Here is a 57671-nt window from a genome sequence, read left to right on the forward strand (position 1 = left end):
GAAAAGCAGTTGAAGAACTGGAGAAGAGAATGGAAGTTGAACCTCATTAGAGAGTCGAATCCAGAACTTAGAGACCTTTGGCAAGAAGTCAGCAAGGGCCAATGATACAATTCGAGCACTTTTCTAATAGAAGAATAGCTAGCCGGAGATGCTGAAACGAGTTTAGCATGACCGATTTAGGCGTTTTCGAAATGACGAACGCTATCATTCCTGTCATGACTTTTTGGAAGTCCCTCTCATTGTCATCCCGAACTTGTTTCGGGATCGTTTGATCTTTCAGCGGCCAGAGGGCGCGAAAAATGAGACCATAGGACCCGGTCAGCCCCTTTTTCTGCTCTCCTCTTCTCGTGAGCAATGCGAACTCTCGGATACGCTCTTTCTCGGTTTTTACAGCCTTCAGCGTTCAGCGGGTCTTGGATTTTACGCGTGCAGCGGTTCTTAGGAGCAAGATGCTGAAACAAGTTCAGCATGACCGATTTAGGCGTTTTCGAAATGACGTTTGCTATTATTCCCGTCATGACTTTTTGGAAGTCCCTCTCATTGTCATCCCGAACTTGTTTCGGGATCTTAGCGTTGATCTTATCCAAGGACGGGTCCATGATCTTGGACGGGTAACGAAGGACGGTTCTTTCCAGCGTTCAGCGGGTCTTGGATTTTAAGCGTGCAGCGGTTCCTAGGAGCAAGATGCTGAAACGAGTTCATGACGGGATGCGACGTTTTCGAAATAACCAGCTGTTTTCATACCGCGTGGCGTTAAAAAAAACAAGACCCGGAACTGCCGGGTCTTTACATTAAAAATACTAAGTATTGCTTCCTCGCTTCACAGCTTCAGTGCAGGTAGCTCTGAGTGAATGGTGGAGGCGGCGAGAGTCGAACTCGCGTCCGAAACCAAATTCCCTGCAGGCTCTCCGAGCGCATCCTGTGATCGTCGTCAACAGTCAAGACTTCACAGGCAGAGTCCGACTGTCCAAGCTCCTAAGTGTCCCCGGGAATACGGAGCATATTCACGGGCAAGATCTGATTTTCTGACGCCCTTCATAGCCCACCAGACCAAAAAGCTATTCGGACGGCTACTTATTAATTATTAAGCAGCAAGTGCAAATTCGTTATTGGCATTTCTGCTTTTCCGGTTTTTTAACGCGGCTCCGGGACCTCGGCTCGCTCCTACAAGTTCATTGACCCCGTCGAAACCGTTTCGCCCCCATTGATAATTATATCATCGGTTTTGATGAGTGTCAGTGATACCGTGTTTTTCCAGCTTGTAATATAGACTCCTTATGCTTATACCAAGTTCGTTCGAAGTCTTCGTCTTGTTCCCGTCGTTTCTTCGAAGAGACTCTTTTATTATCTCTTTTTCGTAGTCATCCAGAAGGACTGATAGACTTCCCTCGGGTAGCCTCTCTCTCTTATCCGGTTTCTCAAGGATTCCCTTTATATGCGAAAGCAGTATAGTTCTTTCTTCAAGTTCCATACTTATCATTGCCCTTCCGATAACGTTTTCAAGTTCTCTTACGTTTCCGGGCCAGTCGTGTTTCTCAAACATGCGCAGAACTGCAGGATCGATTTCGGTAACCATCCTTCCGTACTCCTGATTTAGCCTCATCATCACTACCCTCGCTATCTCGGGAATATCCTCTGGCCTCTCTTTGAGTGGAGGAATTACGATTGGCACTACATTCAGACGATAGTACAGGTCGGGAAGGAATTCTCCGGACGCGACGAGTTTCTCCAGACTCACGTTGGTCGCCGCAATTACTCTGACATCGAGTTTGTAGGTCTGATTTCCGCCTACCGGCTTTATCTCCCTATCTTGAAGGAACTTCAGGAATTTTGATTGAACTGAGAGACTCATCTTAGCAACTTCATCGAGAAATACGGTTCCTCCGTTTGCCTCTTGAAGAAGACCTTTCTTTCCCCCTCTCCGGGCTCCTGTGAAAGCGCCTTCAACATATCCGAAGAGCTCCGATTCGAGGAGGTTTTCCGGCAAGGCAGCGCAGTTAACACTTATGAAGCTTTCTTCTCGTCTATCACTGGAATTGTGAATTGCGTGCGCGAAGAGTTCTTTTCCAGTTCCGCTCTGACCGTTCAGCAGTACTGTTGCCCTTGTCTTTGAAACCTTTCTCGCCTGATCAATCGCTACCTGCATCAGCTTAGACGAACCGGCGATATCGTCAAAAGTATACTTTGCCTTCATGTATCGAAGGAGGCGCTTCGTGTCCTCCAGTTCCCTCGCGAGTCTCTCTATCTCGGAGATGTCATGAACGACACCCACGCTTCCCTTAAACTCACCCTTCACGAAAAGGGGAGTGACGTTGACCAGCACTTCCTTTCTGTTCGGACCGACTTTCAGCCTTGCGTTGTATATCGGCTTCCTCGTTCTCACAACTTCCAGATGAAGAGAGGAACCTTCCGCAATGTCAACTGTAGCCATTTTTCCAATGACGAAATCGGGACTCATTCCTGTTATTCTGGTGTAGGCCCTGTTTACGAGAACGATCTTTCCCTTTTCATCGGCCACTGAAATTGCATCGTATGTCGCATCTATGATGGACGTCAATAGACCCTCCATCTCCTTATGGTTAATGACTTCTTCGGCCATCTTTTCGACATTTGTTATGTCGCGGAATACAGCCATTGCAGCATGGACTTCACCTTGTGAGTTGACGATGGGGAATCTTGAAGTTACTATCGTCTTTTCCTTGAGATACTGAATTCTGTTGAGCTCCGGCTCACCACTCTTCAGAACGATGTGCAACCTAGTGTTGGGTATGGTCTCTCTTACGGGAGCACCGGTCGCTTCCTCTCCATTCACTCCTAGAATTTCGAGGGCCTCGTCGTTTATGAAGGCTATCGTCTCGTCTGAATCGACAACTATTATTCCCTCTATCAGCGAATTCAGAATCCTTTCGAAAAGCTCTCTCTCCATTGCTTGACCTCTTTCGGTCACACACCACCTTCAGGATATATGTTCTTGAACAAGCTTACGAAATCATCTACGCTTAGTTCTTCTGCCCTGACGTCGACTCCTATAGCCATTGACCCGAGTAATTCTTCTGGTGAGTCCACGATGCTTTTCAGATTGTTCTTCAGCTTCTTCCGTCTCTGAGAGAAACAATGCCTTACAAATTTCCTGTACTGATCCCTTCTAGCTTCTCCTATCGGAGGGTTCTCAAGCAGTGACAGCTCAATCACCATCGAGTCCACTTCTGGCTGCGGAATGAACTCCTTTCTTGAAACCTGAAAAAGCTCCCTCACTTCGGAAAAAGTATTAACATTCACCGTCAGTATACCGTATTCCTTCGTACGGGGTGTTGCGGTCAATCTATCCGCATACTCCTTCTGAACCATTAGCACAGCCCTGTCAAATGATGGCCCATCGAACATTATTCTCTCGATAATGGGAGAGGTAATGTAATAAGGAATGTTGGCAACATACGTGACGGAGTCGGGCAAAGTAGATAGATCGGCCTTGAGAAAGTCCTCGTAACGAAGCTCGCACCGTTCGCCCTCCAGCCTTCGGTTGCCTTCGGAGAACCTTGTGTCTATTTCAAACCCGATAACTCTGTAGCCTTTCTCTAACAGGATAGAAGTGAGCGAACCGGATCCTACGCCTATTTCGACTATAGTCGTCGACGGATTCAGTTCCACTGATTCGACGATCCTGCGAGAGACTCTGTCTGACTTCAGGAAGTTCTGCCCCAGCGCCTTGTTTAGCCTTATGTTTATCGATTTCTCTCCCATTGCTCCTCCGTTTCAGATAGGATCTCCGTAACTCTCCCATCTAAGCAAAAAAACCCGTCGGAAAGACGGGTGGTTTTCTGGCGGAGAGAGTGGGATTTGAACCCACGGACGAGTTGTGCTCGTCATACGCTCTCCAGGCGTACGCCTTCGACCGCTCGGCCATCTCTCCAACAGTCACAATTATATAGTTCGCAGTTTGAGTTGTCAACGAGATTCTGTGGTAAACTAAATGCTAGGTATAGAAATGTTTATATTTGGGGGTGTCTTAATGAAGAAGCTATTCGGAACCGACGGGATAAGGGGCGTTATCAACGAAGAGCTCACACCCGAACTTGCAATGAAGCTTGGCAATGCCATTGGCAGATACTACACGGGAAAGTATAGCAGATTTATCATAGCAAAAGACACGAGGAGCTCCTGTGATCTTCTGGAAAGCGCAATGGCCGCAGGAGCCGCCTCCGCCGGGATGAACGTCGAGTTCGCAGGCGTAATTCCTACTCCAGCATTAGCGTATATCACGAACAAAGAGGCAACGTTGGGAGCTGTTATTTCTGCTTCCCATAATCCCGCTGTTTACAACGGAATCAAGGTTCTCGCCAAGGGAATGAAGATATCCGACGAAGACGAAGTGGAGATAGAAAACCTCATAATCGACACCCCATTTCACTATACATTTTATTCTGGAGTCGGCAAGATTAGTTATAAAGATCACTATAGAGATGAGTATATCGAGTATGTTCTGGGTCTTTACAGGAATGAGAGACTCCCTTCTGACGGGATCGTTGTCGACGGTGCCAACGGAGCGATTTCGACCGTCATATCTATGGTATACGAAAGCCTAGGTATAGGTGCGGAGCTTCGAGGAATCGAACCGAACGGGATTAACATCAACGATAACTGCGGATCGCTATTTCCGAACTTCCTAGGCGATTCATTAAAGAAAGGACAGATCGGGGTTCTTTTCGATGGAGATGCAGACAGATGTCTATTCGTTCTTCCGGGCTCCAAGTTGATAGACGGCGATATGTTGATGGCGCTCAATTCGAGAAAGCTTGTGAACCAGGGAAGGTTGAAGGGCAATAGGGTCGTTGCAACTGTAATGTCAAACCTCGGCTTCGAGAAGTATCTCACCTCAAAGAACATCTCCCTGGACAGAACAAAGGTTGGCGACAAATACGTTCTCGAAAGAATGCTGCAGACAGGCGGAGTCCTTGGAGGAGAGCAATCTGGTCATATCATCTTCCTCGACAGGAGTACTACCGGCGATGGTCTCATCACTTCACTTGAAACTTTGAACTCACTCGAAGAGCTTGGCGAAAGCCTCGAAGAGTTTGCCGCCTCTTTCCCTGTCTACCCACAGTTGTTGAAGAACGTTCCCGTATCAAACAAGAAGCTGGTCATGGAAGACATGAATCTTAAGAAAAGACTCGAAGAACTGAAGCAGAAAGATGATCTTCGAATCGTTCTCAGGCCGTCAGGCACGGAGCCGTACATTAGAGTCATGGTTGAAGGAGCCGAGCAGCTGTTGGTCGAGGAGATCTGTCAGGAGCTGGTCGAGTTAGTGCAGGAGTGTAGTAATGGATAGGTATATATATGTGAAAGGCGCCAGGGTACACAATCTGAAAAATGTCAATGTCGCAATCCCCAAGAATTCCTTGACTATTATTACCGGCCTGTCCGGATCGGGAAAGTCCTCGCTGGCACTCGACACAATTTACGCAGAAGGTCAGAGGCGATATCTCGAATCTCTTTCCACTTACGCTAGACAGTTTCTGGGGGAGATGAAGAAACCCGATGTAGAAAATATCGAGGGGCTTTCTCCGGCAATTGCCATAGAGCAGAAGACCGTTAGCCATAACCCGAGATCGACGGTAGGAACCGTTACGGAGATACACGACTACCTGAGAGTCTTGTTCGCCAGAGTGGGTATTCCACATTGTCCGTCGTGTGGGCGCGTAGTTCAGAAACAGAGTCTCGATGAAATCGTAGAAGGAGTTCTGAAGGAATACGGTGCGGAAGATCGAATCGCCATCTACGCCCCTGTTGCCAATGGTAAGAAGGGCGAGTTCAAGAAGGAACTTGAAGCTCTCAGAAAGAAGGGCTTTGTAAGGATCGAGATTGATGGAGAAACATACGATCTCGACGAAGACCTCAAACTTGACAAGAACAAAAGACACACGATAAACCTAGTGGTAGATAGACTGAGGGCGGACGCCGATAACGCTTCACGTGTTGCAGACAGCATCGAGATGGCTTTGCATGAAGGGGATGGCTTCGTCGAAGTCGGTCTGGTCGATTCCGAAGAGAGAAAGATCTTCAGTGAGAATTTTGCCTGTCCCGACTGTGGGATAAGCCTTCCCGAAATTTCGCCGAAGATCTTTTCATTCAACAACCCTTTTGGGGCCTGTCCAAAGTGTCATGGCCTTGGTTACACAATGGAATTCTCAAAAGATCTTCTTGTAGACGAAAGTCTGAGCGTTTTGAAGGGCGCCATAAAGACGATGTCAAGCAACAGGGACACATTTACCCTAAAGATGATCGTAAAAGTAATAGAATCGCTAGGCGACGACCCCGCTAAACCCTTCAAAGATCTTCGAGACGATGTGAAGAATGCCATCCTTTTCGGAACGGACAGCGACATTTCTATGAAATACAAGTCCGATCGGCTCACTTACGAGCTTAAGAGACCCTATGAAGGCATAATCAACAATCTAAGGAGGAGATATAACGAGACACAGTCGGAAGACATGCGCTTCTGGATGGAAAGCAATTTCATGGTTCAACAGATCTGTACGCAGTGTAACGGTCAACGTTTGAGACCCGAAGCGCTTGCAGTTACTCTTGGCGGTTTGAATATCGCTCAGATATCCGATCTCACAATCCAGGAAATCTACGACTTCATGACAGGTATTCATTTCACGGATTTTCAGCGGGAAATAGTCGGAGAACTCCTGAGTGAGATAGAGAAGCGGCTCAAGTTTCTGGTGGATGTGGGACTCGACTACATCACCCTGTCCAGATACGCCATGACGCTTTCAGGAGGGGAATCTCAAAGAATAAGACTTGCGACACAGATCGGTTCCGGCCTTACGGGGGTTACCTATGTGCTCGATGAGCCAACCATAGGGCTACATTCAAGAGACAATGACAGGTTGATAAAGACACTGAAGAACCTCAGGGATCTGGGAAACACCGTAATAGTTGTCGAACACGACGAAGAGGTCATAAGAAGCTCCGACTACATCGTGGATGTGGGACCGGGAGCAGGAGTTCACGGAGGAGAGATCGTTTATCAGGGGACAACTCAGGCGCTTCTCGATAACCCGCCGGAGCGCTCTCTTACGGGAAAGTATCTAAATGGCGACCTATTCGTTCCTAGATTCGAATCGGCGAACAACTCAAATGGAAAGTTTCTCACTGTAAAGGGCGCGGAGAAGAACAATCTTAAGCATATTGACGTTTCATTTCCGCTCGGCAAATTCATAACGGTAACCGGTGTCTCTGGAAGTGGCAAGAGCTCTCTAGTTATGGACACGGTGTACCCTTCACTCAAAGTTGCACTGGGTGGATCCAATTCCTCCTCCGAAAAGCTGGCAGAGCTCATAGGCTGGGAGGAGATCGACAACGTAATAGTGATCGACCAGAACCCAATAGGCAGAACGCCGAGATCCAATCCTGCAACATACACGGGGCTCTTCGATCACGTAAGGGATCTCTTCGCCAAGACTCAGGAAGCGAGAGCAAGGGGCTACGACAAAGGGCGTTTTTCCTTCAACGTCAAAGGCGGAAGATGCGAGGCCTGTCAAGGGCATGGGCTTATAAAGATAGAGATGCAGTTCCTTCCCGATGTCTACGTCGAGTGCGATGTCTGCAAAGGCAGGCGATACAATAAAGAGACTCTCGAGATACGCTATCGTGGAAAGACTATTTCCGACATTTTAAACATGACAGTCGAAGAGGCCTTGACATTCTTTGAAAGAATACCTACACTAAACAGAATCCTCGGACTTCTAAATGATGTAGGACTTGGATACATAAGGCTCGGTCAACCCGCTACAACGCTTTCGGGGGGAGAGGCTCAGAGAATAAAACTGGCCTCGGAGCTGAAGAAGACCTCTACGGGTAGAACCTTCTACATTCTCGATGAACCGACAACCGGGCTGCATTTCGACGATGTGGCTAAACTCGTACAGGTCTTGAAACGCCTCGTAGAAAAGGGCAATACGGTCGTTGTCGTCGAACACAACATGGACGTCGTCAAAAACGCCGATTACATAATTGATTTGGGACCCGAAGGCGGTGGAAACGGCGGAGAAGTCGTGATTTCCGGAACCCCCGAAGAAGTGGCCGAATATAGCCACAGTCATACCGGATACTATCTCAAGAAACAACTCTCACAGCTTGAAGCGTTCTAGTTCCACACCGGGAACTATCGGCCTAGGTGTGATACTACTTTAGGAAACAAGCGATTTCGAAGCCACTCTGCTGACGCAGGCCAGTCAGGCCCCGCCCGGCCAGTCTCGCCTTCTCGTGAGCAAAGTGAATTCTCGAATGCTATCTTTCTCGGCTCTTCAAAGCCTTCAGCGCTCAGCGGGTCTTCGTTCTTGGGCGCACAGCGGTTCTTACATCGGGATGCTGAAACAAGTTCAGATGACGCGAAGGGCAGGGTATCGATTACAGGGTATGGGGTCTCGTGAAGAGAACCGGCAATGAATTCAGGGTTTCAATGCAACTGAGGAAGTTATCCCGTCAGCGGCTTTTGGAAGTCCCTCTCCTTGTCATCCCGAACTTGTTTCGGGATCCGGTTTTGATCCTCTCGGAGGACGGTGGACCGTTGACTGGGACGCGGTTTTCATCAGCGTACAGCGGTTCTTACATCGGGATGCTGAAACAAGTTCATGACGCGAAGGGCAGGGTATCGATTAAGGGGTATGGGGTCTCGTGAAGAGAACCGGCAATGAATTCAGGGTTTCAATGCAAATGAGGAAGTTATCCCGACAGCGGCTTTTGGAAGTCCCTCTACTTGTCATCCCGAACTCGTTTCGGGATCCGGTGTTTTGATCGTTCAGCGTACAGCGGGTCTTCGTTCTTAAGCGTTCAGCGGCTCTTAGCAAGCGTACAGCGGTTCTTAGGTATGAGATCGCGTGCAGGAGCATTACGGGATGACAGTATGGGGAGTTAGTGCATGACAGCCCTTCGCCTCATCCTGAGATGCTCTTGTTCAGGATCTGGGCTTGGGTCTTACGAGGCACGGACGCGAAAAATGGGACGTGAGGAGAATCGTCAGTCCCTATTTTCGCTCTCGTCTTCTCGTGAGCGCAGCGAACTCTCGAACATACGCTTTCTCGGCTTTTCCAAGCGTCCAGCGGTTTTTAGAACGGGATGCTGAAACAAGTTCAGCATGACAAATTATCGTGTTTTCAGAATTAGCAAACGCTGTCATTCCCGTCACGACTTCTTTGAAGTCCCTCACACTGTCATCCCGAACTTGTTTCGGGATCTAGGTGTTGATCTTATCCAAGGACGGGTCCATGACTTGGGACGAGAAGTACGGTTTTTCACAGCGTTCAGCGAAAAAAAGATCTCAGATGTGAGATCCCACACAGGAACACTTGATGGTAAAGTAAACGGATTTAGTACAAGCTATACAAGATGAGCAACCCCTCACGTCATCTAGGCATGCCTCCAACCAGGATCTCGATTTGTAACGCGAAAAATCGGACCTTAGGAGCCCGTCAATCCCTGTTTTCGCTATTCTTGGGCTTACAACTTGGAACAGGCATCTTGCAACTGCTCTTTCGAAGGACGGGTCCATGATCTTGGACGGGTAACGAAGGACGGTTCTTTCCAGCGTTCAGCGGGTCTTCGTTCTTGAGCGCACAGCGGTTCTTAGGTATGAGATCCCGTACTGGAGTACGATGACAATAAGATGGACTTCCAGCAAGTCATAACGGAAATGATAGCGTTGTTTATTCTGAGAACGTTTAAACCCGTCTGAACTTGGTTCAGAATCTCGTGTTCTTGGTTTTTCACCTTAACCAAGAACGAAGAATAGATCCATGCTCTGGAAGAACAGGTTTTTTCTTCTGAGAACGGTGAACCATTCAACAGCAAACCAACATCTGCTGCTATGGCACACGGTGAGTAGCCCAGGGTGATTTCAGCCCCAGCTCTCTCAGAACCGGACTTGAAGCTCTCGATTCATTCGGCTCCCATTATCCAGCCGAATAGAATATCCCCATCGTCCAGTGTACAAACAGATGAGGCTCCCTGCGGGCAAGAGCTCCTAGCCATTTGCCCGCTTTTGTGTGACCGCTCCTTTTGTAGTGTAAGATCGATTTGGGAGATCTCTCGTAGGTCAGTTGTTGTTTAACAGCAAATCTCGGCATCGCAGTGGGTTACCAATGATTTTTATGGAGGGTCCAATGGTAAATTTTGTCCTTGACAAGGGAAGGGGAGCTGAGCTCCTTCTATCTTTGTTCAGATTGAATAACCATGAAAAGCTGACTCCAAACGACGGAGAGTCCCTAGAAGCCCTCTCTGACTGGGTTTTCAAGGCAAGGCTTTCTCTCACGGAGGAGACTTTAACATCTCTCGCAAGACTTTTCAGCTGGGAGGCCTTCTTTGGTTTGAAGATTATCCCTTACTTCTTCCTCGAAGGTTCCCCTACTCCGTCAGGTCTACTGAAGATGATAGAAACGATATCTCCCGAAAGGCTCCTTTCGATGTTTCTTAGCAGCGATTTCATGCCGCTTGAAAAGAAGAACGATGTTTTTTTAAAATCTTTAGAGGAAAATGAAAAGGGCGCTCTTGAGTATGTTTCGTCAATTCCCTGGCTCTTATCTTCTGACAGATATGGAGCGTTTCAAATGCTAACGGATCAGGCCAAGACACATGAATCCTTTCTTGAACTGCTCCGTTTTGCCGAGAAGGAGATAGCTTCAATGGTTGAACTGGAGAATCTTGTCAACTATGGAGAAGAGATTCTCCTTAAGAACACCGAGAGATTTGAAGGCTGGTTCTTAGCCTTTCTACTGGATATTGAACCTTCTTCTCTCTCAGACAAGATGATCAGGCTCCACGTTTCGGCGTTTCTTGGAGGCTCAGTGATCACCGTTGAAGTTCCTGAGAAAAACTCAGTCATATCACTCATTGGAGCGGATAGAGTTAGGAAGCGGAGTCTTTCTTATGAGAAAAGGAGCGCTGCAGGTGTTATTAGTGCGCTCTCTGACCAGAATTCGCTTCGTATTCTTAAAATTGTCATGCGGTCAAGGCAATGTATCGATGAAATTGCCTTTTCGAGCGGAGTACATCGCCATGAGGTCATTGAGGTCCTTGCGGCGTTGTGCAGGCAAGGTCTAGTGATTCCAGAAATCCATGAAAAAGAGCTGACTTTCACTTCCGAAGAAAGGCTTATCGACAGTGCTCTAGAAGAAATCAGAAAGGCAATTAAGAAAGGAGCGGGCGATTGATCGCCCGCTACAGCAATGTTCTTTCAAAGAAATCCCTTGAAACTGAAAAGAGTTCCTCAATCCAGTCTATCCTCTGATACTTGTGATTGGCTCCCTCTACAGTATGTATCATCAACCGTCTCGCATTTGCATACTTCTTTACGGGAAGATATGGCACCGATTCATCGTCGGAACCATGGACAATCAGAAGATCTCCTTCATAGTTTCTGAGTTCCTCCGAAGCATCGACACTGCGACCGTCTTCGAAGAAGATCGATCCGAGCTTCAGCCCCAGAACGTCCTTATACTCCTCGCCATCTTTGAAAGAGTAATCCTCGCGGTTGAAGAACTCCTGATTCATTATTACAGGCGACCACAGAACCAGTGAACTAATCTCGGGATGTCTCCCGGCAAAAAGCGAGGCAACCATACCACCCAGGCTGTACCCGACAATGGCGACCTTTCCCGAACACCAGCTTCTCGATCTGACAAAGGAATAGACTTCCTCTGCGTCGCGAAGCTCAGTCAAAGGCGACATCTCGTAGAATTTCCCCTCGCTGTCTCCGGAACCCCTGAAATCAAACCTCACAGTCGCTATTCCCTTCTCGACGAGTCTTCTCGAGAGACGGGGAAATTTGAATGTGGAAACGATGTGCTCTCCCGTGAATCCGTGGAACATCATTACTGTGGGGAAGCTATCTCCGGATCTTGGATACTCGCAGATCCCAAATATCCTCTTTCCATCCTCCCCTAATGTGAAGCTCTCCAGTTTTGACATATCAATCCCTCGCTTTATTTCAAATCCAATTTGAATTCAATAAAGCCCATTGTTTCTTCATCTATTGCAGACTTTCCAGTCGCTTCGTCCCAACTGAGTATTACGACTCCGCCGCCGTTCTCGATTTCAAGGTTTCCTGTGCTCGTCCCAGATACCGACCTTCCGCCGTTCTCAAGTTTGACCGCCCAGCGAAGTTTCTCAAAGAGCAGCTTGTAACTCTCTATAGATGGGTGATTGATCTCTTTTCTTGCAAGAACAACAACGAGTAGACCACCTTTCTCGACATAATTCACGATGAAGCCAATCTGCTCTTCTGAAATCGCCATAAAGTCTTTCATAAAGGTATCTGCGTCTGGAAGCGGAAGTATCAAAACCTGGCCCTCAAAAGTAGTCTTCTCAGTGAGCTCTCCGATCACCGGTTTCACTTCCCCGCCGAGACCGATAAAGATGTCCGTTAGAGGTTTCAGCTCAGACACGAAGTAGTTCTCGTGAGAGGTATCTAGGTGAGCTGTGAAGCTTACAAAATCGACGTTGACTCTGAAAGCAAGCTCATCGTTGATAAAGAAGTCAAGATCCTTATCAACAGTGTCGAAGGTCTCAGTTATTTCCAGACAGGTCATGGCGGAAATATCGTAATCTTTCTTGAAGACAACACTCTCGCCGCTTCGGACTTCGACAGAGATTACCTGGTCTTCCCGCAAGGAATTTATCAGATCGAAGCCCACATCAAAAGGCAGGCCCTTTACCGGCCTGGGATCAATTGTTCTCGCATTTAGGAGATACTTGTTAGTACTGCTTTGAAACCAGATCGGTGACGATACTATCTCGTTACCGTCAATCTGATCGATCTTTACGAAGTACCAGTTATATGACAGAGGATTCTTAACGTCTATTTCGATAGCCCACTCGTCCCCGGAAACATCCAGCTCCATCACTCCGTTGTTGCTGTATATATACGCCCGTTGAGTTCTTTCTCCCGGGTCACTATATTCCACTTTCAACGTTGCTTCTGGAATGTCATAAAGGATGTCTCCCATCTTCGCCCCTTCAGTGGAGAATGAGATAAAAGCATTTCTGTCTTCTGTGGCGTAGATGTTCCTCGTTTTCAGCGCTTCATAGACCTTTTCCGTTGTAAGTTCATCTATTACGAAGGCTGTCCTCGCATCATTTACTGTGGCCCACTCCCTATGATGATTGTCCTGATTGGCAGAGGAGCCTACATGCCAGCCTCTGTTCAGCGCCCGCTGGAAACGCTCGAAGTACTCATCTTTTATGACATTGTTTGAGTTAGCTCCCGCTCCGTTTCCGACCTCAATTGTATTGATGTAAAGATCTACCTCAGGGAAGTACTTGAAGTCAAAGAAATCACCGTACTTCTTACCCGGATGACAGAACTGGGCGGTCGCTTTCCTGTCGACAATCCACTGGTAAATGTAGTAAAGATCAGTAGTACTCCTGTCGATCCATTCAGAGGTATTGTATATCGTTATGTGTCCCCGACTGGTCAGCGTCCACTCGAAGCCGGATATGGCAATGAATTCACCTTCTACAGTGTATTTCTCAGCCATCTTGATAATCCTGTCGAGCTTCCAAGAGCCGTCAGGCAAGGGGTAGTTCAGGTCGTGATCATGATCTGTTATTGCCTGTATGTCAACGACACCCGAATTTCTTGCGTATTCAAAGGCCTCCTCAGGAGTTCCCTGCCCATCCGAATAAGATGTGTGGGCATGAATGTTTCCAAAGAAAACCTGACCGAAAGAGAGAGATGAAACAACTACGAGGACCGCTATCAGAATTTTTTTCATAAAATCACCTCTAAAAAAGGGGGCAGCCAACGACTGCCCCCATGTGTCTTGCTATCGATCAAAAGTAGTAATCATCGAGCACATCTTGAGCTTCTTCATGTAGACTCTTAAGAATTGCATCAACGTCTTTTGTCGGGTTAGACATTGCATCTTCCCAGGCAGAAGTGATCATTGCATGAACTTCTGGATATGGTCCGTACCATGGTCTCCTTACAGCACAGTCTCTCAGCTGCTGATAAGTAAGAGCATATCTCGGGTCATCTGTCATGATCTTCTGGATCTCGGGAGATTCGTATGCAGAAATCCTGCTCGTCATGTAACCGGTTGCGAGGGACCATCTCTTCGTATTCTCTGTGGAAGTGAGGAACTTCAAGAACTCCCATGCTGCATCCTTCTCGGCCTGAGGTCTTGAGGAGAACATGAAGACATTTGCTCCACCTATCGGAACTACTTCCTTTACCTGACCGGGCATCGTTGTAGCACCGAGGTCATACTTTGCGTTCTGCTTCAAATAACCAATACTCCCTGTAGAGCGCACAACCATTGCTATTCTTCCGGAAAGGTCGAGTTCGTTTCCACCGCTGACTCCGAATATAAAGATTCCCTCTCTAACACCCTTCTGGAAGAAGTTCCAGGCGGCCACAGTTTCCGGGGAGTAGATAAGCATCTTTCTGCCGTCATCGGAGATTATCTCTCCTCCAAACTGCCAGATATAAGCTTCCAGGAGCCAGTCATCGATCCCGAATCTGTAACCGAAAATGTCTTCGCCCAGAGTCTTGATCTGCTTCGAGGCAGCATAGACCTCGGTCCAGGTCTTCGGAGGATTGTCGGGATCAAGTCCGGCCTGCCTGAAAAGATCCCTGTTGATGTACATCAACGGGGTGCTGCAGTTGAGAGGAAATCCAAGCAGACCCTGCTCATACGTATTGGCCTGAATGAATCTCGGCCAGAAGTCGTCGAGCGTTGCCTTGAACTCGGGATCCTTGTCAATGAAGTAATTGAGGTCCTGGAAAGCGCCCCCATCGACAAACTGACCGATCCTCGACTGCTCAATCTGAGCCAGAGTAGGTACGTCGCCGGCTACCATGGCGGCAAGGAGCTTCTGCATTGTATCCTGGTAATTCCCGGTGTAGACTGCCTCTACTTCGATTTCTCCCTCATGCAACTTGTTGAACTCCGCAGCAATATCGAGCAGTGTTTGGGAATAAATACCAGTCTGTGCGTACCACATGGTAACCTTTACCGGCGCCGCAAAACCTATTGCAGCGATAGCAACTACCAGTAGCGTGATTACAAATGTTCTTTTCACAAAAAAACCTCCCCTTTCGAGATTTGGGTCACTCTTTCAACCCTGAAATGCTAATTCCTTCTACAAACTGTTTTTGAACAAAGAAGAACAAGATGATTATTGGAATTACCGCCGTCGTAGAAGCGGCCATTCTTAACGTCCATTGAGTCTCCCAGCCGCTTACAAACTGAGATATACCGACCTGAATCATCTGTTTCTTTGCATCATTTATAACGATCAGCGGCCACATATATTCATTCCAGTGGGCGAGGAAAGTGTACAGCGCCATAGTATAAAGCGCAGGTTTCGAAAGTGGCAGAATGATCCTGACGAAGATCTTCATTCTGCTGGCCCCGTCAATAATTGCCGCTTCCTCAAGCTCTTTTGGAATTCCCATAAAGAACTGACGCAGCAGGAATATTCCGAATGCAGAACTCATGAATGGAACTATTAGAGCACTATACTTATCTATGAACCCAAATTGCTTGACGATTACATACAGAGGCACCATAGTGACTTCCGGCGGAACCATAAGGGTCCCGATCAGGATCATGAAGACCACATTAGCTCCTCTGAATCTTATTCTCGCCAGCCCATAAGCTGCAAGAGAATTGAAAATCAACTGTAGCAAAGTCACCGTTAGCGCCACGAAAAGCGTATTCCATATATATCTGGCAAGCGGTATCAACTCGAAGGCTTTGACAAAATTCCTCAAATCAAAGATGGTCGGCAGAAAACTCGGCGGAATAGAGAAGGCAGCGTCCTCTGTCTTAAAGGAAGTAACGAGCATCCAGAAAAAAGGAAGATTGATAATTATCGCCACGAAAAGTATTGCCAGGTAAACGATCAGTCTAATTGGAAGGGCCGGTTTTCTTCTCATTGATAATGCACCCTCCCTTTGCTTACTCTGAATTGTATCAGAGTGAATACTACCATCATCGCAAACATGACGACGGCAACTGCTGACGCGTATCCAAACTTCAGGTACTTGAAGGCATTTTCATAAAGGTAGTATGTGATAACCTGAGTGCTCTTCGCCGGCCCACCGCTCGTCATAACGGATACCGAGACGAAGACCCTGAAGGATGCAATGAATTGCATGATGAACACAAAGAGAGTCGTCGGAGATAGAAGCGGAAGCGTAATATTTACAAACTTCTTCCAGGGTGTCGCCCCGTCGATTTCGGCCGCCTCGTAGTATGTCTTCGGGATAGTCTGTAAACCCGCCAGGAAAAGCACCATGTTGTAGCCGATACGTTTCCAGACACCAACAATGATCAACGCAAGGAGTGCGTAATTCGGATCGCTTAACCACTTTATGTTACTAATACCAAAAATGGAAAGGAAGTAGTTTACCAGTCCAAAATTCGGTTCGTACAACCAACCCCAAATAACGGCCGCGGCGGCCATCGAGGTGACAACCGGAATGTAGAAGAGCGTCCTGAAGAGTCCTCTTCCCTTTATCCACTCAATATTGAGCAGAGCAGCAAGCAACAGTCCGATAATAACCGAAGGGATTACGGTGCCGAGGATATATATCCCGGTAACTCCCATCGAATTCCAGAAATCCGCTGAGGTGAAGAGCCTTTCGTAATTACGGAGTCCAACGTACCTCATCGGTCTTATCATGTTCCAACTAAAGAAAGATACATAGAAAGCCCACGCTAGTGGCAAATAGATAAAGATCACCTGAACAGTCAAAGCCGGTAAGACTGTCACCCAGCCGGTAAGCGCTTCCCTGGTTCCGCGACGCAATCGTATCACCCCACAGTTGTAAATATGAAAGAATCTATAACACAACTATTATGACCAAAATACATTAAAGGAAGATCAAGCAAAATAAAAAAAGTCGCCGCCTTATAACTGGCACGACTTTCTCATCATCTCTGTCACGCTAGGGATAGTCTAGCATAACTGGAAGAGCAAAATCAACTTTTCGATTCTTACTGCTTTCAGGTTCGAAATCACTTCAGAAATCTCCATTCTATTTGTCAAATCGCAGACGTAACTCTGTTCTTTCCACGCCTCTTTGATTCATATAGTGCCTCATCCGCTCTTCGAAGCAAACCGTCAAAATCGCTTTCATTTTCCAGAAGCGTCGTAACACCAATGCTAATGGTCAAAGGTCCATATTCTTTTTTGTCAATAGAACTGAGTCCCGATCTGAGCTTTTCGGCCATCTTAATTGCGCCTTCGAGATCGGTGTTCGTTGCAACAATCAAGAACTCATCGCCTCCCCACCTACCTATATAATCACAGCTCCTGATATTTGACTGAACGAACGAACATGTCACCTTCAGCGCATCGTCACCGGCGAGATGGCCAAAATTATCGTTTACGGTCTTCAGGTTGTCAAGATCGAACATTATCAGCGAGAGTGGAGCGGAATATCTTCTAGACCTTTCCGTTTCCAATTTGAGAAGCTCGGTTAGCGAATACCTGTTCATTACCCCGGTTAGCATATCCGTAGTGGCCAGCTTCTTGTACATCATCTGACTCTCGCGAAGGGCTTCTTCAATTTGCTTCGTAGGAGAAATGTCGATGTGAGTTCCGAGAATCCTGGTCGCCCTTCCATCCTCATCTCTTTCGGCCGCTTCGCCACGATCATGAACCCAGATCCATTCTCCGCCCTTCGAAAGCATCCTGTATTCAATGTCGAAGTAGTCAGTCTGACCTTCGTAGCAATTATCCATTTCCTCAAGGCAGGGAAGAAGGTCCTCAGGGTGTACTAATTCCTTCCATTGTTGAAAGGTAATGACAGACCCGCCTGCCGGGTAGCCCATGATCTGATAGTATCGATCGTTTATCGAAAACTCGCCTTTCTTCATTTTCAAGTCCCAGAGACCTATCTTTCCGCCTTTCACTGCAAGTGCGAGCCTCTCTTCACTTTGGCGCAGCGCATCTTCGACCTCTTTTCTTTCGGTTATATCTGTCAGCAACGCAATATGCCCTCTGATCTTGCCCTTGTTGCTGTAGATTGGACTCTGCTTTATCTCTATGACTCTCTCTCGCGCGTTCAACTCTCTCCTTTCGGAGCCAGAAGTGAAGAAGCTTGCAAGAGACTCGATATCGCTGAAGACCTCCTGGACTGAGTTTCCAATGGCATCTGAGGAATCAATGCCCAGCATCTTGCAAGCCATCGGATTCAAATCAACTATTCTTCCACCATCGTCAAGAATGACTATCCCGTCTGGAAGCCTTTCTATTACGGTCTCTCTGGCTACGGGGCGTATGTCGAACAACCTATATCTGAAAACTCCTGCAGCGGCAAATACTCCGGCAAATGTGAAAGCGAATGGGGTCAAATCCAAATATCCTATATCGACGAAGTCAAACAAGTAGTTTATGTTGACCAATATGGGGAATACCGTTCCCAGTAGAACAGTCCTCAACTGACCCTTATATAGACCCGTCGAACGGAGATACTTCCTGAAGACAGCAACGATTCCTGATAAAAGCAGTAAGTAATTGTACGACATTGCAACCCAGAAGAGCGGACCGTGAACCAGTTTTTGCAGGGGGAAAGCCGAAGTTTGATCGAGCTCACTAACGGAGTAAAATAGCCAGTGCTGTTCATTTGTCCACACCGCAAACAAAACAGCAATGGGTACGATAAATAGCATCACAATCCTCTTCCAGTCAAACCAATCTCTTTTGTCTACAAGTGCCATGGAGAAAAGAAAGTAAAAGACCGAAACGGACACTATTCCTGGATAAGAAATCTTGTTCAAAAGCCTCATACTTTCAAGATCATAAGAAAACAACTCCAGAGCATAGAAAAGCGACCACCACGCTATAGAAAGCATTACTAGGCCAAGAGTCCTGGCTTCCAGACGACTTCTCTGCCTGAAACAAAGGAACACCATAAAAAAACTAACAGCCACTGGAAAGAACATCAAAATCGCGTAAATATTCAAATCTCACACCCCGAAAATCTCCTGATAGTCAGATTATAAACGTTTTGCCAGGACTTCACAAAGAAAAGAAAATCATCAGTGGGTGATAGGACTTGGCTGTAAACGGAGCAACGTTCTATGAGAAGAGAACAACACAAGTCAGGCGCTTCGAATAAGGCATTCTCAGGTCAACCGTCAACGGTTCTCCGTCCTCAGATAAGAGCAAATGGGATGAGATCCCGTAAAAGACCACTAAGCGATGATATTCTTTTCTTGCTTTCCGTCATCTGACAATGCTCCCGGTCAGAATCTGGGCACGACTCGGGACTCACCGTTAACCGTACTCCGTCATCCCCGACAAGAGCGAGACGCAATGCGCCGAGAAATATCATCGGACACAAGGCGGACCAGAAGAGCGTGGTTGGGGTTAGCAGGTAGGGGGTAGGAAAGAGCGAAGTGAAACCGGTTCGCCGATGAACGGTTCTCCGTTCTCCGAATAAAAAACCTGTTCTTCGTTCTTGGCCAAGATCAGGAACCAAAAGCATGATGCTGAAACAAGTTCAGACGGGATGCGGCGTTATCAAAATAACCATACCCTGTCATCCCGAACTTGTTTCGGGATCTGGGTTTCGTTCCTATCGAAGGACGGGTCCATGATCTTGGACGGGCAACGAAGGACGGCTTTTCTCAGCGACGAGCGGGCCCTTGATTTTAAGTGTAAGGCGATTCTTAAGATTGTCGAGATGCTGAAACGAGTTCAGCATGACGAATTATTACGCTTTCAGAATCAACAACGCTTTCATGCCGTCTAGTCTTCTCGAAAGTCCCTCACTTTGTCATCCCGAATTTAGTTCGGGATCTGGGTTTCGTTCCTATCGAACGACGGGTCCATGATCTTGGACGGGCAACGAAGGACGGCTCTTCCCAGCGACAAGCGGGTCTTTGATTTTAAGTGTAAGGCGATTCTTAAGATTGTCGAGATGCTGAGATGACGAATTATTACGCTTTCAGAATCAGCAAACGATGTCATCCCCGTCTCGTCTTCTCAGAAGTCTCCCATGCTGTCATCCCGAACTTGTTTCGGGATCTGGGTTTCGTTCCTATCGAAGGACGGGTCCATGATCTTGGACGGGCAACGAAGGACGGCTCTTCCCAGCGATCAGCGTTTCTTAGATTCGAGATTCCGTTTGGTCTATGATTCTCCTTTTTGTTTCTTCCTAAGAGCCACCAGCAGAGATTAATAAATACTATTAATCAAGCTCTTATAGGCAACTTCCAGTTCTTATGAAGGATTAAAGTTGTTTCATAAAAGCCAGTCACGGGTTACGTGACCGGCGACGGCATGAGAGTTATTCTTTTTCTGGGGCAGAGTCTTTTTCTTTTTTGAGTGCGTCGATAAGTTCATCGACGAGTTTTGGGTTGATTGTGATTCCTTTCTTAGTAGGTTTGTAGTCTCCTTCATCATCCTGATAGTAAATCCTCAAATCAATGAATTCATGGCCTTTGTATTCTCTCTTGGAAACTCTTACGATCTCTGTGTCGTTTCTTTTTATGTCTGTCAAACTCGTCACGTCCTTTTATTTTTGATCTTTCCTTTTATATCACATCAAGGGAAATTTGACTATCTTTCTCCATAAGAATTGAGTGATAGAATCGGTTCAGTGAAGATGAAGGTGGTCGATGCTCTTGATAGATCTAATTATGATAGGCGCCGGAAATAGAGGGTATTTCGCATATGGTGAGGCTGTCCTTTCATTGGACGGTGCTCGCGTGGTTGCTGTGGCTGAGCCCGACGAGTTTAGAAGAGAGAGATTTGCAAAGGATCACTCTATAATTTCTCAAAATGCTGTGGCTGACTGGAAGTCGCTCCTTTCACGACCCAAGTTTGCAGATGGTGTTATCGTCGCCTCACCTGAGACGGTGCATGTCGAGCCCGCAATCGAAGCTCTCAGAAGTGGCTACGCAGTTCTACTCGAGAAACCGGTCTCTGCCGATTTGAACGGCATCAGGCATTTGATAAGCTCCGGCGCAAACACATCGAGGCTTTTTCTTGCCCACGTTTTGAGATACTCCGGCTTCTTCAAAATGATCAAGTCGCTTCTTGAATCTGAAGCTATCGGAAAGCTAATTGCAGTTGAGTACACCGAACAGGTCGGATACTATCACTTCGCCCATTCTTACGTGAGGGGAAACTGGAGAAGATCGGAGCTTGCAGGTCCTTCTATCCTTTCAAAGAGCTGTCACGATATGGACATCCTCACCTGGTTGCTTTCCTCTAGAGCACTTTCAGTCGTTTCCCACGGTGGCCTCAAGTACTTCCGTAGAGAGAACGCACCCGAGAGTTCTACTGAGAGGTGCCTGGACTGTCCTCTAAAAGAAACCTGCCCGTATTCGGCCGTCACACAGTATCTTTCAGATAATACCTACTGGCCAGTGAATACGATTGGAAATGATATGTCATTCGAGAAGAGAAGGGATGTTCTCCGTACGGGTAATTACGGCAAATGCGTGTTCAGAAGCGATAACAACGTTGCCGACTACCAGAACGTTCTAGTCTCGTTTGAAAACGGTGTGGAAGCATCTTTCTCCATGAATGCCTTCACAAGTTCAAAGACAAGAAAGATCTTCATCAGCGGAAGCAACGGAGAGATCAGCGGAGACTTCGATAGCGACAGAGTCGAGGTGAGACTCTTCTCAGGAAAGACCAGGACTTATGAGATATCACATGACGGATCAAGGCACGGCGGCGGAGACATGGAGATTACTAGAGATTTCGTAAGATACCTTAAAGGCGAAACGGGGGGACTGTCAACTTCGTTCAAAGACTCGATTCAGAGTCACCTCATGTGCTGGGCTGCAGAAAAGTCAAGACTTGAAGGTGGTTTGAAGATCGATCCATGGAGTTTTCTAGCTCTGTGATTTCTCTCCGGTAAGCTCGACGAATACATCTTCAAGAGAAGGCTTGATGTGATCAACATCAATCACTTTTAGCTTCATCTGGAGTATCCTGGGAAGTACGCTTTCCATAGATATTCCTGGCCGAAAGTCTATTTTCACAACTCCATCTAGCCGGCTCGCACTCATATAGCCGTCTATCGATTCGATTGGAACCTCTGGCCTGCCCTTCACAGTGATGATTAGGCGGTCTCTATTCAAAGAAGCACGGATGTCCTCCAGTTTTCCGGTCGTTATGAGTTTGCCTTTATTCATTATTCCTACTGATTTCGCGATATTTTCAGCTTCACTCATGATATGGGTGGTCAGCACGACCGTTCTTCCCGATTCATTGAGTTCTCTGACCATGTTTCTTATAGTCCTGGTCGAATGGGGATCCAGTCCGAGTGTCGGTTCATCCATGAAGAGAATCGATGGCTCGTGCAACAAGGCCCTTACAAAGTTGACTCTTTGCTTCATTCCTGTCGAAAAAACCCTTATCGGTTTGTCTTTCCAGTCGATCATGTCTACCTTGTCGAGAAGAGATTCTATTTTTTTCAGTGCAACCCTTCTCTCAATCCTCAACATCGAAGCAAAGAAGAGAAGATTCTCGACCGGAGTAAGACGATCATAGAGAATTACTCGCTCCGACACAAGACCGACTTTCTCTCTAATCTTCTTCAGATCTCGCTTCATATCAAGTCCGGCAACATTCACTTCACCTGACGTCGGTTTCATCAAGCCAGTAAGAATTCTTATAAGGGTTGACTTGCCGGCACCGTTCGGCCCCAGAAGGCAGTATAGATCGCCTTCTTCTATCGAAAGTGAAACGCTCTTCAAAGCCTCAAATGTACCGTATCTTTTCACGAGATTCGATGTAACGATTCCATTCAATTAGAACCACCTCAAGAATATTCTACTACATTTCCTGTATATGGCTCATGATGTTGTGATATGTTGAACCTCACGATCAAGACACAGTCTAATTTTTAGCCTAGATCTTTGACAAGTTACTGGGAGAGAATTATGAAGGTGCTCATCCCCGTTCGTCTTTAACTTGGGCTCTGTACTATTGACGACACCCTCAAAATCTGATATATTTAGATTCGTGAGCGGGGAGTAGCGCAGTTGGAAGCGCGCCTGTCTTGGGCACAGGAGGTCGCAGGTTCAAATCCTGTCTTCCCGACCAAGGGTCATTAGTGCGGCTGTAGCTCAATTGGTAGAGTATCGCCCTTCCAAGGCGAATGTTGCGGGTTCGACTCCCGTCGGCCGCTCCAGCGCCCGTGGCTCAATGGATAGAGCACTGGACTTCTAATCCGGTGGTTGCAGGTTCGAGTCCTGCCGGGCGCGCCACGCAATTTCTACGGTGGTTGTAGCTCAGTTGGAAGAGCGCCTGACTGTGGATCAGGCGGCCGCGGGTTCGAACCCCGCCAGCCACCCCAATTTTCTCTTTTTCCATGCGCCCGTGGCTCAACGGATAGAGCATCGGATTTCGGCTCCGATGGTTGCGGGTTCAAATCCTGCCGGGCGCACCATCCTAAATCTCTCTCCCAGTAGCATGACAGATCTCAAGAGGAGGTAGCAGTCATGGAAGTACTAAAGGTAGCAACCCACTCAAAACCAAACGCAGTTGCTGGTGCACTTGCCGGAGTACTCAGAGAGAAGGGCGTAGCAGAGATTCAGGCTATTGGAGCTGGAGCGGTCAACCAGGCAGTAAAGGCCATAGCAATCGCCAGAGGTTACGTTGCTCCAAGCGGTATGGATCTCGTATGTGTTCCAACCTTTTCGGATGTTGACATCGACGGAGAAGTAAGAACGGCAGTAAGGTTCTATGTACAGCCAAAGAAGTAATTCCTAGATATAGGAAGGGCCCCACCGGGGCCCGTTTTTTATTTGATTTCTGCCACTGCCACCTCTCCGGGGCCTAACGAGAGATGAAAGTCGCCTCCTACCTTCCATTCCGAGTGACCATCGAAACCCTTGAGCTTCCACGCAACTTTGTGTTCGCTCTTCCAAGTGTAATAACCCAGGTTTATGTGAAAATCCTTCATGCTTTGGAAGTCACCATTAGCTACAACCAGCAATCCCTTCGACCCATTCCAGTAGAAGAGTCCTGCAGATTCGATGTCTTCCTCCCAGAGAAGTTTCAAATCATGGGCGTTGATGAGCTCAAGATTATCTCTTCTCAGTGAAGAGAGAAGGGAAATCAGATCGACCATGTCGTCATCCGCATTCCAGTGGAGAACATACGGATCGAAGAAAGCCAGCTTGCCGTAGAATGGATCGTTAGGCGGAAGGACATATCTGCCTTCCTCGTCGTTATCCAGGCCCAGGTTCATCGGTTGTATCTCGAATATCTCCTGGCCGGAATTGACGTAAGTTATTCCGTTAGGCAAGAAGTAGTTCAGAACCGTCGCAAAGCGCGAAAACTTCTTCCCGTTCGGTCTCGCGACTGCCCTGGGAGTGTCTGGAGTTTCAACACAGGCCAGCGTCGGCACGCGTAGTCTGGGAAGAATCTCGTATACAAGTTCTTTGAATTTTCCCTCAGTTATTCTCGGTTCCATCCACCATGTATTCCCCAAAATACAGTCGTAGCCAGACTGTCTCGCCTTCTCGTCATTCCCCATCACAAGTTCTTCGGCAATAATTGCAAACGAAGCGTCGTTCTGCTTAGCCTTACGAATTATTCTAAGCTCTAACTCTCTGGGGAGGGCGTGACCCATGTCGAGCCTTGCGCCATCGACGCCAAATTTGCTGTTGTAAAAGGGCATAATATTCTCAATGGTTTCCCAGAGATCCGTCATGGGTTCTTTCCCAGGAAAGAAGGATGATTTTACTACATCAAAGAGAACATAGGGAGGCTGGTCCTCTGAAAGAAATTTCCGTGATTCCTCGGGATGATCTTTGTACAGCCTCAGGAAGGTAACATCGTCCCAGGTGGGCTGGTTGTCGTTTATCCAGTCGGAAAAACCCGGAGGTGTTATTACGCCGAACTCCGAAACGAGCTCATCAAGGAAGTTGTCTCTTCCTTCGTGGTGGGCGACGAAGTTTCTCCACTTTTCCGGATTGAGTTTCTCCGGCGAGTACCTGAACATCGCCAGATGCTTCTTCACGTTCTCATTCGAGTAGATAACAGGCAACGTCTCAACCCTGGCCTGGTCGAAGCCGAGACCCTCAATCCTGGGCGGCCTGTAGTCCTTGAGATGAGATGCGTCTATCCAGTAGAACCACTCGGGATGTTTGAGTATCAAGGCAGAGTCTCTAGCGGAAGTTCTTGGGATGAAGTCTAGAACGATCCTCATTCCCATAATATGGGCCGCTTCGACAAATGCCTTGAATTCGTGCTCGACGTCCATATCCTCAAGCAAGACATCGTGATAGCGTTCATCGATTGAGAAGAAATCCTTCACAGAGTAAGGTGAGCCTAGTTCTCCCTTCCTGAACTTGTCGCTGTAGCTAGTAACAGGGAGGAAGTAAAGAGTGTCGAAGCCCATCTTCGATAGATATGGAAGCATATAGATCATCTTAAGGAAGGTCCCTGATTCCGAGTATTCCTGCGAATGGAGATCTGAGAAGAATTCCGGGTCGTGATGCGAGTAGGCTGTGGTCGACCTCACGAATGATCCGTAAACGATTGCGGATTTGATCCAGAGATTGTCGCTCTCGTTTCTGATCCTGCCCAGCGACTTCGAATAGTCGACTCCTGCTTCGGCTTTAGCGGCAATACTTTCAATTATGCTTGAACCGAACTCGTATGGGTCCACAAATATGTATCGATCTCTAAGCTTCACGGTACCTGAGTACCCGTCAGGCAACCATTCCTTTGGAATGGAGTAATCCATCTTACCCTTCTTACTCTTCAGAAGCTCTAAGGTCTCTTTGAGGATCACGATACCACCTCCAAAAAATAAGGGCGCAACCGCCCACTGGCGGAGGCGGTGGGACTCGAACCCACAAGGGGCGTCAACCCCACCGATTTTCGAGACCGGCTCCTTAGCCAATTAGGATACGCCTCCGTTTTCGTAACTGATTATATCACGGGCAATAGGGCTGTCAATATGGTAAACTTGGGGGTCAGAGAGATCTCAATCAATTCAAAACTCTTTCTCGTTCGTAATATAAACGTTACTCAGACACTGTTCTCCCACTACCAATTATGATAGAATGTTGTTCGCGAGTGGTTTTTCGTGCTTGAAGCAGGTCTGAAATCCGAAAGGTACCTCGTTTCAGCACATTTCTATTGCATGAGGAGGTGGCTATTAGTGTATGCCATCATTGAAGCCTCGGGAAGACAGTATAAGGTCGAGGAAGGCATGACTCTCTTCACCGAAAGGCAGAATGGAAAGGAAAGCGGAGACGAGATAGTCTTCGACAGAGTGATTCTCGTCCACAACGGAGAAGAAGCAACGGTAGGCAAACCTTATGTGGACGGCGCAAAAGTTGTAGGCAAGGTTGTTTCTCACGGTAGAGACAAAAAGGTGCTTGTGGTCAAGTTTGGACCCCGAAAGAACTTCGACAGAGTAAACGGTCACAGACAGTGGTTCACGGAAGTCTCTATTGAGAAGATCGAGACGGGGGTGAAATGAGATGGCCCGGAAAAGCGCTGGAAGGTCAAACGGAAGAGAGAGTAATCCCAAGTATCTTGGGATTAAAAGAGGCGAATCTTCAGCCGTGAAGGCGGGTTCCATAATTGTTAGACAGAGAGGAACAAAGATCCACGCCGGTAAGAACGTAGGGCTCGGCAGAGACCATACCCTCTTTGCTCTTATTGATGGCAAGGTTCACTTCGAAGAGAAAAACAACCGCAAGTTCGTCAGTGTCTACAGCGAGTAAGCTGTTCGGTTAAGGAGGATTGCATCTATGAAGATTCAGAAGACACCTTTGTGCAGATGGGCAGTAACCCACTCCAAGGTGCAGACGAAAAGAAAGGGAGAAATCGAGAAGACACTCGGTTATCTGGTTGATCATAATGGAAACAAGATAGAGAAGAAATGGTACGTCGTCGATGCGACTGACGTCCCGCTGGGAAGACTTGCTGGACAGATAGCAATGGTGCTTATGGGAAAAAACAAGCCGTACTACACTCCCCATCTTGATACCGGTGATTTCGTCATAGTAGTTAATGCCGACAAGGTCAAGCTTACCGGCAAGAAACTCGACAAAAAGAAGTACTACAGATATTCGGGTTATCCGGGAGGCATAAAGGAAAGAACGGCAAGACAGATGATGGACAAGTTTCCGGATAGGGTTGTAAGACTTGCGGTGAAGAGAATGCTCCCCAAGAAGGCTCTTGGTGAAAAGATGCTTAAGAAGCTAAAGGTATATGCAGGTCCCGAGCATGAGCACGCCGCTCAGAAGCCCGAACTTATAGAACTGGTTAAATGAGGAGGTTGAGGCATGGCTGACTTTGTTGATTATTACGGAACAGGCAGAAGGAAGACCTCTGTTGCGAGAGTTCACCTGAGACCTGGAACCGGTAAGCTCTTAATAAATGGAAAAGAATACAAGGATCTTAAGGAATACCTTTCAAATGACGCATGGGTCAGGAGTGCGCTGAAACCGGCCGTAGTCACAAACACCATAGGTAGATTCGACATGCTGATAAGAGTAAACGGCGGTGGACTTGGCGGCCAGGCTGGCGCGATAAGTCTAGGAATCGCCAGAGCGCTCGTTAAGTTCAATCCTGATCTCAAGAAGCTTCTACGACAAAACAGTCTCTTGACGAGAGACTCCAGAGAAGTCGAGAGAAAGAAATACGGCCTCAAGAAAGCAAGAAGAGCACCTCAATTCTCCAAGCGTTAACACGTTTCGAAAAATACGGCCCGTACAGAGAGCGTATGGGCCTTTTTTTGCCGGTGGTGATTCAGTGTTCACCAAAGAGGAACTCGACGAGATAAAAAAGTCCATAAACATCGTCGATTTCATAGGGCGCTATGTGAACCTGCAGAAGGCCGGAAGCTCTTACAGGGGACTATGCCCGTTTCACAACGACAACGACCCTTCATTTTATGTCCACCCTCAAAGGGGCTTCTTTCATTGCTTTGGCTGCGGTGAAAAAGGTGATGTGATTTCTTTCTACCAGAAGATCGAGAATCTGTCGTTCGCAGAGGCAGTTAAGAGACTTGCCGATTATGCAGGCATTCCCATTCAGGTCGATACGGCCGAGTCCGAGTACGATAAATTCACGACGATCATGTCTCGGCTTGCGGGTATTTACAATAGAGAACTAAAAGAGAAGAGTGCCGAGACAATGGCCTATATTCTGGAAAAGCGAAAGATCTCCCAGAACACGATAGACGAATTTCAGCTCGGTTATTCACCGGATGAGAGAACTTTTTCGCAGTCACTGCCGTCGAAATTGAGAACCGATGAAAAGACGCTTCTTCAACTGGGGATTCTGGTGAGGAGAGGAGCGACCAATAGCGATAGATTTGCTGGCAGGCTTATGATTCCAATTGATAATGAATCGGGTAAAGTTGTTGGCTTCGGCGGTAGAATCATGGATGCCGAAAAGGGGCCGAAATACATCAACTCATCCGAGTCGAAATACTTCCAGAAAAATAGACTCTTATTCAATCTTTCACGTGCTAGAGCGGCCATTAAACAGTTGAACTACGCGGTGATAGCGGAAGGGTATTTTGATGTCATATCTCTGTTCGAGGCAGGAATAACGAACTCGGTGGGTCTGCTCGGTACTGCACTGACGGAAAGACATCTTAGAATTCTAGGAAATTATACGCGTAACCTCTTGTTCTTTCTAGATTCCGACGAGGCTGGTCAGGCAGCATCACTTAGGTCCATAGACATTGCAGAGAAGCTGGACTTTGGAACGGCCGTTGTTTTTTCAAGAGATCATAAGGATCCGGCTGATTTGTTTGTTGCAGAAGGTCCAAAGGCGATAAAGGAGATCCTAGCGCTTGCGATTCCGGGGCCTGCCTTCAGAGTCGAGTTCTTTTCGAGAAAACTCGATCTGTCGATTCCCTTGGGCCGAAAGCACCTTATAGAGCATCTCAAGCCATATGTGATCTCATTCAGAAGCACTGGAAACCTTGCTGCCGTTCAGTCGACGATTGCAGCGCTTGCACAGAAAACAGGTTATTCGGAGCGAGAGCTTGAGTCCGCACTTCGCGGTGGAATGTCAAAGAGCTCCGGCGGGGAAATGAAAAGCGGTTTAGTTCTGAAACTCAAGGATCACATCAGGATATATTTGCAGCATCCGAAGCTGAGGGCAACGGTTGTCAAACAGATAGAGTTGATGAATGAAAGCAGAGACCTGAAGGAACTCCTTAAAGGAATGAAAAAGGGTCTGGAACTCGAGGAGTTACTCGATCTGGTGGACGAAAGTATTGGCAGAGAATTGATCGAACTGGCATCTACTTGCATTGATTATGACACCGCACAACGTGTTCTCCAGACAACCGGATTGTATGCCAACAAGAGACTTGTGGAAGAAGAGATGGCAGAGATTGACAGAAGACTTCCAAAGGTCAAGGATGAGGGGACAAGAAAGGCTTTGCTGATCAGGAGGATCGAGCTAAGAAGAATGCTCGAGAGAAAGATGAAGGGTGGCGATTAGTTTGGAAAAACAGAAGAACACAAAGTCAGGGACCAAGGTGATTGCGGAGAACATCAAATCTCTTGCCGAGAAAATAGCGGTCGACGAACCCGATGTAGATGAGACAGGCGATAATGGTGCTTTAATGACAAAGGAAGAGATAGACAAACGAATCAAGAAACTTCTTAGACAGGGAAAGAAGAAGGGATTTGTTACATACGAAGATATAGACAGCGCTTTCCCGCCGGATTACGAAGGCTTTGACTCTAGTCTCGTTGAATCGATATACGAGGAATTCGAAAAGAACAAGATCAATATTGTCGAAAAGGAACCAGTTGAAGATGACGATGACATAGAAAACGAAAGCAGCGAGGAGCTTGTTTCGATACTTGAAACTACGCCTGAGATGTATGACAACATATCATTAAAAGACCCAATAAAGATGTATCTGAAGGAAATTGGCAAGATCTCTCTTCTCACGCCAAGCAGGGAAAGGGAGCTTGCCCGTCGAGCACAAAAGGGAGAGCCGAAGGCTAAGGAAGAGCTAATCACTGCGAACTTGAGACTGGTAGTTTCCATTGCAAAGAGGTATATCGGACGCGGTTTGACCTTTCTTGATCTCATTCAAGAGGGAAACATCGGGCTTATCAAGGCTGTAGAGAAATTCGACTGGAAGAAGGGATACAAGTTCAGCACTTACGCCACATGGTGGATAAGACAGGCTATAACAAGAGCTATTGCAGACCAGGCAAGAACTATAAGAGTTCCCGTCCATATGGTTGAAACAATAAACAAGCTCAACAAAGTCATACGAGAACACTTGCAGGACCACGGTGAGTATCCAACGATAGAGCAGCTTGGAAACCTAACCGGCAAGACACCGGAAAAGATAGAGGAGATCCTGGCCGCCTCGAAAGAAACTGTCTCTCTCGAGTCGCCGATAAGTGGCGACGAAGAATCGACTATGGGCGACTTTATCCACGATGACTCCATGGAACAGCCAGAGGAAGCCGCGATGAAGATGCTTCTTAGAGAGCAGATCGATCAGATTCTCGATACTCTCTCTCCGAGAGAGGCGATGGTGCTTAAGATGAGATATGGACTTCTGGACGGAAAGACAAAGACCCTCGAAGAAGTCGGTCAGTTTTTTAACGTAACTAGAGAGAGAATCCGTCAGATCGAAGTAAAGGCTCTAAGGAAGCTCAGACATCCCTCTAGAAGCAAGCAGCTCAAGGCTCTCCTGGGTATGCTGAACACGTCCAAACGCGACTGATTTAGCCATTTAATTACAGGCTCTTAATTATTGCATCATTTCAGAGCAAAGAGTCTGTGTTTATAATAAAGTACATCGACGAAGGGACGTGAAAACTTGGCCGAAAAAAAGAGAGCAAGACCGGTTGAAACAAGTCCCAGAATTCTTTCCCAGATTGAATTATTGAAAAAGGCTAAGAATGGCGATTTACTCGCCAACAGGGAGATATATACTCGCCTGAATGATAAGAACGGCAAAGAGGAGCAGTCTCGTGATTGAGACTGCTCTTTCATTGAAGGGTTTTACTCTACTTGTCGAAGGAAGGAAGATGCTCGACGACATCACCCTTGATGTGCCGAAGGGGAGCATCTCACTCTTGCAAGGCGCAAGAGGGTCTGGTAAATCGGCGCTTCTCAGAAGTTTCATTCACTTGAATGAAGAACTGTTTGACAGAGTTAGCTATACAGGATCGATCAAGCTGTTCGGCGAGGATATAGACTCCCTTGAAAGAAAGAGCGTGAGGAAGAGAGTTGCTTACGTTGACACGACCTTTCTTGAGGCAATGTCTAATTTTACTCTAAAAGAATTCTTCAGGTTTTTGAAAGGCAAGCGATTTGAGTTCGAAGACTTCGCGGAAAGCGAATTGGATCTCTTTCATGAACTCGATCTCTTGGATTTGCTTTCGCTGAAGGCGGAAACCTCTCTAAAGACAATACCTCTTTTCAAGAGACTCTCACTGCTCGTATTCTCCACCCTCATACGACACCCGGAGATAATCATTCTCGACAACATTTTAGACCACCTAGATGACGACGCCTGTACTGAAGTGAAAAACGTTCTTTTGGATACAAGGAACGGTGTGACAATGATAATCTCTTCAAGGTTTGTTTTGAGGCTTCTAGACATTTCCGATTTGTTGATTGTTCTTAAAAATGGTAAAATTTCATATGTCGGAAGTCCCGAAGTTTTCGTTTTGAACAACCGATAATTTCTTCCCATCGGAGGTGAACCGTGGACGTTCTTACCGTTACGCTTAACCCTGCACTGGACAGGGAGATTATTGTTGAGAATTTCAAGATTAACGAGTTCCACAGGGTGAAGAATCCCAGCCACTCGGTAATGGACCCAGGCGGTAAGGGCATAAACGTATCGGTTATTCTCTCCGGTCTTGGAGTTCGGAACGTTGCCATGGGATTTCTGGGTGGATACATAGGAAAAGTCGTCGAAGAGAGAGTGCGTTTGATCAGTGATTTGATCACAACCGCCTTTGTCCATGTAGAAGAAGAGACCAGGGAAAACATAGCAATCGTCGATCCACTTGGCGAGACTATAACCGAGATTAACTCATCCGGGCCCTTGATCAAGCCTGATGATTTGAGGATGTTCATTCGAAGATTCGAAGTCGCTCTTTCACGGGTGAAGCATGTAGTCGTCTCGGGCAGCATTCCGAGAGGCGTAGACAACGAAATCTGTAAGACTCTGTGCAAGAAAGTCACTGACTCGGGCAAGATTTCCTTTGCAGAAGGAATCGGGCCGGCATTCGAAATAGCTGTGGAGGCTGGAGTTATCACCGTTGCCAGACCTGATTTGAGAAGCAGGAAACTGTTATTCGCCGAGACCATGGTAGAACTCGAAGATTACGTCAGAGCCGCGAAGAAGATTATCGAAAGCGGTTCCCGATTGGCAATACTTTCTTATGCTATCGAAGGCGACGTCATAGCCACGAGAGACGGAATATGGTTGTTCAAAACCAAGGCTCACATAGACAGGTCTCACCTTTTGGGAACCGGAGATGCCTTCATGACAGGAGTGGTACATTCCATGATAGAAAACGAGAACGATTGCCTTCTGGCGGCGAAGAGGGGAATGGCTGCTGCCGTTGCGGAAGCCGAATATATAGGTAAGGAACTTATCTCACTTGAGGATATCGAGCGACACCTTGATTCCTTCGATATCCGAAAGCTGGAGTGATCTCTATGAAAGTCAAAGAAGCTATGATAAGAGACGTATCGGCAATCTTCGAAGATGAGACGATCGAGGATTTCATTGTATTCTGCTTGAGACAGAATAAATCAGGGTTACCGGTGGTAGATGACGAGTTCAAGGTTGTGGGATTCTTGAGCGAAAGCGACGTTATCAAAAGCGCTCTCCCAAGTTACTTCAGCCTTCTTCAATCGGCATCGTTCATTCCTGATACTCACCAGTTTGTTATCCGGCTTGGCAAGATAAAGGATGATCACGTTTCTCAGCACATGGTCAAACCTCCCATTCTCATAAAGCCCGACGATACGGTCATATACGCCGCCGACCTTCTGATCAAGAACGGGCTAAAAATCATGCCCGTCGTAGACGATGAAGGAAAGCTAGTGGGAATAGTTAACAGGATTTATCTTATACACGTAGCAACTCAAGGCAAGATCAATAGATGAAGCAAAAGGTTTCAATCTATACGTTTGGCTGCAAAATGAACCAATACGAATCCCAAGCAATGGCCGAGATGCTGCACGATTACGAAGTGGGCTTTTCACAGGACAAGGCAGATCTCTTCATTGTAAATTCGTGTACAGTAACCTCCGAAGCAGAACGAAAACTCAGGCAGCTTTTCAGGAGGTTGAAGGGACTTAACCCCAACTCAAAAATCATAATAACCGGTTGCTACTCACAGCTTTCTCCTAATGAGTTAAGAGAACTTGGAGCTGATGAAGTGATCGGAGTCAAAGAAAAAAAGGCAATACACAAGTATGTATCCCGTCAGCTGAATCGCCCCGACGGAGTTGCACCAAGTGAATTCCTAACCGTCACTTCAAGCATTGAAGGAAGAACGAGGGCCTTCCTAGGGATTGAGGACGGCTGTTTGAATCGCTGCTCTTATTGCAGTGTGAGGCTCGCAAGGGGAAGCAAGATTATTAGTAAACCAATAGATCTGGTGAAGAGGGAGTTTGAAGGATTAGTTTCCAGAGGTTACAGAGAGATCGTTCTGACCGGAATCAATATCGGGTACTATGGCTTCGATTTCGATTCCTCGCTGGTGAAACTACTCATCGAGCTCGATAAGCTCGAAGGAGAATGGAGAATCCGGCTAGGTTCCCTGGACCCGGATAGAGTGGACGGTGAGCTCCTTCATTTAATCACTACTTCTCGGAGGATAGCGAGACACCTGCATCTCTCGCTTCAAAGCGGTTCAGATAGAATACTAAGAGCGATGAGACGGAAGTACACTGTAGATGAGTATCTAAGAGCAGTAGATAGGGCCAGATCGGTCGATTCTAGATTTGCATTCACCACAGATCTTATAACTGGATTTCCAGGTGAGAATGACTCAGATCATAACGAGAGTCTGAAAGTCGTTGAACAGGTTGAATTCTTGAAGGTGCACGTCTTCCGTTTTTCGAGGAGACCTGGAACGGAAGCAGCGGAGATGAAGGATCAGATAGATTCAGGCACGAAGAAAGCTAGATCGCACGAGCTCATCGAGGCTGGAAAGAGATCAAGGAAAAAGTATCTCGAGAGACAAATCGGGAGAAAGGCGTGTGTTTTGATTGAAAAGACAGGCCATACAGAAAGCAGCGGATTTGATGAGTTCTATGCGCCTCATGCGATTGAAGGGGCGCACGAAGGCTTTGTGAATGCAACGATAATTTCTATTGAGAGCCAAAGGGAGGGTTCCGATGCTGAACTATATTGCCGATCAGTGGTGCGATGAACAGTCTTCGCTCGTAAGTGTTCTCTATCCGGGCGTAATGAACAGCGAGTCGGTCTATGAAGTAGTTCGAACGTATAACGGATTGCCTTTTGCATTCAGAAAGCATTTTGAAAGACTTAAGCAGTCGGCGGCACTGATGGGGCTGGAAGTTCCATTTACCTGTAAGGAACTCAACTCAATAATCATGGAGGGGCTGGAAAAAAACAAGGGATTTCAGACCCAGGATTTCAGAATTCGAATCTCCCTTATGAGTGATGGAGCACGAAGTAGACCAGCGATTATTTTCAGTGATCTTCCTTCACCATCTAAAGACATCTACGAACTGGGTGTAAAGATCTCAATCTCACCTTTTTTGAAGCCCTCCGCCGACATAGTCAATCCTCAACTGAAAATGCCCGGTTCAAGCTGGATCATAAGGACGAGAAAGGCGCTCGGGGACAACTACGATATGCTCATTTTGAATGAAAAGGGTAACGTCTGTGAAGGCTCCTTTTCAAACGTCTTTCTCGTGAAGGACGGTTCTGTTGTTACGCCCGACATAAGATCCGGGGTACTTCCGGGAATTACCAGAGACAACGTAATCGGGCTGTGCGAATCGCTGGAGATTTCGGTGGAGAAGAGGCCGGTTCCCGCGTGGGAGCTTTTCTGCGCCGAGGAGATCTTCATAACTCACACGAGCGTCGGAATCGTGCCGGTGCGAAGACTTGAAGATAAAGTGCTTATTGAAGACTTCACCGACGGTATGACTAGACTGCTGCTGGATAATTTCGAAGGATATATAATGACCGAGGATAGTAACTGGAGCGGATTGGATGAAGTGGAACCATCGAACTATAGGGCAGATATTTAACGATCTCGCGAAGAGCTCAAGCCTGTTCAGAAAGATACGGGTTTTTGAGCTTAACAAAGATTGGGGAGAGATTGTTGGAGAGCCTATCGCAAATCACTCGTCGATCGTCGATTTCTCGGAAGGAACCCTGATAATTCGAGTCGACGACGGTATGTGGCTTAATGAGATGAAACTACGAGAGAAAATCCTGCTTGAAAGGATGAACTCTTCACTGGGAGTAGAAGCAATCAAGAGAATCAGATTTAGAATTGGACGGTAGACCTGGAGGTGTTAAATGTCTGATTTATACAACGCACAAAACATAAAGATTCTGAAGGGACTCGATCCCGTCAGAAAACGGCCCGGAATGTACATTGGGTCGACAGGAAAGTCGGGGCTTCACCATCTTGTCTACGAGATCGTCGACAACAGTATCGACGAAGCTATGGGGGGATTCTGCGACAGGATCAATATCGTAATTACGGAGGACGGCTCTGTAATTGTTAGTGACAACGGGCGTGGAATTCCGATAGACATCCATCCCGATACCGGGACAAGTGCTCTCGAAGTTGTAATGACAACGCTTCACGCGGGAGGCAAGTTCTCCAAGGACTCTTACAAGATCAGCGGAGGTCTTCACGGTGTGGGCGCTTCCGTTGTCAATGCCCTGTCCGAATGGATGATCGTTGAGGTAATGGTCGATGGAAAGATTTACAGGCAGAAATACGAACGAGGCAAGGCCCTTGCTCCGGTGGAAGTCGTCGGGGAGACCAACGAGACGGGAACGGTAACAAGTTTCAAGCCCGATCCACTTGTTTTTACCGTTACTGACTTCGACTTCGATATTCTTGAGGCGAGGTTCAAGGAACTTGCTTACCTCAACGGTGGAATCAAGATCACCTTCGAAGACAGAAGAATCGGAGAAAAGAGGAGCTATCATTTCGAAGGCGGAATCGTAGAGTTCGTGAAGGCTCTAACGAAGAACAAGAAATCCATCCATAAGGATCCGATCTATCTGGAAGGCACGTACAACGATGTCAAGATACAGCTTGCGATGCAGTATACATCTTCCTACGACGAAGACATTCTTACTTTCGTAAACAACATAAAGACCATAGAGGGCGGAACCCACTTGACTGGCTTCAAGACGGTTCTAACGAAGACAATGAATGATGTCGGCAGAAAGCACAACGTACTCAAAGACAAGGATCCGAACCTTCAGGGCGAAGATCTTCGAGAAGGGCTGTCAGCAATCCTAAGCGTCTTTGTCAAGGAACCTCAGTTTGAGGGTCAGACAAAGGCAAAACTTGGAAATGACGAGGCTTTCGAAGCAGTAATGAAGGTAGTCAAGGAGAAGCTTGAAGAGTACTTCGATTACAATCAAAAGGATCTCAAAGCGATCCTCAGTAAAGCTCTGGAGGCTTCCAGGGCAAGGCTTGCTGCCAAAAAGGCTAGAGAAATGGTCCGCAGAAAGAACGCGCTCGAAAACACGACCCTGCCAGGCAAACTAGCCGATTGTATCTCCGAGAACCTCGACGAGACAGAGATCTTCATAGTTGAAGGTGATTCTGCCGGTGGTTCGGCAAAGATGGCACGTTCGAGGGAGACGCAAGCCATACTTCCTCTCCGGGGAAAGATATTGAACGTCGAAAAGGCCGGTCTGGACAGGATGTTGAAAAGCGAAACGATAAGTAATATCATTGTTGCCCTTGGAACCGGGATGGGGGAGGATTTCGAGATCAAGAATCTGAGATACGGGAAGATAATCATCATGACTGACGCCGACGTAGACGGCGCACATATCACGACGCTTCTCTTGACCCTCTTCTATCGTTACATGACCCCACTCATAACAAACGGAAAGGTCTACGTTGCTCAAGCCCCCCTGTACAAGATCGAGTTTAACAGGCAAAAGCACTACTTCTACAGCGACGAGGAGTTGACGACTTTTCTTAAGGAGCATTCAGACAGAAAACTGAATTACTCGAGATTCAAGGGACTCGGCGAGATGAATCCCGAGCAACTGTGGGAAACAACGATGAATCCAAATGACAGAAAACTTGTGAAGATAACCATAGAAGATGCGGAGGAAGCAGATCGGGTATTCACAATACTAATGGGTAGCGAGGTGGAGGAAAGAAGGTCGTTTATCCAACGGCATGCATTGAGTATTTCCAATCTTGACGTATGAGTCTTTCACTGAGAGCCGGAATTTGCATGGTGATTCTCTTTGCCATGTGGATATTGTCTATAGTGAACTTCGTGCTAGAGTCGTTTTTCACTGAACCCGTAGAGCAGTTAACCAGGATTGTAAATAAGGACGAGATTCTCATTGAATTTCCGCTGGCCTTTAGAAGAGCCTGGAAAACTGATATAATTTACCCACCGGGAAGTGTTGATGTTTCAGGCGGTAGAGTTTATTTGAAACCTGGTAAGTATATCGTCAGCTACGAGGGCAAATACTACTGGGTTTCGGAGGATTTTGTTATAGTAGACTATGCCCATCTTTCTGAAATCCTAAGCTATCCGATTATGGGTGGAATACAGTTCATTCTGACCGATGGAGTTTATGTAGCCAGCGAAAGAGACATAGATATTTTTGCCGGAGCGGTAGAGAGCATTCTTGCTGACAGAAGAGTTCTTACACTGGTATCGTACTTTGATTTCGAGAACAACGTGTTGCTTCTCAGGAGAGGAATCAGAGTTAAGGTACTTGATTGGGAGAGTTTGGAGACAAACAAGGAGCTGCTTCTTCAGTTGGAAAACGCCTCCGACAGGAGCGAATATATTTTCTTGAGTGATGGTAAACTGTTGAGAGCGAGGTGACATTGATGGCCAGGGGGAAGGATTATACAGTTTCTCTCGATGTTGGCACGAACACCCTAAAAGGTGTGGTGGTAAGTAGTGAACAGACAGGTGAGATGACTCTTGAAGCCTATGGAAGCGTTAAGACTGTTGGACTCGACAAGGGCGAAGTGAAAGATGCTGTCGCTCTTAAACAGTCTATTCAGAAGTTGATCGAAGATCTTACGGGTCAAATGGGAAAGAAGGACGTAGAAGCGGACTTCAAGATAAGTTTTACGGATGGTGATTACTCGGTATTCTCTCAAAATATCGAAGAAGTCCTGTCTGAAGATAAACAGGTGATGGTAAAGGAACAGACGATTGTCGGTTTGATGAGCAGACTCAAGGCCGAGAAAATGAAGACCGGGAACACCAACATACACAGGAGTTACATTCGCAAATACATTCTCGACGATGACAAAGTCGTTTTCAACCCGGTTGAGATGTACGCGAAGAAACTCAATGTCGAGATGGTCTTCGTTTCCAGCGAAGGCAAATCAGTAGAGATATTCCGGAGGCTCTTCGAAGAGCTTTTTGGCAGAGGTGACTTCTTCATCTCTCCTGCGCTTATCTCCGCCTCCGAAGCCGTACTCACGGATACCGAGAAGCAGCACGGTGTGGTCAGCGTAGTTCTTGGCCATAGTTTCTCGGAAATGGTAATCTACAGAGAAAACCTTCCCGTATACATTTCGAGAATTCCTCTTGGAATTCGACATATCGTTCTCGACATCGCTAGAGTCCTGGGTACTTCTGTCGACGAGGCCGAAAGACTACTCGTGAATTACGGCCACTGCAGCATGTTCCCGCCCGATGCTGAAGATGTGGTAGAGTATTTTGGACTGGACGAGAGGACAAGGAAGAATGTCTCCGTCAGAAGACTCTCAACAGTCATCTATGCAAGGGTTAAAGAACTCCTGAATAAGATTCGCAAAGAAATTCAGCTCTTCGTAATAAACAATCCCGAGTATTCAGAAGAGAGAATACCGGGAGGAGTGGTCTTCACAGGCGGTGGATCTAAGCTCAGGGGGTTAACGGATGTGGGAGTCGAGTCTCTTAAGATGCCTGTGAGAATCGGTACGTACGAAACGAGCTTTAACAGGCGAATTGAGAATAGCCACGACGTTGCTAATGATCCCATATTCAGTTCGTGTTTGGGCAATCTGGTCTCCCCAGAAGAGATTCAGGGAGAAGCGGTGGAAAGTGTGGTAGAGAGACCCAAGAAAGGTTTTGCATCTTTTATTAGATCCCTCTTCTTTGGAGGTGTAGATGATGAGCTTTGAGATTGACACAGGCAAAAAAAACACACAAATTAGATTGCCTTCCATAAAAGTAATCGGTGTGGGCGGAGCCGGTGGTAATGCAGTCAACAGGATGATATCCGAAGGCATTCACGGTGTCACATTTATTGCTGCCAACACTGATGTCCAGGTCCTTGAAAGCAATAAAGCCGACCTGAAGATCCAGCTCGGTACGGAGTTGACAAGGGGTCTGGGAGCCGGCGGTAACCCCAATGTCGGCGAGAGAGCTGCAGAAGAATCGGTAGATGAGATTGGTACGTTCCTTGAAGACACAGACCTTTTATTTATTACCGCAGGAATGGGCGGAGGCACCGGTACAGGTGCAGCTCCGATAGTAGCCTCTATCGCAAGAGAAATGGGAATTCTGACGGTTGCAGTGGTCACAACTCCCTTCTTCTTCGAAGGAAATACCCGTTTAAAGACTGCGCACGAGGGCCTCAGAAGGCTGAAGAATTCCGTAGATACTTTGATTCGAATCTCGAATAATAAGTTACTACAGGAACTACCACCAAACACTTCCATTGTCGATGCATTTGCGAAGGCCGACGAGACGCTTCATCACGGAATCAAGGGTATCTCTGAGTTAATAACTAAACGTGGCTACATCAACCTTGACTTCGCCGATGTCGAATCAGTTCTGAGAAATGCAGGTACGGCCATGCTAGGGATCGGAGTCGGCTCGGGTGAGAGACGGGCCGAAGAAGCAGCAAGAAGAGCTCTTGAGAGCAGACTTCTCGAAAAGCCCATAGATAACGCAACCGGTATAATCCTGAACGTCTCTGCAAAGAATATAACTCTTAGAGAAATGAATATCGCCGCGGCGATTGTTAGACAGAACTGCAGCGAAGATGCCGATGTGAAACTCGGCCTTATTGTCGACCCCGACATGAATGATGATGAACTGGATATAACTTTAATTGCGGCTGGTCTGGAACTCGACGAAGGTGAACTGATGGGCGATGCTTCCGATATCCCTGCAATTTATAGGTTTGGATTGGATCTTAGCGAGGAGGAGTAATTGTTGAGAGTCTACAAGAGACTCGGAGAGCTTTTAATAGACCAGGGTTTGATAAGCGAAGACACTCTCCAGCAGGCTGTTTCTCTGCAGAAAAAAGTAAATAAGCCGATCGGAGAAGTCCTCGTTGGGATGGGAGTAATCTCCTGGGAGGACATCTACGATTCGCTTTCGAAGCAGTACGGCCTGAAGGTACTGGAAGATCTACCTAACATGCTTTCTCCAGAAGTTCTCAGGATGATTCCGAAGCCTGTCGCCGACAGGCTGAATGTGATACCTATAGAGTATCTTCCAGAAACTGGCCTATTGAGAGTTGTAACGACCGATGTTCTGAAGGTTCCCCAGATAGACAGAGAGCTTTCATTCCTTACCGGGAACAAGATTAGCACTCTTCTCGTACCTCCCCCGATGTTCGACGCTCTCTACAGATCGTCATACGAAGAATCTGCTTCGAGTGAGATAATCGACAATACCTTCAGCATAGACCAGCACTCAGAAGTCGATCTCGACGAGCAAAAGGTCGACGAAACGGATGACACACCGGTCGCGAAATTCATAAACTCACTTCTCGATAACGGTATAAGAAGCGACGCCAGTGACATCCATCTCGAACCTTATGAAAAGATGGCCGTAGCGAGGATGAGGGTCGACGGGGTTCTGAGAAAGATACTGAGCTATCCCAGAAAGGCACATAATTCTGTTGTCTCTAGAATCAAGGTTATGAGTAACCTAGACATCTCTGAGAAGAGAATGCCGCAGGACGGAAAGTTCTACATCCGCCGTGGCAATGAGCAGTTCGACATGAGGGTCTCGACGATGCCGACGATTTTCGGTGAGAAGGTCGTCATGAGAATTCTTCGTGTCTCGAATGCGAAGAAACAGCTCGAGGACCTTGGCCTTTCGGAGTACAACCGACAGCGGTTTGAAAGCATCATTACCTCTCCATACGGCATCATTCTGGTATCCGGTCCCACGGGTAGCGGAAAATCGACCACTCTCGTTGCCGTTCTAAACCAGGTTACTTCCGACAAAGTAAACGTACTTACAGCCGAAGACCCCGTTGAATATACCATTGAGGGAATCTCTCAGTGTCAGGTAAACACAGACATAGGATTGACCTTTGCCAGATACCTAAGATCATTTCTCCGTCAGGACCCCGACATAATAATGGTCGGAGAGATTCGTGACAGGGAGACGGCCCAACTGGCAATTGAGGCTTCACTTACCGGCCATCTGGTCTTTTCAACGATCCACACGAACAGCGCAGCAGGTGCCGTGGCCCGTCTTGTCAATATGGGTGTCGACCCATTTCTTCTTGGCACATCCCTGATTGGAGTCATGGGCCAGCGACTGGTCCGTAAGCTCTGCAACAACTGCAAGGTTAAGATTCCCGTGAGAGAGGAAGTAAGGAAGATAGCTTCGATGCTTTATCCCAATCGCGATGATTTCAGTGAGTACATCCCCGGCAACGGCTGCCCCGAGTGTCGCGGAATGGGATACAGGGGAAGAACCAGTATCAGCGAGATACTTGTAGTCGATAATAAGCTGAGACAGCTTATAGGCGAAAACGCTTCCGAAAGGGAGATCGCAGCCGCCGCAATATCCGGTGGCATGAGAACGCTTTACAATGACGGCGTTCAGAAGGTAATAGACGGAATAACTTCACTCGAAGAGATCAAGAGAGTCGCCATAGAGTACTGAGTCATTCTCACTTCTAGTTAACTTATCCATACTTACGCATACTCAAACATACTCACGCAAGGTGTGTTTAAACGGGTTTTTTCACGAATAGCCGCATTTTGCTAAAATAGCTTCGCTTTTTTTCCGATGATAGTATTGAATTGAATAATCTAGAGTTCAGAATGGAGGTTTATTTATGGCTTACAGGGTTTTGGTATGGGGCCTGGGCGCCATGGGTAGTGGCGTGGCAAGAAATGTTTCTCAGAAGGAGGGCCTCAGGCTTGTTGGCGCCGTTGAAAAGGATCCACAGAAGATCGGCCGAGACCTGGGAGAGTATCTTGGCGGAGAAAAGACTGGGCGGCAGATCTATTCAGATGTGGAGAAGGCTGTATCCGAAACGAGACCGGACATTGTGGTTATTGCTACAAATTCCTTCGTCGAAGAAGTTCTAACGAAGATTGAAACCGTGGCCAGACACCACGTGGACATTCTTACGATAGCAGAAGAGATGGCTTTCCCGTTTTTCTCGCATCCCGAAGAGTCGGAGGTGCTTGAAAACATCGCATGGCGCTATGGTGTATCGATTCTGGGAACAGGAATCAACCCAGGATTCGTACTTGACCTTCTAATAATCGCCATGACGGGCGCATGCTTGAAGGTTGACAGAATCGAAGCGAGAAGGATTAACGACCTCTCGCCCTTCGGTAGGACCGTGATGAGAACCCAGGGAGTCGGAACCTCGCCAGAGGAGTTCAAGAAGGGAATAGAAACCGGAGAGATTGTAGGGCACATAGGCTTTCAACAGTCAATAGCAATGATCGGCAACGCACTGGGATGGGATATCGACAGAATAGAGGAGAGTCGAGAACCGATCATCTCGAAAACCGAACGAAGGACGAGCGTTGCGCATGTCTTGCCTGGAATGGTGGCCGGATGCAGGCATATAGGCCGGGGTTACTGCGGAGACAAGTTGATGATAGAGCTGATTCATCCTCAGCAGATCCTTCCCGAAAAGGAAGGGGTCGACACGGGAGACTATATTGACATATTTGGCGAACCAGACATTCACCTTTCAATAAAGCCTGAAATCCCGGGCGGAAAGGGAACGATCGCCCTTGCCACGAACATGATTCCTGCCGTAATTGAGGCAGGTCCGGGACTTCTGGAGATGAGTGAACTCCCGATTCCCAGGTGCTTGCTTAACGAGATCAAGGAGATCTAAGTATGAGTGTAATTAAGGGACAGTGGGTGCAGATTCGTCGAATAATCCTTGCTGCGGGTGAAAGAGCGCCCTCGGTTCCCGAGGACACGAAAGAAGTCCCTCTCGAACTAAGGGTTAGAGGCTTTCTCTTGGAGGAAAAGTCCGAAGTAGGTGAGATGGTAACGGTAGAAACGGCTTCAGGGAGAAAAGTGTCGGGAAAGCTTGAGGCTGTTGAGCCGGCTCACGAACATAACTTCGGTGATTACATTCCAGAACTGTCCGAAGCGGGAAACGAGTTGACAAGATGGCTTACCGGTGGCGATAACGATGAAAGATAGATCTTACGAAGCCGTTATGGCAAGAAGAAAAGAGATAATGAAGGCAACTGTGGGAGTCGATTACGACAGATACGAACTGGACGGAATCGCCTTTGATTACGAGAGGTTAATGAAGGATACATCGTATCCGATCGCTTCCATCAGAAGGATTCAATCGGAAACCGGAGTGGGAAACACTCCCCTGATAGAGCTGAAGAACATCACAAGATTGGTCAGGTCGATGAGCAAGTCCGGCTATGGCGCAAGGATCTTTCTCAAGGATGAAGCGACGAATCCTTCAGGCAGTTTTAAAGACCGACGGGCCTCTATAAGTGTTTCACGGGCCAAGGAGCTTGGATACAAAGGAGTCATCGCTGCAACGAGCGGCAACTATGGCGCGGCCGTCGCATCTCAGTCGATGAAGAGAGCCCTGAAGTGCATCGTTGTTCAGGAGTGTTACGACAGCAGAGGAAAGGGTCAGCCTGAGATACTTGAGAAGGCTCGTGCCTGTGAAGCTTACGGAGCGGAAGTGGCTCAACTGACCGTAGGTCCGGAGCTCTTCTATTACTTTCTTTTGCTTCTTGAAGAGACCGGCTATTTCAATGCTTCACTGTACACACCATACGCAATTGCGGGCATAGAATCTCTCGGATACGAGATAGTAGAACAGTCAAATACACTTATCGGAAGAAATCCCGACTACGTTCTCGCGACGCATGCTGGCGGCGGGAATCTGACCGGGACGGCTAGAGGCCTTATTAAAGCCGGTGCAGATCAGACAAAGGTTATCGGTGTCAGCGTCGATCTTTCGGGCCTTCACATGGCGAGTGACAGGGATTTCAACAGGAAGTCTTTCACAACGGGCCATACCGGTTTCGGCATACCCTTTGCCGTTCTTCCGGATAGATCCGATGTTCCCAGAAACGCTGCACGAGCATTGAGATATATGGATAGATATCTTCTGGTCACTCAAGGAGAGGTCTTCTACGTTACCGAAATGCTGGCCAGGCTCGAGGGATTACAACGGGGACCGGCAGGCAACACCAGTCTCACTGCGGCAACAGCTCTCGCAAGAGAATTGCCCGAGGACAAGATCATAGTAGTCCAGGAGACCGAGTACACTGGCGCCGGGAAGCTCCCAAGCGCACAGCTTACATTTGCGCGAGACAATGGAGTAGAGATAGTCAGGGGAGACCCGATCAAGATGGATTCACCTGGCAAGAGAATCGCAATTCCCGAAAGCTACTCGCAGATTGCTTACAAAGAAGTGAATATGGATGATCTTAGAAGATCTTATATCAAACAGCTTATGAAACAGGGAGTAACGCTGATCGATAGCGATTTCGAGTTTCTCTCTGCAGAGCTGAAGATATCTGCGACAAAGGTTCGGGAACTGGTTAAGGAGGTAAGTGATGATGTCGATTCAGAGAAGTGATGATTTCGAGAAGCGGAGTGTGCATCTTAAGAATCTAACCGACGAGGAGCTCGACAGAAGATTTTGGGAGCTGGCTGATAAGATTGTAGAACCCTTGATAGATCTTGCGAAGGCCAATACAAGCCCTTCAATCGAACGCTCTGTGCTTCTTAGAATGGGGCTGGATAGTTTGCAGGCTGGATCAATAGTCACGAAGGCCGTCGAACACGGTTTGCTCGGGAAGGGCGCCGGAAATATCGTTCTAACCTACGCGAAGATGAATTCACTGACCCTGGAAAAGGCGGTTGAAGAACTAGCTGTCGGAAAGGGATGGGAAGCTCTCGTTTCTAACTTCAGGGGAGGCGATCGTAATGCTGCCCGTCAATGAAAAGCTGAGAGTGGAAGAGATTCTAAAGGATCTCGAACACTATGCACCCAAGAGAAAGGGCTGGACCTGGAGAAAGAAACTTCCCGAAGGCACGAAGGTCGATGGCTTCTACTACGACGAGATCTCCGAACCTCTGAAGAACAGCGTGGGTCTTCCCGCTTCTCACTACTTTGACAACATAGATCCTCAGCCCGATCCCGTTATAACTTCAGAAATAGCTTCTGGAAGATTCGAAGACGATGTCAGGAGAATGAGAATGGCCGCATGGCATGGGGCCGATCACATAATGGTAATAAGGACACTGGGCCAGAGCCACATAGACGGCCTAATAGAGGGAACCCCCGAGGGGATCGGTGGTATCCCAATAACGAGAAAGCAGCTTAGAGCCACACGTAAGGCTCTTGACATTATTGAGGAGGAAGTTGGAAGACCTATAAACTTCCACTCATATGTCAGCGGCGTGGCCGGTCCGGAAATTGCCGTTCTCTTCGCAGAAGAGGGAGTAAACGGAGCCCACCAGGATCCTCAGTACAACATTCTATACAGGGGGATAAATCCGCTTCGCTCCTTTGTCGATGCGGCCGTGGCCAAGAAGATTATGGCAAGCGTCGACATGCTGCAGATCGACGGCGCCCATAACGCTAACGCCTCTGCTAAAAAAGCATGGAAGGTTATGCCGGAACTCCTCGTTCAGCACGCGATCAACTGTGTATTCTCTGTCAAGGCCGGAATGAAAAAGGATTTGATCTCCCTTTCCACGGTTCCACCCGTCGTTTCTCCGGCTCCTGAGTTCAAGTTGAACTTCATATATGCGCTAACTGTTCGCGAACTATTCAAAGAGTACAGGTTCAGAGCGCAGATGAACACGAGATACATCGAATCCGATCTTGTCGACGCAACCAGAATACATGTTCTAGATACCCTAATATCGAGATTGACCAAAGCCGACATCCAGTCGACGATAACTCCCGACGAAGGCAGAAACGTCCCCTGGCATGTTAATTCGATCAGAGGGGTAGAAACAGCAAAACATACACTTGTTGCCCTGGATGGAATCAAGGATTTGCTCAAGGTAAATGAAGAAGTTGTAAGACCAAACATTCGAGAGCTGAAAATGCGTGCGATTCTTATGATGGAAGAGATACTGGAAGTCGGTGGATACTTCGAGGCGGCGGAGAAGGGCTTCTTCGTCGATAACGGTCTTTACCCGGAACGAAATGGAGATGGAATAGCAAGACCAAAAGACGGAGGTATAGGAGCAGGCACCGTAATCCCAAGGGATGCCGATTACTTCGCTCCTGTCTGCGAACACTTTGGCTACAACCGGATTCCGGAAGGCTTATCCTCTCCCGACGAGCCTATTGGCGGCTGCACTCTCCACGACCGGTCGAAAATCAAGTATATAGACGAACTAGATGAATCAGACAATGTGAATCTCAGGATCACACAGCAGCTCGAGGACAGAGAAAAGGGCTTGATATCGCCTGAAGTGGAATGGTGGGGTGACGGATGGGTTCAACTCGACATGACCATTCCAGATGATCCCGAACACTCAGAGGCGGCCGCGATTGAAATCGCAAAAAGGATGGGCTTCACCGATCCCTCCGTCATAAGCAGGACGGTCCTCCATCCCGTAGAAGGCACATATCTGGAACTCAAGGCGAAAGTCCCATTCAAGATCGTGAGAGATTCCTTGCAGCTGCCACAAAAACCCGATCTCTTGAGTGAAGAGGAGATTACCGCCTTCATAGATGAGCATCCCATGAGAGTCGTAGCCGGCACCGTTGGAAACGATGAACACTCAGTAGGGATAAGGGAGATTCTAGACATCAAACACGGGGGAATCGAAAAGTTCGGCTTCAAATACACATACTTGGGAACGAGCATTCCTCCTGAAAAGTTCATCGATGCAGCTATCGAAACTGGAGCAGATGCAATTCTGGTTTCGACGATAATAACTCACAACGAAGTGCATGTAGACAATATGACGAAGATTGCGCAACTAGCTGTTGAAAAAGGCGTAAGGGACAAGGTCATAATTATTTCTGGAGGAACTCAAATAACGAATGACCTTGCAGTTTCCTGCGGAATGGACGCTGGCTTTGGCCGCGGAACGAAGGGCATTCACGTAGCCTCTTTCCTTGTGAAGAAGAAACGCGAGCTACTTGGATAGAATCGAGTCAATATCGAAGGCGGCATGCGCCGCCTTCTTTGCGTTATACTTGAAAAGATGACTGAACAGATAGAGAATTCCATAAACAACACGATAAATGAGATTAAAGAATTAGCCGGCAAGGACAGACTCACAGTGGCCTTCTCAGGAGGCCTTGATTCAACCCTAGTTGCCTACTTGGCTTTGCACGCTCTTGGACGTGATCGAGTCAAATTGATAAACGTTTGCTTCGGCCCTTACTCATACAGTAGAGGACTAGAAATTGTTGCATCCCTGGCAGAGAGGCTGGACCTAAGACTTGAGTTTACGCCGGGCTATGAAGCTCAGGAGAACGTTTGGAAGCGTGGTCCCTCATGCAATCGATGTACCAGATTGGCCAAACTGCCGGCCGTTAGATCGGGAGTTCTCGGCCTTGTTGCGACTGGGGCCAACCAGTCGGACACCTGGGGAAAGACGGGAATTGTGATCAAGGATGGTTTTTACGCGCCTTTGAGAAATTGGACCAAGGCTGAGATAGAAGAAGCGTTTTCTTATCTTAATATCGAGGTCCCAAAGATTGGCGAGGCACCCGTGAGGGAAGGCTGCAAGTTGAAACACCTGTTGAAAATTATGGCCAAACCTTCCTATCACGGATATTCGGTTGCGATTTCAAATGAGATTTTGCTGGATGAATTAGATGATTTCTCACATACTCTGGCAAACGTAAAGATAATCGGTCCGCTCTCTAAGAACGTTGCACTGATAAATGTCAGTCCCCTTCCATCGGAAAGAAAGAGAGGTAGGATCGCGGCTTCCCTGGAGTCGCTTGATTCGATCGATGAAGTTAGATGGGTAGAGGGTCCCATGGTGCTCAAGATCATTGCCAATCCGGGATTGTTCAACAGCCCCGAAGCGAGAGAATGGGTTCTGAACGGAAGGCTGGCACCGGAGTTTGCATTTCCGATCCATGCCAGGTGGGTGAAGTCAAAAAACAACAGGCTCGAGACTTTTCAGGTAATAGACTGCTGGAGGTTGGAAGATGATTCGGCTCATAGTTATTGATCTCGACGGTACTCTACTAAATGATGAGAAGAAAATCTCTCAGGAAAATGAAAATGCTATACGCTGCGCTCTCGAAATGGGAATTGCGGTTTCAATATCCACAGGAAGAAGCTACGTTTCAGGCCATGAGTATGTTGAGCAGCTTGGAATCGATGTCCCTGTCTCTTATCAGAACGGCGCTCTGGTAACTTTCGGCCATGGAGAAGAGATCAAGGTGATTTCAAGGTCTGTCCTCGATCCCAGCAAGGCAAGGATGATATACAAAAGAGCAACAGAAAAGAGTCTGAATACTCTGGTCTTCTTTGACTTCTTCACACTTCCCGATATCTCTACCGTTGGGCCATACGATTCCCCTTACAGGGAGTACTACAGGCATAACAAGTACCGCATGGTATTTGAAGAGAATCCGCTAAAGAGAATCTCAAACGACGGAATTCCAGAAATTGCTGTAGAAGGCAAAGAATCCTTGATCAGAGACCTTATTCTTGAGTCGAATTCCCATCTTGAAAACGTCACTGTAGTTAAGAACGACTCCCTTGAAGATCACGCATTCTACGAGTTCTTTGGACCGGGCGTTGGAAAAGAGAAAGGTCTTAGGCACATACTCGATTATCTCAATCTAGACTGGGATAGTGTAGCTCACATAGGTGATAACTACAACGATTTGGAGGTATTGAAGAAAGCGGCTTTGCCGATCGTAATGGCTAATGGTCCACTTGGTGTCAAGAAACACGCGAGTTTTGTCACAGATAGAGACAACAACAGCGGAGGTGTGGCAGAAGCAATAGAAAGAATCCTCCGAACCAGGGGTGAACTGTAGTGGTCCTAGTTCTTGTTTCAGCCGTTCTCACTGCACTGGCCATGCCGGGAATGCTTTGGGGGTACTTGATATGGGTCGCCCTGATCCCTTTATTCATGGCAATGAAAGATGTATCACCCCTAAAGGGGGCTTTGAGAGCCTTCGTCTGGGGCTTTGTATACCTTCTTCTAACCCATTACTGGCTGCTCCCAGTGTTGACAGTGAACGTTCCCGAAGTACTGAATTCATTCCCAAATTTCATAGGGGTCGTCGTCTTCTTCTTGATGGGAATTGTAATGGCCGTTCCCTTTCTAGTATTTGGTCTAGTTTATGGTTTGTATCAGAGATTCTTCGACAGATACCCGGTTCTTCTAGCTCTTTTTGCCGCTTCATTCTTTACGGTTACAGAATATCTGAGAGAGATCGGCCCGCTCGGCTTCACTAACGGGAGACTCTCTGATGCGCTTTTAAATGGGCAGCAGGGAATCTCTCAGTTACTTACTATTGGTGGGCCTCTCCTTCTAGTATTCATTATCGTTTTCGTAAATCATTATCTTTCCTATCTCTTCGTGAACAGAACAAGAGACAGAGCAATTCTTATTGTCGTTTCAGTGGCAATCGTAGCCCTAGTTAATGCGGCTATCACGGCCTTAGTTCCGATTCCCCATTCCTCAAGCAAATATGAAAGCACTCTCTATGCTCTACAGACAAACATATCGATGCAGATGAAGTACTACCAGCCACCGGATGAAACTCTTGCAGTCGTATCACGAGCACTCAGAGAGATTCCGGAGGGCTCCGTTGTGATTTTGCCGGAGGCAACCTTCATGAGCGACATAAGAAGAAACTCAACCGGAACCCAGCTGCAGCAGATTGCGCAGGAAAGAAATCTGAAGATTTTGATCGGTTTCCCCACCTACAACGATCACAACTACAATCAGGTGAGATTTGTTACTGCAGAGGGCTTTTCCGATGAATACTATGCAAAGATCCAGCTTACCCCGTTCGTAGAGTCTCTTCCTTGGCCCAAAGTATTTGGTGTATTCAGTTTCCTAAAATTCCTTGACTTTTTTGACGCCGGAGAAGAGTTTACGATCTTCTCGGTCGATGAACATCGCATAGGAGCTCAGATCTGCTTTGATTCGCTATACAGTAACGTCGCCAGAGGGCTTACTCTGAACGGCGCAAATGTGATCGTGACGGCGACAAATGATGGCTGGTTCGATATTTCAACTGCTCTGAATCAGCATTTCTCAAAAAGCATCGCAAGAGCGATAGAAAATAGAAGATACGTCATTCAGGTATCCAACACAGGAATATCTGCAATAATCGACCCCTATGGGCGAATCGTCAAGCGTTTGCCAACCTCTAAGGAGTTGAATGCAGATTACGTTATTGGCGAATTCCAGTATATTCCCACGGTCAAAACTACACTGTACACCAGGTTTGGAAACTGGTTCTTCTGGTTCTCACTATTTCTGGGAATAGCATTGATAATACTTGGAGGTGTTGTTCTTTGATCTACAAAGAGAACGCAAAGAAGATCCTAGAGACTTTCAAGACAGTAGTTGTCGTTGGTTTCTCGAAGAGTCTCGAAAAGGCCGCCAATTATGTCCCGACCTATCTAATTGAAATGGGATATCGGATAGTACCTGTCAACCCAAGTATGGAAGAGTACAGCGGCCTAAAAGTCTACCCTGATCTCGAAGCCGTTGTGGCAGATGGGATAGAACTTGAAGTAGTTGAAATCTTCAGACCCTCTGAAGAGGCCGAGTCCATCGCCTTGAAGGCAATAGAACTAGGCGCCAAAGCAGTCTGGCTCCAAAAAGGCATTTATAGTGAAAAAGCTCAGTTAGCTGCAGACGAAAACGGCGTCCTTTATGTAGAGGACCTCTGCATGTTTGAAGAACATAGAAGAATATCTCTTTGAAAACGTATCGTGTTCGCAGGTATGGGTAGGCGATCGAAAAGAGCACAAATTACACTTTTTGCTGAAGCAGATTATCCTCGACTCCTTAGCAAGTGAGGCTGCTTCGCAGAAAGCCTTCTCAGGTCAACCGTCAACGGGTACGCCGTCCTCCGAAATCAGCAGACTGGCGAGAGCTGAAGTGATGCGGCGAAGAACATCGCCGGAATTGAGGCTACCATAAAACACTAGACGCAAGGCGCCGAAAATCATCGGCGGTCGCAATGACCGCTTCGCGGGTAAGATTTTAAAAACCAGTCTGCTTCGCAGGCCAGTCACCTTTGGTGGCCAGTCTCGCTTTGGCGAGCCCAGTTCCGCTTCGAGGGCCACAATATCCGCTGAGCGCTGCAAAGAGCCGTCCTTTATTGCCCGTCCAAGACTATGGACCCGTGCTTTTCAAGACCCATGATCCTGAAATGAATTCAGTGACAGCGTAAGGTAACTTCGAATGCGGAAAATCTCGTCATTCTGAACTTGGTTCAGAATCCTGCTCTCAGAACCACTGTGCGCTTAGCCACAACCCGCTGTTCGCTGCAAAGAGCCGTCCTTCGTACATCGTCCCAGATCATGGACCCGTCCTCCACCGAGAGGATCAAAACCTAGATCCCGAAACAAGTTCGGGATGACAACATTGGGCGATCAAGAGAACATCACATTCTATCTGAATTTGTTTTGGCATCCAGTTCTTGCATTATGACTTCAGTTCCGCTTTTTGCAGCTGATCTTTTGCTCTTTCCAGCGTTGAGCATCTTTTAGCGAGCGGTGACCGGCTCTCCTCGGCGAACGGATAACCGTCCAACGGCCAACCAGTTCCTTAGCTCTTTCCTACCACGTACCCGCTACCCCCAACCCCGGTTTTTCAAAAAAAGCCTAGATCCCGGATCAAGTCCGGGATGACAGAGAGAGGGATTCCCATAAACCGATGTCGGGATAACTTCCTCATTTGCATTGAAACCCTGAATTGATTGACGGTTCTCTTCACGAGACCCCATACCCCGTAATCGATACCCTGCCCTTCGCGTCATGAACTTGTTTCAGCATTTCGTTCCCTCCACAAGATCAGGCGAGAAAGACCATTATCGAGAGCTCCGGTATGAGAGCATAGCAGGAAGGGGGGAAACAATTGCCTTAAGAAGTAGGCTGCTTTTTTCTTTTTTACAGCAATAAGCGTGTAATTTCTTGAGATTGCAGCATTATTGTTCAAACTCCTATTCAAAGGATCACAGTATAGCCGAGCATTCAAATAAGCGTTGGAAATCACTGCATGATTGTGACGGAATGTTCAGTCTGAAATGAATTCTCCTGGTTGAAAAATAAATTGCGTTCAGTCGTACAGGACTCTATCGCGGAATTCCTTCACAAGTTCCGGTGAGTTGTTCGCAACGAGGACGTTTGGATTGAACAGGTCGAAATCCTCTTCAACACAGCTGCCGACAAAACCTCCGGCTTCCTTGACGAGCAAAATGCCACTTGCGACGTCCCAGGGTTTAAGTGTCTCTTCCCAGAAGATGTCGGCTCTTCCAGACGCAACGTAAGCAAAATCGAGACAGGCACTTCCGGTTATTCGCAGTCCCCTGCAGATCTTTATTGCTCTATTTATTCTCCTTGTAATCCGCTCGAAAGCAGTTTCAGACGAATATTGCATCCCCACATGGCTGGTGGCTTCTCGGAGTTCTCTCGTCTTACTCACCCAGATCCTTTTGTTATTAAGATAAGCGCCCTGCCCCTCGATCGCATGAAAAGTCTCCCTCCTGTTGTGATCGTAGGTAACTCCGAGAACAACTCGGCCTTCACTGTATAGAGCTATTTGAGTAGAATAATGGGGATTAGATTTTGAGAAGTTTGTGGTCCCATCAACTGGATCAACGATCCACATTGTAGAAGATCTTACATCGGGACCGGACTCCTCACCGAGATAGGCTGCTTCGGGATAAAGATCGTGCAGGAAGACACGCAGGTTGTCCTCGATCTCCAGATCAACAGAGGTAACTATGTCCTTGTATCCACTCTTGCGTTCAATAGAGAACTCCTCCTTGGAAACCTTTCTCCAGAGTTCCGGAAGATACACACGAATCTTTTTGCTGAAATTATTGAGAAGGAGGTTATCCACGTAGCTTCACACCAATCTTCTCGGTTTCTCTTAAGACGAGTTCAATAAGTGTATTGATCTCATCGTCAGTGAGAGTCTTGTCAAAGGATTCAAAACCCAGGGTAACTGTGATGCTCTTGTATCCAGGTTCAATTCCTTTACCTCTGTAAAGATCAGAGACCCTGATCTCCTCGAAAGAGGTACCGTCAAGAGTTCTTCTTATTAATTCTTCCAGCTCTCCATAGGCTATTGAGCCAGGAACAAGGAACGACAGATCTCTAAAAACCCTCGGAAATGGCGAGATTTTCTTCGCTCCGGAGAATCCCTTCATCAGGCTCTCGATTATGCTGATGTTGAGTTCTGCTACGTAGACTTCACCACTCTTTATCTCATAAAGTGTATCGGCAGCTGAGATATCCACAGCGCCAAAAAATCCGATTTTCCTTCCGTCAACGTCCACCGATACTGCCTTGCCCTTTTCAAGCCAGGAGATCGTCAGGGGATTGTACACGGGATCCAGACCATATAGAGAGCATAACTCATCAATGACTCCCTTGAAGGTGAAGAAATCAAGTATTCTTTTGTCTGAATAATCAAGCGGGTTCTCCCTCCCGGTAGCAACAAAACCTAGTGCCGTTGTTTCACTCTGCTCTCTTTCTGGATTGAAAACCGAAGCTATTTCGAAGAGTTTTATATCTCTGTTTTGTCTTCTGTAATTGTATGAAGCCGCCGACAAGAGGTTGTAAACGAGAGATGGTCTCATGACGGCCATGTCCATTGAAAGAGGATTCAAGAGCGCGACGTGTTTCGGATCAGTTCCAAGCTTGTCAAACTCGTCCGGGTTTATGAAACTGTATGTCACAATCTCATCGAAGCCATTGGCAACCATCAGATCTTTCACCCTCTTCTGCCTTTTCAAGAACTCCGGAACACCTCCCGAAATCGGCAGAACTCTGGGTAATACATTTTCGATCTTGTCGTAGCCATAGATTCGCCCTATCTCTTCGACAAGATCGATCTCCTGTCTCGTATCGTACGACCGGAAAGCCGGTGGAGTGACCTTCCATCCGAAGTCGGTTCTCTCGGTCTTGAAACCCAGACTCTCAAGTATTGCGCCTATCTTTTCGGAAGGAACTACGCCACCCAGTCTATCGGTGACGAATTCCTCTCTCAAATCTATGACCTTAACTGGAGCTGTTCCGCCGGCATCAACAATCTTCGAGGCAACCGACGCACCACTAAACCTCTCCATGAGATCGGCAAGGCGCCGAATCACGTATATAGAATCCTCATAGTCTATTCCTCTTTCAAATCGATACGAACTATCTGTTGAGATTCCTAGCTTTCTCGATGTCTTTCGGATTCTCACTGGGTCGAAGACGGCGACTTCCAACAAAACTTTTCTCGTCGAAGAATAGATTCCGGAGTCTTCACCGCCCATGACTCCCGCCAGGGCGAGTGGTGTTTCACCGTTGGTAATAAGCATGTCGTTACTGTCGAGCTGAACCACTTTGCCGTCCAGAAGCTCGAGTTTCTCACCGTTTCTTGCTGAACGAACAACTATTTCCGTAGATCCTATCCGATCAACATCGAAAGCGTGGATAGGATGGCCAGTTTCAAGCATCATGAAGTTAGTTATATCAACAACATTGTTTATCGGTCTCAAACCGGCCGCTACCAATCTTCTCTTCATCCATAATGGAGATCCACAGATTGTTACATCGCTCATTAAAAGTGCCGTATATCTTGTGCAGCCTTCATCTTTCAATGTAACCTTCAGCAGCCCGTCGTCTCCAACGGGGATTGAGTCGTCAGCACAGGGTCTCTCTACCTTTCTCTCATAAATGGCACCAAGCTCCCTGGCCATTCCGACTACAGAGAGACAGTCGCCACGATTTGCGGTCAACTCCACTTCAATAGCCGCCGAGTCGAGTCCCAGCAGCTCAATGACGGACTCTCCAGGTTTGCCCTGCTCAAGTCGCATTATCGTTTGCGACTTGTCTTCAAGTTCTAACTCTTCAAGAGAAAGGAACATTCCTTCAGATAAAACTCCTAGAAACTCTTTGTTCTCGATCTTCGTACCGGAGAGGGCAGAGCCTTCAGGCAGCACACCAACGGTTTCGCCTTCCTTAACGGTCAAATCGGCAGTAACAATTGTTAGTTCACGAACCCCTGCGTCCACCCTTGTTACCAGAAGCCGATCACTCATAGGATGAGGTCTTGCTGACTTGATCTTCCCTACCACCGCACCCTGGACATAGCTCCATGGGTACTCTATTCCCGCCACTTCCGTGCCGCTGAGTGAAAGGCTGTTGCTTAATTCCTGGGGAGATTTGTCGCTTATGTCAACGAATTCATTTATCCATTCGAGATACAGTTTCATATTACTGCCCTCCTGTAACCCCTGAGGAAGCGTCTGTCATTGCGAAGAAGGTCCCTGATATCTTCAAGATCGTACTTCAGCATAGCAATTCTCTCAAGGCCCGTTCCGGCAGCAAAACCACTCCAGACCTCCGGATCATACCCAACATTCCTGAATACGTTCGGATGCACCATCCCAGCCCCCAGAATTTCTAGCCATCCACTTCCACCACAGCTTCTGCAACCAACTCCTCCACAAATTCCACAGCTGACATCGACTTCGAAACTCGGCTCGGTAAATGGAAAGAAGCTTGGCCGGAGCCTTATCTTTCTGTCTTCTCCAAAGAGCCTCTTGGCGAAATGGTCCAGAGACCCCTTTAGATGGCTCACCGAAACACCCTTATCCACAAAGAGAATTTCGAACTGGTGAAACATCGGTAGGTGTGTCGCATCGGGAGTGTCTTTTCTGTAGCATGTCCCGGGCGCAAAAATTGCTAGGGGGGGCTTTCTTGATTCCATCGTTCTTATCTGCACTGGCGAGGTATGCGTTCTTAGAAGTCTTCCGTCCTGAAGATAGAATGTATCCTGCATGTCTCTTGCGGGATGCCACTCTGGGGTATTCAGTGCTTCGAAGTTGTAGTAAGAGGTCTCAATTTCCGGGCCCACTGTCACTTCGAAACCCATACTCACCCAGATACTTTGCACTTCTTCCATTATCTGCGTTATCAAGTGTAGAGAACCGATGTCTCTTTTCTTTCCGGGAATTGTGTAATCCAGTCTTTCGGAGGCTTCCCTTTCTTTCTTAGCTTTGTTCTCCAGTTCGCTCTTACGCCTGTTAAGAGCCTCTTCAATGAAATTTTTATACTCGTTTACGGTCTTTCCGTACTCTCTTCTCTCTTCAGGAGGAATCTCTTTCAACTTTTTCATAAGAGAAGTTATCAAGCCTTGTTTTCCAGTGAGCCGTGACTTTTCTTCCTGAAGCTCATTAAGGTCGGATATTTCCATCACTCTATCGAGGACTTCTTGTAGATTAATATCGAGTCCCTTCACTCCAGCACCCCCAAAAAGATAAAACTTGTCTATAGAAGTTTTTTCTTGCAGTCTGGACAAATTCCCTTGATGGTAAGTTCGAAAGAATTCACCTCGAAGTCAGTCATTTCAGAAGGAAACACCTTCAAGCAGGCCTCGTAATATTTCATCGGAATATCAAAGACTCTCCCACAGCTATTACATATGAAGTGGCCATGAGGTTTCACTTCTGAATCATAACGTCTCGATTTCTTCGAATTCGCTATAGCCTTTATGATTCCTTCCTTTTCGAGAACTTCCATTACGTTGTAAACGGTAGCCATCGAAATATTCGGATGAACCTGTATTACCGATCTAAAAACCTCTTCAACTCCAGGATGGCCTTCATGATCCCTTAGAATCCTTATTATCGCTACTCTCTGAGGGGTAATTCTGTAACCTTTGCTTTTTAGAAGAGCAACCGTGTCCTTTATTTCCATACAATTAAAGCCTCCATAAAGGGTTTGAGTAGATTATACAACAGAATTCAGTCAATTTTGAGAAATCTTTATGAAAACCTCAATAAGTCTTACTTTTAGTGAACGCTCGCATTCAGTAGAGATCTTCAAGAAGGGAAGAGAGTGTTTCTGTATCTATCATCCCGAGAAGACTAATCGCAGAGTTCTCCGAGAGTCTCTCAATCGCGTAACTGTAACCGTTTGCCTGGGCCATCTGAGCAGAAAACTTCTGAAGATAGTCCGGTTCGGTGTTGAATGAGAAGTATAGAACCATTCGCCCATACTCGATCGAATACATCAGAACAGTGTAAAGATATGTCTTTCCGT

The 57671-nt window shown here is 47.2% G+C and carries 48 protein-coding genes, 7 tRNA genes and 1 other RNA gene (1 of these 56 running past the window's edge); 37 read left to right on the forward strand and 19 right to left on the reverse strand.

Features of this window, described 5'->3' with window-relative positions; translation table 11 throughout:
* Positions 1-852 precede the first annotated feature (852 nt).
* The 4 genes from ssrA to V513_RS10710 form a co-directional block, all read right to left on the reverse strand.
* Positions 853-1203: a transfer-messenger RNA gene (ssrA, locus tag V513_RS10695) on the reverse strand.
* 13 nt (positions 1204-1216) lie between these two features.
* Positions 1217-2926 carry a sigma-54 interaction domain-containing protein gene (locus tag V513_RS10700; RefSeq protein WP_099772812.1) on the reverse strand — a complete coding sequence of 570 codons (1710 nt, stop codon included), beginning with the start codon at positions 2924-2926 and terminating at the stop codon, positions 1217-1219.
* 17 nt (positions 2927-2943) lie between these two features.
* Positions 2944-3741, reverse strand: coding sequence for a 16S rRNA (adenine(1518)-N(6)/adenine(1519)-N(6))-dimethyltransferase RsmA (gene rsmA / locus V513_RS10705; RefSeq protein WP_099772746.1), 798 nt, complete (start codon positions 3739-3741; stop codon positions 2944-2946).
* A gap of 78 nt (positions 3742-3819) precedes the next feature.
* A tRNA-Ser gene (locus V513_RS10710) sits at positions 3820-3910 on the reverse strand.
* Positions 3911-4009: 99 nt separating this feature from the next.
* Between V513_RS10710 and V513_RS10715 the strand changes: the two genes are divergently transcribed.
* The 3 genes from V513_RS10715 (at position 4010) to V513_RS10730 (ending at position 11213) form a co-directional block, all read left to right on the forward strand.
* A complete protein-coding gene (locus V513_RS10715) occupies positions 4010-5326 on the forward strand; it encodes a phosphoglucosamine mutase (protein ID WP_099772747.1) in 1317 nt (438 codons plus the stop codon).
* Positions 5319-8156 (forward strand): excinuclease ABC subunit UvrA, encoded by a 2838-nt coding sequence (gene uvrA / locus V513_RS10720; protein ID WP_099772748.1) that lies wholly within the window; start codon positions 5319-5321, stop codon positions 8154-8156. Before V513_RS10715 ends, uvrA begins: the two co-directional genes overlap by 8 nt.
* A 2010-nt stretch (positions 8157-10166) precedes the next feature.
* Positions 10167-11213 carry a hypothetical protein gene (locus V513_RS10730; protein WP_099772749.1) on the forward strand — a complete coding sequence of 349 codons (1047 nt, stop codon included), beginning with the start codon at positions 10167-10169 and terminating at the stop codon, positions 11211-11213.
* A gap of 7 nt (positions 11214-11220) precedes the next feature.
* Here V513_RS10730 and V513_RS10735 read toward each other — a convergent pair whose 3' ends face one another.
* The 7 genes from V513_RS10735 to V513_RS10765 all read right to left on the reverse strand — a co-directional run bounded on the left by V513_RS10735 (position 11221) and on the right by V513_RS10765 (position 20521).
* A complete protein-coding gene (locus V513_RS10735; RefSeq protein WP_099772750.1) occupies positions 11221-11970 on the reverse strand; it encodes an alpha/beta hydrolase family protein in 750 nt (249 codons plus the stop codon).
* Between the two features lie 14 nt (positions 11971-11984).
* Positions 11985-13775 (reverse strand): CehA/McbA family metallohydrolase, encoded by a 1791-nt coding sequence (locus tag V513_RS10740; RefSeq protein ID WP_099772751.1) that lies wholly within the window; start codon positions 13773-13775, stop codon positions 11985-11987.
* A 58-nt stretch (positions 13776-13833) separates the two neighbouring features.
* Positions 13834-15084 carry an ABC transporter substrate-binding protein gene (locus tag V513_RS10745; RefSeq protein WP_099772752.1) on the reverse strand — a complete coding sequence of 417 codons (1251 nt, stop codon included), beginning with the start codon at positions 15082-15084 and terminating at the stop codon, positions 13834-13836.
* 28 nt (positions 15085-15112) lie between these two features.
* Positions 15113-15943 (reverse strand): carbohydrate ABC transporter permease, encoded by an 831-nt coding sequence (locus tag V513_RS10750; protein WP_099772753.1) that lies wholly within the window; start codon positions 15941-15943, stop codon positions 15113-15115.
* A complete protein-coding gene (locus tag V513_RS10755; protein WP_180274885.1) occupies positions 15940-16818 on the reverse strand; it encodes a carbohydrate ABC transporter permease in 879 nt (292 codons plus the stop codon). Before V513_RS10755 ends, V513_RS10750 begins: the two co-directional genes overlap by 4 nt.
* 236 nt (positions 16819-17054) lie before the next feature.
* Entirely contained in the window at positions 17055-18980 is a 1926-nt protein-coding gene (locus tag V513_RS10760; RefSeq protein WP_257212079.1) for a histidine kinase N-terminal 7TM domain-containing diguanylate cyclase, read from the reverse strand.
* Between the two features lie 1328 nt (positions 18981-20308).
* Positions 20309-20521: a transcriptional coactivator p15/PC4 family protein gene (locus V513_RS10765; protein WP_006486560.1), complete on the reverse strand. Its 213-nt coding sequence runs from the start codon at positions 20519-20521 to the stop codon at positions 20309-20311.
* A gap of 118 nt (positions 20522-20639) precedes the next feature.
* On the opposite strand from V513_RS10765, the gene V513_RS10770 reads away from it, so the two are divergent.
* Complete coding sequence (locus V513_RS10770) at positions 20640-21878, forward strand: Gfo/Idh/MocA family protein (protein ID WP_041928103.1); 1239 nt, start codon at positions 20640-20642, stop codon at positions 21876-21878.
* Here V513_RS10770 and V513_RS10775 read toward each other — a convergent pair.
* Positions 21867-22787 carry an ABC transporter ATP-binding protein gene (locus tag V513_RS10775; protein WP_099772755.1) on the reverse strand — a complete coding sequence of 307 codons (921 nt, stop codon included), beginning with the start codon at positions 22785-22787 and terminating at the stop codon, positions 21867-21869. The genes V513_RS10770 and V513_RS10775 overlap by 12 nt on opposite strands.
* A 219-nt stretch (positions 22788-23006) precedes the next feature.
* Here V513_RS10775 and V513_RS10780 point away from each other — a divergent pair.
* The 6 genes from V513_RS10780 to V513_RS10805 all read left to right on the forward strand — a co-directional run bounded on the left by V513_RS10780 (position 23007) and on the right by V513_RS10805 (position 23744).
* Positions 23007-23082 (forward strand) — tRNA-Pro (locus tag V513_RS10780).
* A 12-nt stretch (positions 23083-23094) separates the two neighbouring features.
* Positions 23095-23170 (forward strand) — tRNA-Gly (locus tag V513_RS10785).
* Positions 23171-23246, forward strand: a tRNA-Arg gene (locus V513_RS10790).
* A gap of 13 nt (positions 23247-23259) precedes the next feature.
* Positions 23260-23335: transfer RNA gene (locus tag V513_RS10795), tRNA-His, on the forward strand.
* A 17-nt stretch (positions 23336-23352) separates the two neighbouring features.
* Positions 23353-23428, forward strand: a tRNA-Arg gene (locus V513_RS10800).
* A 52-nt stretch (positions 23429-23480) separates the two neighbouring features.
* Positions 23481-23744 (forward strand): stage V sporulation protein S, encoded by a 264-nt coding sequence (locus V513_RS10805; RefSeq protein WP_006486564.1) that lies wholly within the window; start codon positions 23481-23483, stop codon positions 23742-23744.
* A gap of 38 nt (positions 23745-23782) precedes the next feature.
* Here the strand turns inward: V513_RS10805 and V513_RS10810 are convergent, their stop codons facing one another.
* Both V513_RS10810 and V513_RS10815 read right to left on the reverse strand, forming a co-directional pair.
* A complete protein-coding gene (locus tag V513_RS10810) occupies positions 23783-25783 on the reverse strand; it encodes an alpha-amylase family glycosyl hydrolase (RefSeq protein ID WP_099772756.1) in 2001 nt (666 codons plus the stop codon).
* A 37-nt stretch (positions 25784-25820) separates the two neighbouring features.
* Positions 25821-25909: transfer RNA gene (locus V513_RS10815), tRNA-Ser, on the reverse strand.
* Between the two features lie 246 nt (positions 25910-26155).
* On the opposite strand from V513_RS10815, the gene rplU reads away from it, so the two are divergent.
* The 27 genes from rplU (at position 26156) to V513_RS10950 (ending at position 51332) form a co-directional block, all read left to right on the forward strand.
* Positions 26156-26479, forward strand: coding sequence for a 50S ribosomal protein L21 (gene rplU, locus V513_RS10820; RefSeq protein ID WP_099772757.1), 324 nt, complete (start codon positions 26156-26158; stop codon positions 26477-26479).
* Position 26480: 1 nt separating this feature from the next.
* Complete coding sequence (gene rpmA, locus V513_RS10825; RefSeq protein WP_099772758.1) at positions 26481-26726, forward strand: 50S ribosomal protein L27; 246 nt, start codon at positions 26481-26483, stop codon at positions 26724-26726.
* Positions 26727-26753: 27 nt separating this feature from the next.
* Positions 26754-27278 carry a 50S ribosomal protein L13 gene (gene rplM / locus V513_RS10830; RefSeq protein WP_099772759.1) on the forward strand — a complete coding sequence of 175 codons (525 nt, stop codon included), beginning with the start codon at positions 26754-26756 and terminating at the stop codon, positions 27276-27278.
* 12 nt (positions 27279-27290) lie between these two features.
* Positions 27291-27695: a 30S ribosomal protein S9 gene (rpsI, locus tag V513_RS10835; protein ID WP_099772760.1), complete on the forward strand. Its 405-nt coding sequence runs from the start codon at positions 27291-27293 to the stop codon at positions 27693-27695.
* A gap of 64 nt (positions 27696-27759) precedes the next feature.
* Positions 27760-29469: a DNA primase gene (gene dnaG / locus V513_RS10840; protein ID WP_099772761.1), complete on the forward strand. Its 1710-nt coding sequence runs from the start codon at positions 27760-27762 to the stop codon at positions 29467-29469.
* A gap of 124 nt (positions 29470-29593) precedes the next feature.
* Entirely contained in the window at positions 29594-30721 is a 1128-nt protein-coding gene (gene rpoD / locus V513_RS10845; protein ID WP_373561618.1) for an RNA polymerase sigma factor RpoD, read from the forward strand.
* A gap of 96 nt (positions 30722-30817) precedes the next feature.
* Positions 30818-30979, forward strand: coding sequence for a hypothetical protein (locus tag V513_RS14010; RefSeq protein WP_099772763.1), 162 nt, complete (start codon positions 30818-30820; stop codon positions 30977-30979).
* Complete coding sequence (locus tag V513_RS10855; RefSeq protein ID WP_099772764.1) at positions 30972-31688, forward strand: ATP-binding cassette domain-containing protein; 717 nt, start codon at positions 30972-30974, stop codon at positions 31686-31688. The genes V513_RS14010 and V513_RS10855 overlap by 8 nt, the downstream gene beginning before the upstream one ends.
* A 23-nt stretch (positions 31689-31711) precedes the next feature.
* Complete coding sequence (locus V513_RS10860; protein WP_099772765.1) at positions 31712-32671, forward strand: 1-phosphofructokinase family hexose kinase; 960 nt, start codon at positions 31712-31714, stop codon at positions 32669-32671.
* 5 nt (positions 32672-32676) lie between these two features.
* Positions 32677-33129 carry a CBS domain-containing protein gene (locus tag V513_RS10865; RefSeq protein WP_099772766.1) on the forward strand — a complete coding sequence of 151 codons (453 nt, stop codon included), beginning with the start codon at positions 32677-32679 and terminating at the stop codon, positions 33127-33129.
* Positions 33126-34403: a tRNA (N(6)-L-threonylcarbamoyladenosine(37)-C(2))-methylthiotransferase MtaB gene (gene mtaB, locus V513_RS10870; protein ID WP_099772767.1), complete on the forward strand. Its 1278-nt coding sequence runs from the start codon at positions 33126-33128 to the stop codon at positions 34401-34403. Before V513_RS10865 ends, mtaB begins: the two co-directional genes overlap by 4 nt.
* On the forward strand, positions 34369-35253 hold the full coding sequence (locus tag V513_RS10875; protein WP_099772768.1) for an aminotransferase class IV: 885 nt from the start codon (positions 34369-34371) through the stop codon (positions 35251-35253). The genes mtaB and V513_RS10875 overlap by 35 nt, the downstream gene beginning before the upstream one ends.
* Entirely contained in the window at positions 35216-35512 is a 297-nt protein-coding gene (locus tag V513_RS10880) for a DUF721 domain-containing protein (RefSeq protein WP_014730914.1), read from the forward strand. The genes V513_RS10875 and V513_RS10880 overlap by 38 nt, the downstream gene beginning before the upstream one ends.
* Before the next feature lie 15 nt (positions 35513-35527).
* A complete protein-coding gene (gyrB, locus tag V513_RS10885; protein ID WP_099772769.1) occupies positions 35528-37423 on the forward strand; it encodes a DNA topoisomerase (ATP-hydrolyzing) subunit B in 1896 nt (631 codons plus the stop codon).
* A gap of 62 nt (positions 37424-37485) precedes the next feature.
* On the forward strand, positions 37486-38058 hold the full coding sequence (locus tag V513_RS10890; protein WP_257212084.1) for a DUF4894 domain-containing protein: 573 nt from the start codon (positions 37486-37488) through the stop codon (positions 38056-38058).
* Positions 38059-38063: 5 nt separating this feature from the next.
* The gene (gene ftsA / locus V513_RS10895; protein WP_099772771.1) at positions 38064-39356 is read left to right on the forward strand and encodes a cell division protein FtsA; all 1293 of its coding nucleotides are present in this window, start codon (positions 38064-38066) and stop codon (positions 39354-39356) included.
* Positions 39346-40392, forward strand: coding sequence for a cell division protein FtsZ (gene ftsZ, locus V513_RS10900; protein WP_041928104.1), 1047 nt, complete (start codon positions 39346-39348; stop codon positions 40390-40392). The genes ftsA and ftsZ overlap by 11 nt, the downstream gene beginning before the upstream one ends.
* Positions 40393-42090: a GspE/PulE family protein gene (locus tag V513_RS10905; RefSeq protein ID WP_099772772.1), complete on the forward strand. Its 1698-nt coding sequence runs from the start codon at positions 40393-40395 to the stop codon at positions 42088-42090.
* 175 nt (positions 42091-42265) lie between these two features.
* Positions 42266-43291 (forward strand): 2,4-diaminopentanoate dehydrogenase, encoded by a 1026-nt coding sequence (ord, locus tag V513_RS10910; RefSeq protein ID WP_099772773.1) that lies wholly within the window; start codon positions 42266-42268, stop codon positions 43289-43291.
* A 2-nt stretch (positions 43292-43293) separates the two neighbouring features.
* Positions 43294-43608, forward strand: a complete 315-nt coding sequence (gene ortA / locus V513_RS10915; protein WP_099772774.1) for a 2-amino-4-oxopentanoate thiolase subunit OrtA — start codon at positions 43294-43296, stop codon at positions 43606-43608.
* A complete protein-coding gene (gene ortB, locus V513_RS10920; RefSeq protein ID WP_099772775.1) occupies positions 43598-45022 on the forward strand; it encodes a 2-amino-4-oxopentanoate thiolase subunit OrtB in 1425 nt (474 codons plus the stop codon). Before ortA ends, ortB begins: the two co-directional genes overlap by 11 nt.
* Positions 45000-45389, forward strand: coding sequence for an ornithine aminomutase subunit alpha (locus V513_RS10925; protein ID WP_099772776.1), 390 nt, complete (start codon positions 45000-45002; stop codon positions 45387-45389). Before ortB ends, V513_RS10925 begins: the two co-directional genes overlap by 23 nt.
* Positions 45373-47562, forward strand: a complete 2190-nt coding sequence (gene oraE / locus V513_RS10930; RefSeq protein ID WP_099772777.1) for a D-ornithine 4,5-aminomutase subunit OraE — start codon at positions 45373-45375, stop codon at positions 47560-47562. Before V513_RS10925 ends, oraE begins: the two co-directional genes overlap by 17 nt.
* 24 nt (positions 47563-47586) lie before the next feature.
* Positions 47587-48603: an ExsB family protein gene (locus V513_RS10935; RefSeq protein ID WP_099772778.1), complete on the forward strand. Its 1017-nt coding sequence runs from the start codon at positions 47587-47589 to the stop codon at positions 48601-48603.
* Complete coding sequence (locus tag V513_RS10940) at positions 48581-49423, forward strand: Cof-type HAD-IIB family hydrolase (RefSeq protein WP_099772779.1); 843 nt, start codon at positions 48581-48583, stop codon at positions 49421-49423. Before V513_RS10935 ends, V513_RS10940 begins: the two co-directional genes overlap by 23 nt.
* Positions 49423-50922: an apolipoprotein N-acyltransferase gene (gene lnt, locus V513_RS10945; RefSeq protein WP_099772780.1), complete on the forward strand. Its 1500-nt coding sequence runs from the start codon at positions 49423-49425 to the stop codon at positions 50920-50922. The genes V513_RS10940 and lnt overlap by 1 nt, the downstream gene beginning before the upstream one ends.
* Positions 50919-51332 (forward strand): CoA-binding protein, encoded by a 414-nt coding sequence (locus V513_RS10950; protein WP_099772781.1) that lies wholly within the window; start codon positions 50919-50921, stop codon positions 51330-51332. The genes lnt and V513_RS10950 overlap by 4 nt, the downstream gene beginning before the upstream one ends.
* 1360 nt (positions 51333-52692) lie before the next feature.
* Here V513_RS10950 and V513_RS10965 read toward each other — a convergent pair.
* The 5 genes from V513_RS10965 to V513_RS10985 form a co-directional block, all read right to left on the reverse strand.
* The gene (locus V513_RS10965) at positions 52693-53478 is read right to left on the reverse strand and encodes an inositol monophosphatase family protein (RefSeq protein WP_014730930.1); all 786 of its coding nucleotides are present in this window, start codon (positions 53476-53478) and stop codon (positions 52693-52695) included.
* Positions 53471-55840 carry a phenylalanine--tRNA ligase subunit beta gene (gene pheT, locus V513_RS10970; protein WP_099772783.1) on the reverse strand — a complete coding sequence of 790 codons (2370 nt, stop codon included), beginning with the start codon at positions 55838-55840 and terminating at the stop codon, positions 53471-53473. The genes V513_RS10965 and pheT overlap by 8 nt, the downstream gene beginning before the upstream one ends.
* Positions 55837-56868 (reverse strand): phenylalanine--tRNA ligase subunit alpha, encoded by a 1032-nt coding sequence (pheS, locus tag V513_RS10975; protein WP_014730932.1) that lies wholly within the window; start codon positions 56866-56868, stop codon positions 55837-55839. The genes pheT and pheS overlap by 4 nt, the downstream gene beginning before the upstream one ends.
* A 29-nt stretch (positions 56869-56897) precedes the next feature.
* On the reverse strand, positions 56898-57326 hold the full coding sequence (locus V513_RS10980; RefSeq protein WP_014730933.1) for a Fur family transcriptional regulator: 429 nt from the start codon (positions 57324-57326) through the stop codon (positions 56898-56900).
* A 112-nt stretch (positions 57327-57438) separates the two neighbouring features.
* Positions 57439-57671, reverse strand: partial view of a hypothetical protein gene (locus tag V513_RS10985; RefSeq protein ID WP_099772784.1) — the final stretch only. It continues 649 nt past the right edge of the window; only the last 233 of its 882 coding nucleotides appear in the window; the start codon falls outside the window, past its right edge; it ends in the stop codon at positions 57439-57441.

It is taken from the genome of Mesotoga sp. H07.pep.5.3 (assembly GCF_002752615.1).
Classification (GTDB): domain Bacteria; phylum Thermotogota; class Thermotogae; order Petrotogales; family Kosmotogaceae; genus Mesotoga; species Mesotoga prima.

What these genes read in the sequence shown, in the direction of transcription:
- V513_RS10700 (WP_099772812.1), bottom strand. Translation starts at nt 2,926, where the DNA reads ATGGAGAGAGAGCTTTTCGAAAGGATTCTGAATTCGCTGATAGAGGGA.
- rsmA (WP_099772746.1), bottom strand. Translation starts at nt 3,741, where the DNA reads ATGGGAGAGAAATCGATAAACATAAGGCTAAACAAGGCGCTGGGGCAG.
- V513_RS10715 (WP_099772747.1), top strand. Translation starts at nt 4,010, where the DNA reads ATGAAGAAGCTATTCGGAACCGACGGGATAAGGGGCGTTATCAACGAA.
- uvrA (WP_099772748.1), top strand. Translation starts at nt 5,319, where the DNA reads ATGGATAGGTATATATATGTGAAAGGCGCCAGGGTACACAATCTGAAA.
- V513_RS10730 (WP_099772749.1), top strand. Translation starts at nt 10,167, where the DNA reads ATGGTAAATTTTGTCCTTGACAAGGGAAGGGGAGCTGAGCTCCTTCTA.
- V513_RS10735 (WP_099772750.1), bottom strand. Translation starts at nt 11,970, where the DNA reads ATGTCAAAACTGGAGAGCTTCACATTAGGGGAGGATGGAAAGAGGATA.
- V513_RS10740 (WP_099772751.1), bottom strand. Translation starts at nt 13,775, where the DNA reads ATGAAAAAAATTCTGATAGCGGTCCTCGTAGTTGTTTCATCTCTCTCT.
- V513_RS10750 (WP_099772753.1), bottom strand. Translation starts at nt 15,943, where the DNA reads ATGAGAAGAAAACCGGCCCTTCCAATTAGACTGATCGTTTACCTGGCA.
- V513_RS10770 (WP_041928103.1), top strand. Translation starts at nt 20,640, where the DNA reads ATGCTCTTGATAGATCTAATTATGATAGGCGCCGGAAATAGAGGGTAT.
- V513_RS10805 (WP_006486564.1), top strand. Translation starts at nt 23,481, where the DNA reads ATGGAAGTACTAAAGGTAGCAACCCACTCAAAACCAAACGCAGTTGCT.
- rpmA (WP_099772758.1), top strand. Translation starts at nt 26,481, where the DNA reads ATGGCCCGGAAAAGCGCTGGAAGGTCAAACGGAAGAGAGAGTAATCCC.
- rplM (WP_099772759.1), top strand. Translation starts at nt 26,754, where the DNA reads ATGAAGATTCAGAAGACACCTTTGTGCAGATGGGCAGTAACCCACTCC.
- rpsI (WP_099772760.1), top strand. Translation starts at nt 27,291, where the DNA reads ATGGCTGACTTTGTTGATTATTACGGAACAGGCAGAAGGAAGACCTCT.
- rpoD (WP_373561618.1), top strand. Translation starts at nt 29,594, where the DNA reads ATGACAAAGGAAGAGATAGACAAACGAATCAAGAAACTTCTTAGACAG.
- V513_RS10865 (WP_099772766.1), top strand. Translation starts at nt 32,677, where the DNA reads ATGAAAGTCAAAGAAGCTATGATAAGAGACGTATCGGCAATCTTCGAA.
- mtaB (WP_099772767.1), top strand. Translation starts at nt 33,126, where the DNA reads ATGAAGCAAAAGGTTTCAATCTATACGTTTGGCTGCAAAATGAACCAA.
- V513_RS10875 (WP_099772768.1), top strand. Translation starts at nt 34,369, where the DNA reads ATGCTGAACTATATTGCCGATCAGTGGTGCGATGAACAGTCTTCGCTC.
- V513_RS10880 (WP_014730914.1), top strand. Translation starts at nt 35,216, where the DNA reads ATGAAGTGGAACCATCGAACTATAGGGCAGATATTTAACGATCTCGCG.
- gyrB (WP_099772769.1), top strand. Translation starts at nt 35,528, where the DNA reads ATGTCTGATTTATACAACGCACAAAACATAAAGATTCTGAAGGGACTC.
- ftsA (WP_099772771.1), top strand. Translation starts at nt 38,064, where the DNA reads ATGGCCAGGGGGAAGGATTATACAGTTTCTCTCGATGTTGGCACGAAC.
- ftsZ (WP_041928104.1), top strand. Translation starts at nt 39,346, where the DNA reads ATGAGCTTTGAGATTGACACAGGCAAAAAAAACACACAAATTAGATTG.
- ord (WP_099772773.1), top strand. Translation starts at nt 42,266, where the DNA reads ATGGCTTACAGGGTTTTGGTATGGGGCCTGGGCGCCATGGGTAGTGGC.
- ortA (WP_099772774.1), top strand. Translation starts at nt 43,294, where the DNA reads ATGAGTGTAATTAAGGGACAGTGGGTGCAGATTCGTCGAATAATCCTT.
- ortB (WP_099772775.1), top strand. Translation starts at nt 43,598, where the DNA reads ATGAAAGATAGATCTTACGAAGCCGTTATGGCAAGAAGAAAAGAGATA.
- V513_RS10925 (WP_099772776.1), top strand. Translation starts at nt 45,000, where the DNA reads ATGATGTCGATTCAGAGAAGTGATGATTTCGAGAAGCGGAGTGTGCAT.
- oraE (WP_099772777.1), top strand. Translation starts at nt 45,373, where the DNA reads ATGCTGCCCGTCAATGAAAAGCTGAGAGTGGAAGAGATTCTAAAGGAT.
- V513_RS10935 (WP_099772778.1), top strand. Translation starts at nt 47,587, where the DNA reads ATGCGCCGCCTTCTTTGCGTTATACTTGAAAAGATGACTGAACAGATA.
- V513_RS10940 (WP_099772779.1), top strand. Translation starts at nt 48,581, where the DNA reads ATGATTCGGCTCATAGTTATTGATCTCGACGGTACTCTACTAAATGAT.
- pheT (WP_099772783.1), bottom strand. Translation starts at nt 55,840, where the DNA reads ATGAAACTGTATCTCGAATGGATAAATGAATTCGTTGACATAAGCGAC.
- V513_RS10980 (WP_014730933.1), bottom strand. Translation starts at nt 57,326, where the DNA reads ATGGAAATAAAGGACACGGTTGCTCTTCTAAAAAGCAAAGGTTACAGA.